This window comes from Burkholderia sp. YHN3-13 (genome assembly GCF_055810675.1).
In genome coordinates this window covers 449,264-504,274 of sequence record NZ_JBVVNQ010000004.1, presented here as the reverse complement: position 1 = coordinate 504,274, position 55,011 = coordinate 449,264, and the positions used below count along the sequence as shown (strand labels likewise).

General features: G+C 66.0%; 59 protein-coding genes and 1 pseudogene (2 of these 60 only partly in view). 30 read left to right on the top strand and 30 right to left on the bottom strand.

Going from position 1 to position 55,011, the window contains the following annotated elements:
• The 5 genes from AC0KUR_RS13810 to dbpA form a co-directional block, all read left to right on the top strand.
• On the top strand, positions 1-245 hold the 3' portion of the coding sequence (locus tag AC0KUR_RS13810; RefSeq protein WP_473376025.1) for an Lrp/AsnC family transcriptional regulator. It extends 244 nt beyond the left edge of the window; 245 of the gene's 489 nt are visible here — the last part of the coding sequence; its start codon lies off the left edge, out of view; it ends in the stop codon at positions 243-245.
• A gap of 68 nt (positions 246-313) precedes the next feature.
• Complete coding sequence (locus AC0KUR_RS13805) at positions 314-619, top strand: hypothetical protein (protein ID WP_226252409.1); 306 nt, start codon at positions 314-316, stop codon at positions 617-619.
• Positions 620-1,157: 538 nt separating this feature from the next.
• Positions 1,158-2,801, top strand: coding sequence for a malate dehydrogenase (quinone) (mqo, locus tag AC0KUR_RS13800; protein ID WP_034189660.1), 1,644 nt, complete (start codon positions 1,158-1,160; stop codon positions 2,799-2,801).
• A gap of 255 nt (positions 2,802-3,056) precedes the next feature.
• A complete protein-coding gene (locus AC0KUR_RS13795) occupies positions 3,057-3,254 on the top strand; it encodes a hypothetical protein (RefSeq protein ID WP_473376024.1) in 198 nt (65 codons plus the stop codon).
• A 1-nt stretch (position 3,255) separates the two neighbouring features.
• Positions 3,256-4,659, top strand: coding sequence for an ATP-dependent RNA helicase DbpA (dbpA, locus tag AC0KUR_RS13790; RefSeq protein WP_034189661.1), 1,404 nt, complete (start codon positions 3,256-3,258; stop codon positions 4,657-4,659).
• A gap of 40 nt (positions 4,660-4,699) precedes the next feature.
• On the opposite strand, the gene AC0KUR_RS13785 is transcribed toward dbpA, so the two are convergent.
• Entirely contained in the window at positions 4,700-5,524 is an 825-nt protein-coding gene (locus tag AC0KUR_RS13785) for a phosphate/phosphite/phosphonate ABC transporter substrate-binding protein (protein WP_473376023.1), read from the bottom strand.
• A 243-nt stretch (positions 5,525-5,767) separates the two neighbouring features.
• On the opposite strand from AC0KUR_RS13785, the gene AC0KUR_RS13780 reads away from it, so the two are divergent.
• Together AC0KUR_RS13780 and AC0KUR_RS13775 are read left to right on the top strand one after the other, a co-directional pair.
• Positions 5,768-6,793, top strand: coding sequence for a fatty acid desaturase (locus AC0KUR_RS13780; RefSeq protein WP_124670694.1), 1,026 nt, complete (start codon positions 5,768-5,770; stop codon positions 6,791-6,793).
• 176 nt (positions 6,794-6,969) lie between these two features.
• Entirely contained in the window at positions 6,970-8,172 is a 1,203-nt protein-coding gene (locus AC0KUR_RS13775; RefSeq protein WP_473376022.1) for a benzoate/H(+) symporter BenE family transporter, read from the top strand.
• Between the two features lie 25 nt (positions 8,173-8,197).
• Here the strand turns inward: AC0KUR_RS13775 and AC0KUR_RS13770 are convergent, their stop codons facing one another.
• A complete protein-coding gene (locus tag AC0KUR_RS13770) occupies positions 8,198-9,085 on the bottom strand; it encodes an NmrA family NAD(P)-binding protein (RefSeq protein ID WP_175027247.1) in 888 nt (295 codons plus the stop codon).
• A 133-nt stretch (positions 9,086-9,218) separates the two neighbouring features.
• Positions 9,219-10,142, bottom strand: coding sequence for an AraC family transcriptional regulator (locus AC0KUR_RS13765; protein WP_175027246.1), 924 nt, complete (start codon positions 10,140-10,142; stop codon positions 9,219-9,221).
• 192 nt (positions 10,143-10,334) lie between these two features.
• Here AC0KUR_RS13765 and AC0KUR_RS13760 point away from each other — a divergent pair, with 192 nt between their 5' ends.
• Positions 10,335-10,532 (top strand): hypothetical protein, encoded by a 198-nt coding sequence (locus AC0KUR_RS13760; protein ID WP_473376021.1) that lies wholly within the window; start codon positions 10,335-10,337, stop codon positions 10,530-10,532.
• Positions 10,533-10,552: 20 nt separating this feature from the next.
• Here AC0KUR_RS13760 and AC0KUR_RS13755 read toward each other — a convergent pair whose 3' ends face one another.
• A complete protein-coding gene (locus AC0KUR_RS13755; RefSeq protein WP_034189668.1) occupies positions 10,553-11,506 on the bottom strand; it encodes a LysR family transcriptional regulator in 954 nt (317 codons plus the stop codon).
• A 100-nt stretch (positions 11,507-11,606) separates the two neighbouring features.
• Here AC0KUR_RS13755 and AC0KUR_RS13750 point away from each other — a divergent pair, with 100 nt between their 5' ends.
• The 3 genes from AC0KUR_RS13750 to AC0KUR_RS13740 all read left to right on the top strand — a co-directional run bounded on the left by AC0KUR_RS13750 (position 11,607) and on the right by AC0KUR_RS13740 (position 15,529).
• Positions 11,607-12,965, top strand: a complete 1,359-nt coding sequence (locus AC0KUR_RS13750; protein ID WP_034189669.1) for an NAD(P)/FAD-dependent oxidoreductase — start codon at positions 11,607-11,609, stop codon at positions 12,963-12,965.
• Positions 12,966-13,289: 324 nt separating this feature from the next.
• Positions 13,290-13,724, top strand: coding sequence for an HAD family hydrolase (locus AC0KUR_RS13745; protein ID WP_034189670.1), 435 nt, complete (start codon positions 13,290-13,292; stop codon positions 13,722-13,724).
• A gap of 179 nt (positions 13,725-13,903) precedes the next feature.
• Positions 13,904-15,529, top strand: a complete 1,626-nt coding sequence (locus AC0KUR_RS13740; protein WP_473376020.1) for a histidine-type phosphatase — start codon at positions 13,904-13,906, stop codon at positions 15,527-15,529.
• Positions 15,530-15,553: 24 nt separating this feature from the next.
• Here AC0KUR_RS13740 and AC0KUR_RS13735 read toward each other — a convergent pair whose 3' ends face one another.
• Positions 15,554-16,234, bottom strand: a complete 681-nt coding sequence (locus tag AC0KUR_RS13735; protein WP_034189672.1) for an alanyl-tRNA editing protein — start codon at positions 16,232-16,234, stop codon at positions 15,554-15,556.
• Positions 16,235-16,270: 36 nt separating this feature from the next.
• Positions 16,271-17,287, bottom strand: coding sequence for a sterol desaturase family protein (locus AC0KUR_RS13730; RefSeq protein WP_473376051.1), 1,017 nt, complete (start codon positions 17,285-17,287; stop codon positions 16,271-16,273).
• 94 nt (positions 17,288-17,381) lie between these two features.
• Between AC0KUR_RS13730 and AC0KUR_RS13725 the strand changes: the two genes are divergently transcribed.
• Together AC0KUR_RS13725 and AC0KUR_RS13720 are read left to right on the top strand one after the other, a co-directional pair.
• Positions 17,382-18,428 carry an AraC family transcriptional regulator gene (locus AC0KUR_RS13725; RefSeq protein ID WP_049035404.1) on the top strand — a complete coding sequence of 349 codons (1,047 nt, stop codon included), beginning with the start codon at positions 17,382-17,384 and terminating at the stop codon, positions 18,426-18,428.
• Between the two features lie 50 nt (positions 18,429-18,478).
• Complete coding sequence (locus AC0KUR_RS13720) at positions 18,479-18,784, top strand: hypothetical protein (RefSeq protein WP_473376019.1); 306 nt, start codon at positions 18,479-18,481, stop codon at positions 18,782-18,784.
• Between the two features lie 28 nt (positions 18,785-18,812).
• On the opposite strand, the gene AC0KUR_RS13715 is transcribed toward AC0KUR_RS13720, so the two are convergent.
• On the bottom strand, positions 18,813-19,112 hold the full coding sequence (locus AC0KUR_RS13715; protein ID WP_034189674.1) for a hypothetical protein: 300 nt from the start codon (positions 19,110-19,112) through the stop codon (positions 18,813-18,815).
• A gap of 212 nt (positions 19,113-19,324) precedes the next feature.
• On the opposite strand from AC0KUR_RS13715, the gene AC0KUR_RS13710 reads away from it, so the two are divergent.
• Together AC0KUR_RS13710 and AC0KUR_RS13705 are read left to right on the top strand one after the other, a co-directional pair.
• Complete coding sequence (locus AC0KUR_RS13710) at positions 19,325-19,516, top strand: hypothetical protein (RefSeq protein ID WP_124609173.1); 192 nt, start codon at positions 19,325-19,327, stop codon at positions 19,514-19,516.
• A 34-nt stretch (positions 19,517-19,550) separates the two neighbouring features.
• Entirely contained in the window at positions 19,551-21,155 is a 1,605-nt protein-coding gene (locus AC0KUR_RS13705; RefSeq protein WP_473376018.1) for an EAL domain-containing protein, read from the top strand.
• Positions 21,156-21,186: 31 nt separating this feature from the next.
• Here AC0KUR_RS13705 and AC0KUR_RS13700 read toward each other — a convergent pair whose 3' ends face one another.
• The 4 genes from AC0KUR_RS13700 to kduI all read right to left on the bottom strand — a co-directional run bounded on the left by AC0KUR_RS13700 (position 21,187) and on the right by kduI (position 24,235).
• Positions 21,187-21,564: an SH3 domain-containing protein gene (locus AC0KUR_RS13700; protein ID WP_167361892.1), complete on the bottom strand. Its 378-nt coding sequence runs from the start codon at positions 21,562-21,564 to the stop codon at positions 21,187-21,189.
• An 83-nt stretch (positions 21,565-21,647) separates the two neighbouring features.
• Positions 21,648-22,529: a DNA-binding transcriptional regulator KdgR gene (kdgR, locus tag AC0KUR_RS13695; protein WP_069705920.1), complete on the bottom strand. Its 882-nt coding sequence runs from the start codon at positions 22,527-22,529 to the stop codon at positions 21,648-21,650.
• A gap of 58 nt (positions 22,530-22,587) precedes the next feature.
• Positions 22,588-23,394, bottom strand: a complete 807-nt coding sequence (gene kduD / locus AC0KUR_RS13690) for a 2-dehydro-3-deoxy-D-gluconate 5-dehydrogenase KduD (RefSeq protein ID WP_124609174.1) — start codon at positions 23,392-23,394, stop codon at positions 22,588-22,590.
• Positions 23,395-23,398: 4 nt separating this feature from the next.
• Complete coding sequence (gene kduI / locus AC0KUR_RS13685) at positions 23,399-24,235, bottom strand: 5-dehydro-4-deoxy-D-glucuronate isomerase (protein WP_034189679.1); 837 nt, start codon at positions 24,233-24,235, stop codon at positions 23,399-23,401.
• Between the two features lie 280 nt (positions 24,236-24,515).
• Between kduI and kdgT the strand changes: the two genes are divergently transcribed.
• On the top strand, positions 24,516-25,535 hold the full coding sequence (gene kdgT / locus AC0KUR_RS13680; protein WP_034189680.1) for a 2-keto-3-deoxygluconate transporter: 1,020 nt from the start codon (positions 24,516-24,518) through the stop codon (positions 25,533-25,535).
• A gap of 165 nt (positions 25,536-25,700) precedes the next feature.
• Here kdgT and AC0KUR_RS13675 read toward each other — a convergent pair whose 3' ends face one another.
• The gene (locus AC0KUR_RS13675; protein ID WP_473376017.1) at positions 25,701-26,075 is read right to left on the bottom strand and encodes a nuclear transport factor 2 family protein; all 375 of its coding nucleotides are present in this window, start codon (positions 26,073-26,075) and stop codon (positions 25,701-25,703) included.
• A 102-nt stretch (positions 26,076-26,177) separates the two neighbouring features.
• On the opposite strand from AC0KUR_RS13675, the gene AC0KUR_RS13670 reads away from it, so the two are divergent.
• The gene (locus AC0KUR_RS13670; RefSeq protein ID WP_059556356.1) at positions 26,178-27,158 is read left to right on the top strand and encodes a LysR family transcriptional regulator; all 981 of its coding nucleotides are present in this window, start codon (positions 26,178-26,180) and stop codon (positions 27,156-27,158) included.
• A gap of 152 nt (positions 27,159-27,310) precedes the next feature.
• On the opposite strand, the pseudogene AC0KUR_RS13665 reads toward AC0KUR_RS13670, so the two are convergent.
• A pseudogene (locus tag AC0KUR_RS13665) lies at positions 27,311-27,430 on the bottom strand (DUF6396 domain-containing protein); the annotation flags it as partial.
• On the opposite strand from AC0KUR_RS13665, the gene AC0KUR_RS13660 reads away from it, so the two are divergent.
• On the top strand, positions 27,374-27,673 hold the full coding sequence (locus AC0KUR_RS13660) for a hypothetical protein (protein WP_176730061.1): 300 nt from the start codon (positions 27,374-27,376) through the stop codon (positions 27,671-27,673). The pseudogene AC0KUR_RS13665 and the gene AC0KUR_RS13660 overlap by 57 nt on opposite strands.
• Before the next feature lie 84 nt (positions 27,674-27,757).
• On the opposite strand, the gene AC0KUR_RS13655 is transcribed toward AC0KUR_RS13660, so the two are convergent.
• The 7 genes from AC0KUR_RS13655 to AC0KUR_RS13625 all read right to left on the bottom strand — a co-directional run bounded on the left by AC0KUR_RS13655 (position 27,758) and on the right by AC0KUR_RS13625 (position 35,453).
• Entirely contained in the window at positions 27,758-29,068 is a 1,311-nt protein-coding gene (locus tag AC0KUR_RS13655) for an SEL1-like repeat protein (RefSeq protein ID WP_343726434.1), read from the bottom strand.
• Between the two features lie 3 nt (positions 29,069-29,071).
• Positions 29,072-31,087, bottom strand: a complete 2,016-nt coding sequence (locus AC0KUR_RS13650; protein ID WP_034189684.1) for a phospholipase D-like domain-containing protein — start codon at positions 31,085-31,087, stop codon at positions 29,072-29,074.
• Between the two features lie 3 nt (positions 31,088-31,090).
• Positions 31,091-33,937 (bottom strand): type VI secretion system Vgr family protein, encoded by a 2,847-nt coding sequence (locus tag AC0KUR_RS13645; RefSeq protein WP_069705924.1) that lies wholly within the window; start codon positions 33,935-33,937, stop codon positions 31,091-31,093.
• 498 nt (positions 33,938-34,435) lie between these two features.
• Positions 34,436-34,642, bottom strand: coding sequence for a hypothetical protein (locus AC0KUR_RS13640; protein ID WP_034189686.1), 207 nt, complete (start codon positions 34,640-34,642; stop codon positions 34,436-34,438).
• 9 nt (positions 34,643-34,651) lie between these two features.
• Entirely contained in the window at positions 34,652-34,864 is a 213-nt protein-coding gene (rpsU, locus tag AC0KUR_RS13635; protein ID WP_034189687.1) for a 30S ribosomal protein S21, read from the bottom strand.
• A 47-nt stretch (positions 34,865-34,911) separates the two neighbouring features.
• Positions 34,912-35,121: a hypothetical protein gene (locus AC0KUR_RS13630; RefSeq protein WP_034189782.1), complete on the bottom strand. Its 210-nt coding sequence runs from the start codon at positions 35,119-35,121 to the stop codon at positions 34,912-34,914.
• 47 nt (positions 35,122-35,168) lie between these two features.
• Positions 35,169-35,453, bottom strand: a complete 285-nt coding sequence (locus AC0KUR_RS13625; RefSeq protein ID WP_034189783.1) for a hypothetical protein — start codon at positions 35,451-35,453, stop codon at positions 35,169-35,171.
• Between the two features lie 248 nt (positions 35,454-35,701).
• Between AC0KUR_RS13625 and AC0KUR_RS13620 the strand changes: the two genes are divergently transcribed.
• Positions 35,702-35,914, top strand: a complete 213-nt coding sequence (locus tag AC0KUR_RS13620; protein WP_034189688.1) for a hypothetical protein — start codon at positions 35,702-35,704, stop codon at positions 35,912-35,914.
• A gap of 202 nt (positions 35,915-36,116) precedes the next feature.
• Here AC0KUR_RS13620 and AC0KUR_RS13615 read toward each other — a convergent pair whose 3' ends face one another.
• The gene (locus AC0KUR_RS13615; RefSeq protein WP_034189689.1) at positions 36,117-36,320 is read right to left on the bottom strand and encodes a cold-shock protein; all 204 of its coding nucleotides are present in this window, start codon (positions 36,318-36,320) and stop codon (positions 36,117-36,119) included.
• A gap of 235 nt (positions 36,321-36,555) precedes the next feature.
• A complete protein-coding gene (locus AC0KUR_RS13610) occupies positions 36,556-36,840 on the bottom strand; it encodes a hypothetical protein (RefSeq protein WP_034189690.1) in 285 nt (94 codons plus the stop codon).
• A gap of 454 nt (positions 36,841-37,294) precedes the next feature.
• On the opposite strand from AC0KUR_RS13610, the gene AC0KUR_RS13605 reads away from it, so the two are divergent.
• The 4 genes from AC0KUR_RS13605 to AC0KUR_RS13590 all read left to right on the top strand — a co-directional run bounded on the left by AC0KUR_RS13605 (position 37,295) and on the right by AC0KUR_RS13590 (position 41,754).
• Positions 37,295-37,510 carry a hypothetical protein gene (locus tag AC0KUR_RS13605; RefSeq protein ID WP_049035401.1) on the top strand — a complete coding sequence of 72 codons (216 nt, stop codon included), beginning with the start codon at positions 37,295-37,297 and terminating at the stop codon, positions 37,508-37,510.
• A gap of 149 nt (positions 37,511-37,659) precedes the next feature.
• Complete coding sequence (locus tag AC0KUR_RS13600) at positions 37,660-40,044, top strand: DNA polymerase II (RefSeq protein WP_473376016.1); 2,385 nt, start codon at positions 37,660-37,662, stop codon at positions 40,042-40,044.
• A 153-nt stretch (positions 40,045-40,197) separates the two neighbouring features.
• A complete protein-coding gene (locus tag AC0KUR_RS13595) occupies positions 40,198-40,521 on the top strand; it encodes a DUF4148 domain-containing protein (RefSeq protein WP_034189693.1) in 324 nt (107 codons plus the stop codon).
• Positions 40,522-40,629: 108 nt separating this feature from the next.
• Entirely contained in the window at positions 40,630-41,754 is a 1,125-nt protein-coding gene (locus AC0KUR_RS13590; RefSeq protein ID WP_124609179.1) for a J domain-containing protein, read from the top strand.
• A gap of 33 nt (positions 41,755-41,787) precedes the next feature.
• Here the strand turns inward: AC0KUR_RS13590 and AC0KUR_RS13585 are convergent, their stop codons facing one another.
• The gene (locus AC0KUR_RS13585; RefSeq protein ID WP_034189695.1) at positions 41,788-42,705 is read right to left on the bottom strand and encodes a LysR family transcriptional regulator; all 918 of its coding nucleotides are present in this window, start codon (positions 42,703-42,705) and stop codon (positions 41,788-41,790) included.
• A gap of 119 nt (positions 42,706-42,824) precedes the next feature.
• Between AC0KUR_RS13585 and AC0KUR_RS13580 the strand changes: the two genes are divergently transcribed.
• From AC0KUR_RS13580 to AC0KUR_RS13570, 3 genes are read left to right on the top strand one after another with little or no spacing between them, the layout of a single operon-like run.
• A complete protein-coding gene (locus tag AC0KUR_RS13580; RefSeq protein ID WP_124609180.1) occupies positions 42,825-44,012 on the top strand; it encodes a M20 aminoacylase family protein in 1,188 nt (395 codons plus the stop codon).
• A 55-nt stretch (positions 44,013-44,067) separates the two neighbouring features.
• Positions 44,068-45,240 (top strand): porin, encoded by a 1,173-nt coding sequence (locus AC0KUR_RS13575; RefSeq protein WP_049032063.1) that lies wholly within the window; start codon positions 44,068-44,070, stop codon positions 45,238-45,240.
• A 16-nt stretch (positions 45,241-45,256) separates the two neighbouring features.
• On the top strand, positions 45,257-46,552 hold the full coding sequence (locus tag AC0KUR_RS13570; protein ID WP_473376015.1) for an MFS transporter: 1,296 nt from the start codon (positions 45,257-45,259) through the stop codon (positions 46,550-46,552).
• Positions 46,553-46,698: 146 nt separating this feature from the next.
• Here the strand turns inward: AC0KUR_RS13570 and AC0KUR_RS13565 are convergent, their stop codons facing one another.
• From AC0KUR_RS13565 to AC0KUR_RS13540, 6 genes are all read right to left on the bottom strand, one after another.
• Positions 46,699-47,604 (bottom strand): LysR family transcriptional regulator, encoded by a 906-nt coding sequence (locus AC0KUR_RS13565; protein ID WP_034189699.1) that lies wholly within the window; start codon positions 47,602-47,604, stop codon positions 46,699-46,701.
• 76 nt (positions 47,605-47,680) lie between these two features.
• Entirely contained in the window at positions 47,681-48,925 is a 1,245-nt protein-coding gene (locus AC0KUR_RS13560) for an acyl-CoA dehydrogenase family protein (RefSeq protein WP_473376014.1), read from the bottom strand.
• Between the two features lie 34 nt (positions 48,926-48,959).
• Positions 48,960-49,718: an SDR family NAD(P)-dependent oxidoreductase gene (locus tag AC0KUR_RS13555; RefSeq protein WP_124670711.1), complete on the bottom strand. Its 759-nt coding sequence runs from the start codon at positions 49,716-49,718 to the stop codon at positions 48,960-48,962.
• Positions 49,719-49,725: 7 nt separating this feature from the next.
• Positions 49,726-50,490, bottom strand: coding sequence for an SDR family oxidoreductase (locus tag AC0KUR_RS13550; RefSeq protein ID WP_034189702.1), 765 nt, complete (start codon positions 50,488-50,490; stop codon positions 49,726-49,728).
• A gap of 59 nt (positions 50,491-50,549) precedes the next feature.
• Positions 50,550-51,581: a phosphotransferase gene (locus tag AC0KUR_RS13545; RefSeq protein WP_049032068.1), complete on the bottom strand. Its 1,032-nt coding sequence runs from the start codon at positions 51,579-51,581 to the stop codon at positions 50,550-50,552.
• Positions 51,582-51,600: 19 nt separating this feature from the next.
• A complete protein-coding gene (locus tag AC0KUR_RS13540) occupies positions 51,601-52,275 on the bottom strand; it encodes a histidine phosphatase family protein (protein WP_034189704.1) in 675 nt (224 codons plus the stop codon).
• A gap of 170 nt (positions 52,276-52,445) precedes the next feature.
• On the opposite strand from AC0KUR_RS13540, the gene AC0KUR_RS13535 reads away from it, so the two are divergent.
• The 4 genes from AC0KUR_RS13535 to AC0KUR_RS13520 all read left to right on the top strand — a co-directional run bounded on the left by AC0KUR_RS13535 (position 52,446) and on the right by AC0KUR_RS13520 (position 54,982).
• The gene (locus AC0KUR_RS13535) at positions 52,446-52,652 is read left to right on the top strand and encodes a DUF1737 domain-containing protein (RefSeq protein WP_175027232.1); all 207 of its coding nucleotides are present in this window, start codon (positions 52,446-52,448) and stop codon (positions 52,650-52,652) included.
• 119 nt (positions 52,653-52,771) lie between these two features.
• On the top strand, positions 52,772-52,927 hold the full coding sequence (locus AC0KUR_RS13530) for a DUF3309 family protein (protein ID WP_034189706.1): 156 nt from the start codon (positions 52,772-52,774) through the stop codon (positions 52,925-52,927).
• A 235-nt stretch (positions 52,928-53,162) separates the two neighbouring features.
• Entirely contained in the window at positions 53,163-53,900 is a 738-nt protein-coding gene (locus tag AC0KUR_RS13525; protein WP_034189707.1) for a response regulator, read from the top strand.
• Positions 53,897-54,982, top strand: a complete 1,086-nt coding sequence (locus AC0KUR_RS13520) for an ATP-binding protein (RefSeq protein WP_473376013.1) — start codon at positions 53,897-53,899, stop codon at positions 54,980-54,982. Before AC0KUR_RS13525 ends, AC0KUR_RS13520 begins: the two co-directional genes overlap by 4 nt.
• An 18-nt stretch (positions 54,983-55,000) precedes the next feature.
• On the opposite strand, the gene AC0KUR_RS13515 is transcribed toward AC0KUR_RS13520, so the two are convergent.
• A protein-coding gene (locus AC0KUR_RS13515) for a hypothetical protein (RefSeq protein WP_200086965.1) crosses the window boundary here: on the bottom strand, positions 55,001-55,011 show its end. It continues 676 nt past the right edge of the window; only the last 11 of its 687 coding nucleotides appear in the window; its start codon lies beyond the right edge, outside the window; its stop codon occupies positions 55,001-55,003.

The following is a 55,011-nucleotide window of genomic DNA, read 5'->3' as shown; positions in this document are numbered from 1 at the left end:
TGCACTCGGATCAGGATTCGGATCACTTCGAGGAGGTGATGCGGCGTCACGACGAAGTCACGTCGTGCCACAAGATCACCGGCGCCGCCGACTACCTGCTGCAGGTCGTCGCGGCCGATCTCGACGCGTATGCGGAATTCGTCGAGCGCGTGCTGCGAAAGCAGGTCGGCGTATCGTCGATCCAGTCGAGCCTCGCGTTGCGCGAGGTGAAGTTCTCGTCGCGCGTGCCGGTGCCGGACGCGTGATCGATCACGCGTCCATGCGCCCGTCCGCGGGCATCCGCCACCGATCGTCACCCATGGAGCGCTACCCGATGAAACGTTACCTTCCCGCCGCGTCGTTGGCCGCCGCGATCGCCTGCGCATTCGCATTGAGCGCCTGTGCCGCGCAATCGTCCGCGCCGGCCAGTGCATCGGCGCCGGCCGGTCCCTCCGCGCAAGCGGCCCCGCCGACCGTCGGCGGCGATCGCGACGCACACGGCTGCATCGGCTCGGCCGGCTACGCATGGTGCGAGCATACGCAGCAGTGCGAGCGTCCGTGGGAACTCGCGAAGGCACATGGCTTCGCGAATTCGGCACCGGCCTACGCGCAGTTCTGCCGGAACGGCGAAGCGAAGTGAAGTGATTCGACGTGAACGGGGCGCGGTGCAACGCCGCGGCCCGATGACGTACCCGCGTGGCGCACCGCGTGTCCGTCGCCCGCATTTCGCGCTTCCGACCCCGCCGGTTTTCCCGCCTCGCGCACCGTCATTCCGGAAACCCGGACACGCAAAAAACCCCACGAAAACAGGGGCATTCGTCGTCTGCGACACGTTGTCCGAGTTCGGTTATATTACGCGCCCCTTGCCACCCCGCCCCCGCAAAAACGCATCGCGCGCGGCGCCTTTCCACGCAGCCTGAAGCGCGTTCCGCCGAGGCTTGCCACAAGGGCCCGGGCACGTTGCGCACCCTCGCGATGCTGCGATTGCCTGCCCGCGGGAAGCCGATCCGAAGGTGTCCTTCCGAACGGCTGCGCGTGCGCAAATGCAACGGCGCATCGCGTCGATCCGGAATTCCGGATTCGCGATCCGGATCTCCGGATCCGCATGCCGGCGCAACGGAACCGCGCGCCGGGCGGCATGGCAAACCGATGTATCCAAGTTGAAAAAGGGATCTGCTGTGATCAAAACGTTACGGGTAATACTGTCGGCGCTCGCGCTGTGCGTCGCGACGTCGTCCGCGCACGCCGCCGATACGAAGAAGGTCGACGTCCTGCTGGTGGGCGGCGGCATCATGAGCTCGACGCTCGGCGTCTGGCTGCACGAACTCCAGCCCGACTGGTCGATGACGATGGTCGAACGCCTCGACGGCGTCGCGCTGGAAAGCTCGAACGGCTGGAACAACGCCGGCACCGGCCACTCGGCGCTCGCCGAACTGAACTACACGCCGGAGAAGGCGGACGGCAAGATCGACATCTCGAAGGCGATCGAGATCAACGAGTCGTTCCAGATCTCGCGCCAGTTCTGGGCGTGGCAGGTCAAGCAGGGCGTGCTGAAGAACCCGCACTCGTTCATCAACTCGACGCCGCACATGAGCTTCGTGTGGGGCGACGACAACGTGCGCTTCCTGAAGAAGCGCTACGAGGCACTGCAGGCGAGCCCGCTGTTCCGCGGGATGCAGTATTCGGAAGACTACGACCAGATCAAGCAGTGGGTACCGCTGATGATGGAAGGCCGCGACCGCAACCAGAAGGTCGCGGCGACGTGGACGCCGATCGGCACCGACGTGAACTTCGGCGAGATCACGCGCCAGTTCGTCGGCTACCTGAAGACGCAGCCGAACTTCACGCTGTCGCTGTCGAGCGAAGTGCGCGAGATCACGCGCAATGCCGACGGCACGTGGCACGTGTCGTGGGTCAAGCTGCACTCGGATGAACCGCCGCAAGCCGTCGACGCGAAGTTCGTGTTCATCGGCGCGGGCGGCGGTGCACTGCACCTGCTGCAGGCGTCGGGCATCCCCGAGGCGAAGGACTACGGCGCGTTCCCGGTCGGCGGCTCGTTCCTCGTGACCGACAACCCCGAGGTCGTGAAGCAGCACCTCGCGAAGGCCTACGGCAAGGCGTCGGTCGGCTCGCCGCCGATGTCGGTGCCGCACCTCGACACGCGGATCATCGACGGCAAGAAGATCATCCTGTTCGGGCCGTTCGCGACGTTCTCGACCAAGTTCCTGAAGAACGGCTCGTACTTCGACCTCGCGAAGAGCACCAACCTGCACAACGTCGCGCCGATGATGCGGGTGGGCGTCGACGAATTCCCGCTGGTCCAGTACCTCGCCGGCCAGCTGATGCTGTCGGACGACGATCGCTTCAACGCGCTGAAGGAATACTTCCCGAACGCGAAGAAGGAAGACTGGCGCCTGTGGCAGGCCGGCCAGCGCGTGCAGATCATCAAGCGCGACCCGGTCAAGGGCGGCGTGCTGAAGCTCGGCACCGAGATCGTCGCGTCGCAGGACGGCAGCATCGCGGGCCTGCTCGGCGCATCGCCGGGCGCGTCGACGGCCGCGCCGATCATGCTGAACCTGATGAAGAAGGTGTTCAAGGACAAGGTCGCGACGCCCGAGTGGCAGCAGAAGATCCGCCAGATCGTGCCGAGCTACGGCACGAAGCTGAACGACAGCCCGGCGAAGGTCGTCGAGGAATGGACCTACACGAGCGACGTGCTGCAGCTGTCGCCGCCGCCGAAGATCGACCTCGGCGTGCCGTCGCAGCCGGCCGGCAACGCGCCGGCCCGCCCGGCGAAGGCGTCGGCCGACATGGCGCTGTAACGCGCCCGGCCCCGTTTCGCCACGCCGCACGGCCGCCCTCCGGGGCGGCCGTTTTTCTTGGCGCGCGCCGGGCGGACGCCCCCGCATCCGCTAGAATTGCGGCACGCGCGACCCCGTCGCCGCCCGATCCATCATCCGCATCGACACAACCCGAGCCACCGCCGGTGCGGCCCGCGCCTGAGCCGCGCGAGCGCCGCCCGCCGTTGCCGCGCCCGCCCGGGCGCGCCATCAACCGAATTCAGCTGGAGAAAGACCGTGTTTATCTGCAGAAACCAGAGCTGCGGCACGCAGTGGGAGCAGTCCGACGTCGTCATCAAGGACGAAGGCCAGGGGCTGCTGTTCCGCTGCCCGCTGTGCGGCGCGCGCAACTACCTCGAACGCTTCGAGGACGACGAAGGCAACGTCGTCTACGAGCAGATGGAAGGCCGCCCCTACCTCGGAGACCTGTCCTGACATGACCCAATCGACGCCCACGCCCTTCAGCGCGCTGCCACTGACGCCCGCCACGCTCGCGAACCTCGCGCAGCTCGGCTATGTCGACATGACGCCGATCCAGGCCGCGAGCCTGCCGGTCGCGCTGGCCGGCCAGGACCTGATCGCCCAGGCGAAGACGGGGAGCGGCAAGACCGCCGCGTTCTCGCTCGCGCTGCTCGCGCGCCTCGACGCGCGCCGCTTCGACGTGCAGGCGATGATCCTGTGCCCGACGCGCGAGCTGGCCGACCAGGTCGCGCAGGAAGTGCGCCGCCTCGCACGTGCCGAAGAAAACGTGAAGGTGCTGACGCTGTGCGGCGGCACGCCGATGCGCCCGCAGGCGCAAAGCCTCGAACACGGCGCGCACATCGTCGTCGGCACGCCCGGCCGCATCATGGATCACCTCGACCGCGGCAACCTGAAGCTCGACGCGCTGAACACGCTGGTGCTCGACGAAGCCGACCGGATGCTCGACATGGGCTTCTTCGACGACATCGCGAAGGTCGCGCGGATGTGCCCGACCACGCGCCAGACGCTGCTGTTCTCCGCGACCTATCCGGACGGCATCGCGAAGCTGAGCCAGCAGTTCCTGCGCAACCCGAAGGAAGTCAAGCTCGAGGAGCGCCACGACGACAGCAAGATCCGCCAGCGCTTCTACGAGGTGACCGAGAACGAGCGGCTGCACGCGGTCGGCCAGCTGCTGAACCACTACCGGCCGGTGAGCACGATCGCGTTCTGCAATACGAAGCAGCAGTGCCGCGACCTGCTCGACGTGCTGCATGCGCAGGGTTTCCACGCGCTGGCGCTGCACGGCGAGCTCGACCAGCGTGAGCGCGACCAGGTGCTGATCCAGTTCGCGAACCGCAGCTGCTCGGTGCTGGTGGCGACCGACGTCGCGGCGCGCGGGCTCGACATCGCGCAGCTCGAAGCAGTGATCAACGTCGACGTGACGCCCGACCCCGAAGTGCATGTGCACCGCATCGGCCGCACCGGCCGCGCGGATCAGCAAGGCTGGGCGCTGAGCCTCGCGAGCATGGACGAGATGGGCCGCGTCGGCGCGATCGAACAGGCGCAGAAGCGCGACGTCGAATGGCATCCGCTCGCGGAACTGAAGCCGGCGGACGACAGCGTGCTGCTGCCGCCGATGGAAACGCTGCAGATCCTCGGCGGGCGCAAGGACAAGATCCGCCCGGGCGACGTGCTCGGCGCGCTGACCGGCGACGCCGGGTTCGACGGCAAGCAGATCGGCAAGATCAACGTGACCGAGTTCTCGACCTATGTCGCGATCGAGCGCGGCGTTGCGCGCGACGCGTTGCGCAAGCTCAATGCGGGGAAGATCAAGGGCAAGCGGGTCAAGGTCCGGTTGATGGACGAAGACGACGCATGACGCGCGACGCGGCGCGCCATGCCGCGCGCCGCCCCGCGCTTCACGCCAGTTCCGGATAGCCGTGCGCGGCCGCGTCCTCCGCGAGCCGCGCAATCGTGTCGTAGTCGGCCGGCGACAGCCGCTCGAATCCCTTCAGCCGCAGCACGCGCGCCCGTTCCGCGTCGGCGGCCACCGCCCGATCGAGCGCCTCCCGCAATGCGCCGACCTGCGTTTCCGGCAGTGCCCGCGACGCGATGAACGGCAATCCCGGCGCGGAGGCCGTCGTGCCGATCACCCGGATGTCCTTCAGCAGATCGGGCAGCGCATCGCGCACATAGGCAAACGTCACGCAGTCGATCGACGCGCAATCGGCCTCGCCCGCCGCCAGCGCACGCAGCACGTTCACGTGCGAGCCGAACGGCGTGACCGCGCCGAAGAAGCGTCCGTCATGCGCATGCGGCGCGACCGCGTGCCGGAATGCGTTCATCCCGCTGTGTGAATCCTCGCCGTTGAATGCGGCGCGCAGCCCCCGGCATGCGGCGAGCGTCGTCGCGCCGCCCGCGTGCACACGCGCCGACACGACCAGCACGCTGCTGTAGCGCGCGCCGTCGCAGCCGTCCGCGTCGAAGGCGGGCGTCGCGATCAAGCGCACGACGTCGCGCAGGCCGAGCATCCGGTACGGATAGCCGCAGGTCTGCGACAGCAGCAGATCGTCGCGCCGCCACAGCGCGTGCAGGTCGTCGAACGGATCGTCGGGCAGCACGACGTCGGCGGGGCCGCCCGCCTGCGCGAACGCATCGAGCGCGTCGCGCAACAGCGCACGCCACAGGGCGGCGTGGCGCGGCGTCACGTTGTACATCGGGAGTACGGCGATCGATGGGCTCATGCGGGCATTCTACGCATCGGCGGCGGCCCCGATGCTTATCGGCCGCCCGCCGATAAGCAAATACGAATCGATTGGTTGGCCATGGCGCGCCCGCCGGTTACCGTTGGCGGGCCTGCCGGCGCCGCACCCTGCGCGATGCCTGGCGGGCCGACCGTGATCCGCGAGACACCAGCGCACCCGGGCCGAGCGCCCCGGTTCCACCGCTCGTTCCCCGCACTGCCCGATCCATCCCGCCTCAACGCCATGGCCGAATACTTCGACGTCGATCATGCGCGCGCGATTGCCGCGCTCGACGCCCGCTTCACCGCCCGCACCGAGTGGCCGACCTGGCTGCTGGTCGCCGTCATCTACGGCGGCTGGCTCGCCGTGCTGCTGCTCGTGCGCGACGGGCGCCTGCCGCTCGCGGCCGCGACACCGCCGCTGATCCTGCTCGGCGCATGGCACATGTCGCTGCAGCACGAACTGCTGCACGGCCATCCGACGCGCTCCGCGTTCATCAACAAGCTGCTCGGCTATCCGCCGCTGACGGTCTGGTATCCGTACACGCTGTATCGCGACACCCACCTCGACCATCATCGCGACGAAGATTTGACCGTGCCGGGCGTCGATCCGGAAACGAACTACGTGACGCGCGAACGCTGGGCGCGGCTGCCGCGCTGGCGCCGTGCGCTGACGGTCGCGCGCAAGACTTTCATCGGACGAATCGTCGTCGGGCCGCCGCTCTCCGTCGCGGCGACCATCGGCGATGCCTTCGCCGCGTTCCGGCGCGGCGACTTCCGCTATCTGCCGATGTGGGCGACGCACGCCGCCTGCGTGATCGCGCTGCTCGCATGGCTGCAATGGGCGATCGGCGTGCCGTGGTGGTACTACCTGCTGGCCGTCACGTGGCCCGCGCTGTCGCTCGCGATGATCCGCTCGCTGTACGAGCACCGCGCCGCGCGGCATCCGAAGGCGCGCATCACGATCAACGAAGCCGGTTTCGCGATGCGGCTGCTGTACCTGAACAACAACTATCACCTCGTCCATCACGACCTGCCGAAGCTGCCGTGGTACGACCTGCCGCGTGCATACCGGATGCGGCGCGACGCGTATGCGCGCAAATGCGGCGGCTTCGTGATCCGCGGCGGGTATCGCGCGTTGCTCGCGCGCCATGCGTGGACGCCGACCGACCCGCCCGTGCATCCGTTCGACGAAGGCACGGCGTCGCTGTCGACCGGAAGCGGCGTGAAGGTGGCCGTGGTCGACACGGTGCTGCAGATCAGTACGTGACGGCCGGCGATCCCTCCGCTTTCGCGCCAATTCTTACAAAAAGCCGACAACGTCGATCTTCGCCGGCGAATTGCCAACCGGGCCGGCAATGGCCAGAATGGCGGCTCATCCGGGGCTTCCAACAATCATTCGCCCCGGCTCCGCCCGACGGCCGCGCGCCGCATTTCCCGACGACGATGCAACCGAACTCCCCGCCCGGCGCGATCCGCACGATCGGCAACGACTGGTCCGTGTCCGCGATCACCGCGGGCTTTCTCGCGGTCCTGATTTCCTATGCGGGCCCGCTCGCGATCTTCTTCCAGGCGTCACAAGCCGCGCACGCGTCCAATGTGATGGTGTCGTCGTGGGTCTGGGCGATCTCGATCGGCGCGGGCGTATCGGGCCTGTTCGCGAGCTGGAGGCTGAAGGTACCGGTCGTCACCGCGTGGTCGGCGCCCGGCACCGCGCTGCTCGTCGGCCTGTTTCCGCAACTGACGCTCAACCAGGCCGTCGGCGCGTACATCACGGCCGCCGTCATCATCCTGCTGATCGGCGTCACCGGCTACTTCGACCGGCTCGTGCGCCACATCCCGCGCGGCATCGCGTGCGGGATGATGGCCGGCATCCTGCTGCCGTTCGGCATGCATGCGTTCTCCGCCGCGTCGGCGCAACCCGTGCTCGCGTTCGGCATGATCGCGGCCTACGTGATCTTCCGGCGCCTGCTGCCCCGCTACAGCATCGTGCTCGTGCTGCTGACGGGCGCCGCGCTCGCGACGCTGCTCGGGATGACGCATCTCGGCAACGTGTCGCCGAGCCTCGCGCGGCCGGTCTTCATCGCCCCCGAATGGACGCTCGGCACGACGCTCAGCCTCGCGTTGCCGCTCGTCGTCGTCAGCCTCACCGGCCAGTTCCTGCCGGGGATGACGATCCTGCGCGTGTCCGGCTATCCCACACCGGCGCGCCCGATCATTGCCGCGACCGGCGTGATGTCGCTCGTCGTCGCGTGCTTCGGCGGGATCACGATCGTCGTTGCCGCGATCACCGCCGCGCTCTGCACCGGCAAGGACGCGCACGAGGATCCGGACCGGCGCTACGTCGCCGGCCTCGCGAACGGCGCGTTCTACCTGCTCGGCGGGCTGTTCGCGGGCACGATAGTCACGGTGTTCTTCGCGCTGCCGAAGGCGTTCGTCGCGATCCTCGCGGGGCTCGCGCTGATCGGCGCGATCAGTGCGAACGTGCACGGAATCTTCGAGGACGAGCACCACCGCGAAGCGTCGATGATCACGTTCCTCGCGACCGCGTCGGGGATGACGTGGCTCGGGCTCGGGTCCGCGTTCTGGGGGATCGTGATCGGGTCGGTGGCGTATGCGGTGCTGAACAAGGTGCGCCGGCCCGCGTGATGCGCGCCGCGTGCGGCTGCTTCACTCAACGCGCATGCCGGCGCACCAGTTGCGCGAGCGCGTCCTCCGGTGCCGTCGTCCCGTAAGCCCGCTCCGACACGTCGGCCTCGACGTCGATCCGCCCCGCGTTGTGCACGTCGTACAGATCGACGATCAGCTGCGCATGGCGCTCGCCGAGCCCGGCGCGCAGCAGTGTCGCCTGCCATGTCTCGCGCGGCAGTTCGTGCGCGACGACCGCACGGCCGGCCGCCGCGCCGAGGGTCTCCGCGATCGCCGTCACGCTCACGCGTCGCGGCCCCTCGACGCTGACGATGCGCGGCCCGTTGCCGCCTTCCGGCGCATCGAGCAGCAGCCGCGCCGCGACGACGCCCACATCGGGCGCCCACACCGTGGGAAACACCTTGCCGACCGGATGATGGAAGCTCGGCAGCACGCCGGCGCCGAGCGCGACCGGCAGCACGCGTGCCCAGTTCTGCAGATGTTCGGCGGCGCGCAGCAGCGTCAGTCGCGTCGGGATCGTCTTCAGACGTTCCTCGAAATCATGAAACAGACGCGTGATACCCGTATTGCCTTCGAGCTCCGCTCCGTAGTCCGACAACGCGAGCAGCGCAGGCGGCGGGCTCGCGGCGAGCGCGGCGGCCGCCACGTCGATCGTCCGCGTCATCGTCGTGGCCGGATCGGGATCGGCGACCGGCACCGGACACAGGATCTGCACGGCCTGCGCACCGTCGATCGCCGCGGCGACGGCATTCTCGTCCGTCAGGTCCGCGATCGCGACATCGCAGCCGAGTTGCACGAAACGGTCACGATGACGCGCGTCGTGCAGCACCGCGCGCACGGCATGGCCGGCCTGGCGCAAGGTCGTCACGGTCGACAGGCCGACGTTGCCTGATGCTCCGAAGATCACGAACACGATCCGCTCCTGGGGGATGAAGGTGTCGTGATTGTCGGCATGCGCGGCCGGAAAGGCGCGCAGGGTGGGATGAATCGCGCAGGAAAGGATGACGGGATGCGGGCGCCGTTCGTGCGATCCGCCCGCCGGGCCGCTATCGGCGCGCAGGCTTCACGTCGTCCTCCCCGTCATAAGCCAGCCGCAACCGGCCCCGTGTGCCCGAGCGCGCAATCTCCGTCGGCGTCGCGCCGAGCACGCGGTTCATCCAGTTCGCCATGTGGCTCTGGTGCGCGAACCCGGCTTCGAGCGCGATCTGGCTGATGCTGAGCCGGCCTTCGAGCAGCAGCGCCTTCGCGCGCTCCACCCGGCGCCGCACGACGTACTGGTGCACGGGCATCCCGAGCGTTTCGCGGAACAGCACCTTGAAATGCGGCACGCTGATCGACACGAGCGCCGCGAGTTCGGCCAGCGTCATGCGCCGCTCGAGGTTCGCCTCGACATAGTCGATCACGCGCGCGGCCGCCTTCGGCGCCAGCGTGCGCCGGCGTTCGCGGAACGCCGGCTGGCCGTCGACCAGCCGCGCGACGAGCGCCGTGCACAGGCTTTCCGCATAGAGCGGGTCCGACGCGTCATCCGCTTCGAGCTCGGCGGCCATCGCCCACGCGATGTGCTGCAGCCGCGGGTCGCGCACCTGCAGCCGCCGGCGGATCTGCGCGTGCGACGGCTTCAGTTCGAGGTGCTCGACGGTGCGTCGCACGAACGTGTCGCTGAGCATGATGTGCAGGATCCGACAGTCGGCGCTGTCGGTCCACTGGCCGGGCAGGCCGGCCGGAATCACGTCGACGTCGCCGTGCGCCTGGATCCGCGACACGCGCTCGCCGTCGCACACGCAATCCGCGCGGACGGGCCCGCCGATATGCACGCCGATGCGGTGATGCTCGGCCGCCGGAATCCGGTACGTGCCGGCGCGAATGTCGAGCAGCGCCGCGCCGAAGCCCCGCCAGCCGAGCCCGCGGCTGGAACGCAAACTGACCGGCACGCCGTTGTCCGGCGGCGCGGCGGGAATCGGATCGCTCATGGCTGGGCTCCACCCATTCGTGGTTCGAACGCGCATTGTGACGCGTTTTCGGGCCGCGCGCCGGGCCTGGGCGGCCGTCCCGGCACCGAGCGGAAAAAGATCATCCGTTTCTGCTCGGGACGATCCTTGCGTGCGCGCCAGCGGGCGCCGCGGCGCTTACGATCGCCCCATCCGACACCTACGGAGCCCGCCATGCCCCATTCCTGCCCGCTGCGCGCGACGTTCATCGCGCCTTCGCCTTCCGGCGCCGCCCGCCCAGCGTCCGATCCCCGCCCGCGCACTCGCCGCACCGCCATCGCCGCCTGGTGCCTGCGCGTCGTCGGCGGGTACCGGCTCGAACGGCTGCTCGCGTCGATTCCCGACAGCAACGACGACTTCGGGCTCGTCTGACCGGCAGTCGATGCGTTCGCCTACTTGCGCCGCCGATCGTGCGGCGCCACCGTCGCGCCGTCGATCACCGGCGCGCCCTGCTTGATCAGGAAGTCGCGGAACAGCCCCGTGACCTGCGAGATGCGCCGGTCGGCGAGCGTGACCACATACCATTCGCGCTCGATCGGGTTGCCGGGGAACGGCAGTTGCCCGAGCAGCCCCGTGCGCAGCTCGAGCGCGCACGCGTGCAACGACAGGAACGCGATGCCGAGCCCCGCTTCGGCCATCTGCTTGATCGCCTCGTTGCTCGACAGTTCGGAGCCCACATGAAACCGGTGGCCCGCGTTCTTGAACAGGCTCTCGACGGTCGAGCGCGTGCCCGCGCCGCGTTCGCGCACGAGCAGGTGCGCGGATTCGAGATCCTTCAGCGCGACGCGCTTGCGCTGCATCAGCGGATGGCCGGGCGCCGCGACGAACACCATCGGATGCTTCGCGAACTCGACCGCGTGCGTGCGCAGTTCCTTGGGCGCGCTGCCCATCACCGCGAGATCGATTTCATGCGTCGCGAGCATGCGGATGATGTCGTCGCGATTGCCGACCTTGAAATACGTCTTCACGTGCGGGCGCGTCGCGGTGAACTTGACGAGCAGCGGCGGGATCAGGTACTCGGCCGTCGTGATCGCGCCGATCCGCAACGTGCCGCCGAGATCGCCCGTCAACGCGGCCACTTCGTCGCCGGCCTCGCTCCACAGATGCAGGATCTCGCGCGCATAACGCGCCACGATCTCGCCGGCCGCGGTCAGCTGCACGCCGCGCCCCACCCGCTGCAGCAACGCGGCGCCCGCGGCCTCCTCCAGCAGGCGAACCTGCAGCGACACGGCCGGCTGCGTCAGGTTCAGCTCCTCGGCCGCGCGCGACACGCTGCCGAGCCGCGCAATCATGTCCAGCGCCTTCAGCTGCCGGAACGTCGCGGTCTTTCCTATAAGTGAATACATATGAGTCGCTTATAAACATTAAATTGTTCGAGTGGGTGCCAAACTATATCGTCGGTTCTTGAGCAATGTCATCCGAATCGTCATTCAGCGGGAGCCCCACATGGACAACACCACGCCCAACCTTGCAACGGACCGCGCACCGCGCCTGCCGCGCATCGTGATCGTCGGCGGCGGCGCCGGCGGCCTGCAGCTCGCCACGCGTCTCGGCGATACGATCGGACGCCGCGGCCAGGCCGACATCGTGCTCGTCGACCGCTATCCGACGCACTTCTGGAAGCCGCTGCTGCACGAAGCCGCATCGGGCCATCGCGATCCGGCCTCGCACACGATCGAATACGCGGCGCAGGCCAAGCGCCACGGCTTCCGCTTCGTGCAGGGCGCGCTGCAGCAGGTCGACCGCGCGGCACGCACCGTGACGATCGCGGCCGTGCACGACGCGGACGGCACCGAAGTCCTGCCGCGGCGCGAACTCGGCTACGACGACCTCGTGCTCGCCGTCGGCAGCGTGACGAACTTCTTCGGCGTGCCGGGCGCCGCCCGCCATGCGCTGCCGCTCGAAAACCTCGACCAGGCCGAGGATTTCCGCCGCAAGTTCCTCGCGGCCTGCACGAAGGCGAATCACCTGGCCGAGCAGCAGCCCGCGCGGCGCGCGGCACCGATCTGCATCAACGTGATCGGCGCGGGCGCGACGGGCGTCGAACTGGCGGCCGCGCTGCGCCACGCGGTCCAGCAGCTGACGACGTACCGCTTCAAGGCGCTGGTGTCCGCACGCGACGTGCACATCCGGCTGATCGAAGGCGGCCCGCGCATCCTGCCGGCGCTCGACGCACGGCTCTCCGGCAAGATGCACGCGCAACTGCGCGCGCTGAACGTCGACGTGCTGACCGACACGCGCGTGGCGGAAGTGGGCGCGGACGCCGTGACGACCGCGACGGGCGAACGGCTCGCGAGCGACATCACGATCTGGGCGGCCGGCGTCGCGGGCCCCGCGATCCTGCGGGACATCGGCGACCTCGCGCTCAACCGCTCGAACCAGGTGATCGTGACCGACACGCTGCAGACGCCCGACGATCCGCACGTGTACGCGTTCGGCGACTGCGCCGCGTGCCCGTCGACGGGTGCGAGCGGCTTCCTGCCGCCGCGTGCGCAGGTCGCGCACCAGCAGGCCGTGTATCTGGTCAACGCATTCGCGCGGCGCATCGCCGGCAAGCCGGTGGCCGGCTTCACGTTCCACGATGCGGGCACCGTCGTGTCGCTCGGCCATGCGGGCGCCGTGTACCAGGCCGACATCAGCGTGCGCTCGCGCTCGCTGATCGTCGACGGGCTCGCCGCGATCGGGCTGTACAAGTTCCTGTATCGCAAGCACCTGTTCAGCGTGGTCGGCGCGAAGCGCGCGCTGTTCCAGTCGCTGAGCCACTGGCTGCAAAGCCGCAACCAGCCGTCGATCAAGCTGCACTGATCGACGGCACGCACGCGGCATCGCAAGACGGCATGCCGGGCGGCCATCGCTCGATATGCCGTTTTCTTATATGCATATGCCGAATGCATTCAAACCGCGCGCCACGCTGGTGCATCACGTCGAACGCCGTCGATGCGACGTCATGCGCGCGGGAAACACCATGCGGCCCGCACCCCGCGCCCGCTCTGGCGCGCCACCTCATTCATAAGCCATATCATATGAGTCACCTATAAATATTAATTGGTCGTATTTTCAAGATGAACGCTAAGGTGTGTGGCATTCCCGTCGGCGAACGGATCATCACGTCTCTGAAGAGGAATCACCGTGGTCATCGAAGCCATCGTCACCCGTCTCGACGCAGCATTCGCACAAATCGAAGCAACACCGGATTCGCGCGAATCGCGCCATCAGCGCGACGCGATCATCCAGTGGCTCGATCGCGCATCGGAAGAAGGATATCGACTCGGTCTCGTCACGACGCTGCCGGCCGCCCGGCTCAGCGACATGTTCGAAGGCCAGTTCGGCCGCGCGCACCTCGACCGCTTCTCGGTCGTCGTCACCGATTCAGATCAGCAGGACTCCAGATCGAATCAGCATCCGTTCGACGTCGCGCTGCAGGCGCTCGGCGTGCCGCCCGAACGCGCGGTCGCGATCGCAAGCAGCGAACCGGAGCGCCGCGAAGCCGAGCATTTCGGCCTGTCGCGCTGCGTGAACATCACCGACACCGTGCGCTCGATCGCATCGGCCGGGCTCCACTGAACGTCGGCACGGCGGCCGGCGGCGACCGGCCGGCGCCGATCCGGCGGCAATCCGACGATTGCCCGACCGAACCCTGACATTCCGCTGTCAAAGTCGCTTGCCACACTTCCGGGCTCGATCCCACTCTCCCGGAAACGGAACGGCGCGCATCCGCATGCGTCCGTCCGCCGCTCGCCACGATGACACGCCCGACCCGCACCGCCGCCGCCCTCACGATCGCCTGTCTGCTGCTCGCCGCCTGCGGCGGGGAAGAATCGACGCCGCCCGCCACCTCGGCCGACAACGGCGGCGCGACGCCCGCGCCGCAGCCGCAGCCGCAGCCCACGCCGACACCGGCGCCCGCGACCTACTACCAGACGAAGACACCGTACCGCCCGCAGCAGGACGCCGCGACGTACGAAGCGCCGCCCGCCGGCTACGCGCCCGTCTATGCCGAACTCGTCGCGCGCCACGGCTCGCGCGGGTTGTCGGGCTTCAAGTACGACGGCGCGATCTACGCGATGCTGCTCAAGGCCGAGGCCGACGGCGCGCTGACCGCGCTCGGCATGCAGCTCAAGGCCGACACGTACGCGATGATGAAGGCCAACGCGCTGCTCGGCTACGGCGTGCAGGGTATCTCGACGCCCGGATACGGCAACCTCACGCAAACCGGCATCCGCGAACACCAGCAGCTCGCCGCCCGTCTCGCCCAGCGGCTGCCCGCGCTGTTCGCGGCGGGCACCCGGCAGGTCGTCGTCGTCAACTCGGGCCAGGATCGCGCGGTGGACAGCTCGACGTATTTCTCGGCGGCGCTCGTCGCCGCCCGGCCGGCGCTGGCATCCGCCATCACGCTGCCGGCCGCGCCGTCCGGCTATCCGGCGAGCGCGCCGGTTGCGCAGCCGGCCGGCACCAACCGCTTCCTGCTGTATTTCCATTCGCTGAAACCGGCCACCGATCTCGTCACCGATACGAGCGATCCGTACTACGCGACCTATCAGGCGAGCCAGGCGTACCAGGCCTATGCGAACGACGCGACGGTCGCCGCGAAGCTGAAGGCGATCAAGGCCGCACCGCAGGCGGCCGACGTCGCGCAGACGGTGCTGTCCGCACTCGTGTCGCCGGCCTTCATCGCCAAGCTCGGCAGCGACGGCTACACGTTCGCGAACACGGGAACCTACGCGTTCACGTCGACGGACGGCAAGTTCACCAATACACTGAAGGGTGACGGAAAGACGAGGATCGCCACGGCCGTCGATGCGGTGAACGTGCTGTACAACCTGCTGCAGGTCGCGCCAGCGATGACCGCGGAAACCGGCGGCGTCACGATGGAGAAGTACATCGGCGCGGAGCAGGCGCAGTATCTCGCGTACCTGCAGGATGCCGAGGACTACTACCAGAAGGGGCCCGGCATCCAGGAAGCGAACCCGGTCACGTACCGGATGGCAAAGGTGCTGCAGGACGATTTCTTCGGCGAAGTCGACGCGATCGCCCGCGGCGACCTGACGCGCGCCGCGAAGCTGCGCTTCACGCACGCGGAGATCGTGATTCCGTTCGCATCGGTCATGAACCTGAAGAACGTGTTCGTGCCGACGCCGCAGGCGCAGACGTACACCTATGCGAACAACCCGTGGCGCGGCGACCAGGTGTCGCCGATGGCGGCGAACCTGCAGTGGGACGTCTACCGCAACGGGTCGCGGCTGATCGTGAAGATGCTGTACAACGAGCGCGAGACGGATTTTCAGGCTGCGTGCGACGGCGCGAAGATCGCGCCGGCCAGCCACTTCTACGACTACGCGGGGTTGAAGCAGTGCTACGGGTATCAGTGACGCGAGGATGAGGCGCGGTGCGGGTCACGCAAGTCGCATCATCGCGTGCCCGCTCGCTACCTGAGGATCGAGCAGCATGACCTCGATCCGCTCCTTGCCCTTCCCGATGTTCTTGCGCTTGAGCGTCAGCATGCCGATCTCGCCGGTCGTCGCCGGGTGTGTGCCGCCGCAGGCCATCGTCGCAAAGCCGTCGACCGCCCAGAACCGGCGCTGTGCATCGACATCGCTGAAGTCGGTCACGATGCGCAGGTCACGCCTCGACAGGTCGGCGGCCGCCGATTCGATCTCCGGGAACAGCGGCGACAGGCTCGTGTCGCTCGCGAAGTCGATGCGCGCCTTGTCCTGCGCGATATGCGCGCCGATGCGCTCGATGCCGGGCCTGAGCCGGTAGACCAGTTGCAGCACCATTTCGGCCGCGAAGTGCAGGCGCATCAGCCGGTACCGGCGCGCCCAGTCGATGCGCCAGGTCGCACGATCGCCGACGCGCAGCGCGTGATCATGCGGGAGCGTATAGACGATGTCGAGGCCCTGCTTGTCGGCGCGGATCACCGGATAGTCGCCCAGCGATCCCGCGTCGCTTTCCTGGCCGCCCGAAAACGCGAAGAAGATGGTTGCGTCGACCCGCACGCGATCGCCGTCGACGTGCGTGACGACGGTATCCAGTGTGGTCCGGTAGGGATCGTCCCAGAACATTTTCCTTGTCATCGCCCGCCACGCCTTTCGCCGAGGAAAACGCCCAGCTTAGCCCGAACGCGTCCGGGCGGCTTGTACGATCTTGCGCCCCGTTGCCGTCGCACCCTCCGCCGGTGCGTCGCGCGGCGCCATCGCGTCTTCCTCGCGCTTGCGCTCGACGCGCCACGTGTGGATCGGCCGATGCCCCGGCCGCTCCCACCCGGGCGGCATCCACAGGTGTTTCACACGCTGCATGACGGGCCCCGGCGCAAACACGTCGCGCCACATGTCGACGAATTCGTGCACGTTCAGCACCAGGAAGTTGTACGAACGGATCTGCTGCGTGATCCCGTAGTCGACCGGTTCCGTTTCCTCGACATACGTGCCGAACATGCGATCGAAGATGATCAGCACGCCGCCATAGTTCCTGTCGATATAACGCGGATTGCGGCCGTGATGCGCGCGATGGTTCGACGGTGTGTCGAACACGTATTCGAACCAGCGCGGCAGCCGCCCGATCGCTTCGGTATGCACGAAGTACTGGTATGCGAGATCGACCGCGAGCAGGAACAGCACGACGGCCGGCGGGATGCCGAGCCACACGGGCGGCAGGTAGAACACGAACACGCCGACGAACGCATTCAGCAGCGACTGCCGCATCGCCGTCGTGAAGTTCATCACTTCGCCGCTGTGGTGCGGCACGTGCTCGGCCCAGAACCAGCGCACGCGATGCGACGTGCGATGAAACCAGTAGTAGCAGAATTCCACGACGACGAAAATCGGCACGACCGTATAGCCGTTCACGGGCACGTCGAACAGCCGGTGTCGATGGACCCACGCGAAGATCGCGCCGGTAAACAGCAGCCCCATCACGGTCTCGGCCACCTGGTAGCCGGCACCGAGCGACAGGTTCGCGACGATCTCCTTCCAGCGAAACGGCTCGCGGCGGCCGCGCCCGGTCATCACCGCATATTCGATCGCGAACGCGATCAGGAACACCGGCGTCATGCCGATCAACAGCACCTGCTTCCAGTCCACGTCGTTACCCAGGAACGCGTGGAGCCACGTCATCAACTCGTTCGGCATGTCGGCGGCCTCGATCGGGAACTGCCGCGCAGTATGGTCGCGCACGGGTCCGCTCGCGTTGACACTTGCCGACGATTACTTGACACTTTCCGCCATGCCCGCCGCCTCCCCGCTCGCGACCCAGCGCGTCTACTACTCGAGCACCTACGTGCGGCTGCTGTTCGACTATCTGTCCGGGCAGGGCCAGGATGCCCCGCGCGTCCTCGGCGAGGCGCGGCCGCCCGAGGACGATCGCGGGCTGACGCTGTACGCGAGCGCGCATTGGCGCGGCCTGCTCGAACGCGCGGCCCGCGCGCTCGACGATCCGCTGCTCGGCCTGCACGTCGGCCAGCGGATCACGCCCGCGCATCTCGGCGCGCTCGGCTATGCGCTGCATGCGTGCCGCGATGCCGGCGCCGCGCTCGCGCGCTGGCAGCAATACGAACACCTGATCGCGAACGTCGCGCGCATGGAAGTGCGCGTCGAGGCGACGTCGGTCGCGATCGAATGGCACGATGCGCCCGAGCCGCTCGGCCCGCTCGTCGACGAAGTGGCACTGACCGCCATCGTCCAGTTCGCGCGCAATATCACCGGCACGCGCCACGGGCCCGACGAAGTCTGCTTCGTGCATCCGTCGCCCCGCGACGCACAACCGTACCTCGACTACTTCGGCTGCCCGGTGCGGTTCGGCCAGCCGGTGAACCGTCTCGCGTTTCCGTTGCACCTGCTGACGCAGCCGCTGCAACGGCCGGACGACGCGCTGCGGCACATGATGGAGCGCCAGGCGAGCGCGCTGCTCGCCGAGCTGCGGCAGGCCGACGACCTCGAACGGTCGGTGCGCGAAGCCGTCGCGCGCTTGTTGACGCACGGCGAAGCCGGCATCGAGCCGATCGCGGCGGCGCTGCACGTGTCGTCGCGCACGCTGCATCGCCGGCTGGCCGAACTCGGGCTGAATTTCAGGACCCTGCGCGAGGACACGCGGCGGCGGCTCGCGATCGACCACCTGAACGATCCGCGGCTGACGCTCGCGGAAGTCGCCTGGCTGCTCGGCTATTCCGAACACAGCGCATTCACGCGCGCGTTCCGGCGCTGGACCGGCGAATCGCCTCAGCAGTGGCGCGCCCGACAGCCGCTGCGGGCGGCCCGCGTCGCGCGCGGCTGACGAACTCGCGCCCGCCGGCACGGTCGAACGGACATCGCCGGAGAATCCTCATGAAACGCGTTACCGCTGCTGCTGTCCTGCCCCTGCTTGCCGCCGTCAGCGTGCCCGCCGACGCCGGCGCGCTCCCCGGCGCCGCCGCGCCGGTTCCCGTTCAGGCGCACGCGAAAAACTGCGTGCCGTCGCGGGAGGCCACGCAGGACGTCCGTTCGCCGTCGAAGGCACCGCCGATCCGCGTATGCGTCGGCGATTCCGATACGCAACTGAACCTGCCATGGTTCCTGACCGACGTCCTGACCGCGGTCGATACGCACCAGTCGCCCGGCGCGCTGCTTCACAAGATGCGCAACGATTTCTGAGTCGCGGCCGGCGCCGCGCCGGCGCCGCTCATTCCGCGTCAGGCCGCGACAGCACCTCCACGAACGTGCTGACGATGCCCGTCCACATCGCGGGGTCGGCGATACGCGCCAGCCATCCCCGCAATTCCTTTCGCTCTCCTTTCGACAGTACCCCGTGCGCGCCGCAGATGGTGTCGTAGCGCGGCGTACCGCGCGACGCGAGTGCGCGATCGAGCAGATAGTTGCGGACCTGTCCGTCGATCGAAATCTGGATCCACAGCGAGCCGCCATCCGCGGCGGCAGCGCCATCGGTCACCATGACCGTCGTAGGAGCGGTATCTTCTTCCATCATTGCGAAACTCCGGCATGACGCGCGAACAGCCCCCCGCGCGCTCGCGGCGACCCGCCTAAAACGGTATGTCGAGGCAATGTTTCTTTTTTAGACGCAATCACAAAACTGCACCAATTTTTAATCAATAATATTTCGTAATAGCGCGCCACATCATATACTTGCCGCGCACCATCCTCGTGCCAAGAGACGGTGTCTTTCGACCCGGCCGCATGACCATGCGGCCGGGGGTTTTTTCGGTGTGCTACGTCAATATGGATGCGCAAAATGCACTCGTCAGAGACGTGAGCCGTCGGACCGAATGGCCGATCGCGACGGGCCTGCCGCCGCTGCCCAGCGCGATCGTCGCGCCGGTTCGCATCGCGATGCCGATACGCGAACCGGATCGCCCGGACCAGGCATGACGCATGCGCACCGACCGGTTCGACATGCCTCTCCATGCGTACAACATCAAGGGCAACCGCGGGAATGTCGGCGCTCATACCAGGCTCGAAGTCCGTTTTCCAGCGTAGCGGTACATGGCCGCGGGCGGTCTTTTTCGTCGCGGTAATCGTTTGCGTGCTCGTGCCCGCCTGCGCGATCGTACTGGCCGATCGCTACGCACGCGATGCCGTCACCACGCAGGAACGCGTCGTCGCGAACGACATCGTGGCGACGGTGAACCGCATCCTCGACGGCGTCCGCCTGCGACATGCGGACGAGCTGACCGCGCTCGTCGGACGCCCTTGCGCGTCGGTATTCCGGACGCTGGCCGAAGTGGGTACTCGCCTGCGCTACCTGCGCGCCGTCGCGCTGGTGAACGACGGCCGCGTCATGTGCTCGTCGGCGCTCGGTGCGATCGACCTGCCGCTCGACGCATACTCGCGCGAGCCCGAACCGGGCGCGACGATCGTCACGCTGCTGCGCCAGACGCCGTTTCAGCGCGGCATTCCGGTGCTGGCCGTGTATCGCGCCACCGCGCGTGGCGCGGGTGTCCTGTACCTGATCGAAGGCGACTACGTGGTCGATGCACTCGCGCCGAGCGCCCGCACCGGGACGGAATCCGCCACGCTGTCGATCGCCGGATCGGGCCGTCTCGACCAGCAAGGCAAGTTCGCGCCGGAATCGGACCACGCTCCCGCCGGCGGCACCACGATCGCGTCGCAACGCTGGCCCTTCACGGTGTCGGTCGCCGCATCGGCTCAGTACGCCTCGCACGTCCAGGGCCACTACCGGTTGATCGGCATGACGATCGTGCTGTTGGCCGACGGTCTCGTGATGGCCGCCTACCTGCTGGCGATGGCGCCGCGGCGGCTGTTGCTGAAGGCCGTTCGCCATGCGCTCAGGCGCAACGAGTTTCACGTCGTGTACCAGCCGATCGTCGACGTGCAGACGCGCCGGACGGTCGGTGTCGAGGCGCTGCTGCGCTGGCAGCATCCGAAGTGGGGAGTCATCAGCCCGGCCGTGTTCATCCCGCAGGTGGAAGCGAGCACGGTACTGCCGAAGGTGACCGAATTCGTGCTGCGGACGGCCGTGTCGGAACTGACCGCGCTGACGCCGTCCGCGCCGCTGCGCATCGCGGTGAACATCGCGCCGAAGGATCTCGAGCGCGCGCGCTTCGTATCCGTCGTCGAGGAAGCGATCCGCGCGCTGCCGCCGAGCTTCACGCTGGTGCTCGAGGTCACCGAACGCATCCTGCTCGAGAAGAACGCGCGGACCACCGAGGTCTTCAACGCGCTCCGGTCGAAAGGCGCGAAGTTCGCGATCGACGATTTCGGCACGCATCACAGCAATCTCGATGTGCTGTCGCGTTTTCCGTTCGACTACGTGAAGATCGATCGCCAGTTCGTCGCCCAGCTGAACGACGGCGGCGCAGGGCTGATCGAGGGGATCGCGGCCGTCGCGCACCACTACGACCTGAAGATCATCGCGGAAGGCGTGGAGACGGAAACGCAGCATCGCGCGCTGCATGCGATCGGGATTCAGTATGCGCAGGGCTATCTGTATCGGCGGCCGCAGCGCGCGGAGAACCTGAAACGCGATTGCGCTTGGGTATCGTCGTAGCGGCACCGGGCCCGACACGCACCGCCGGCGGTTACTGTGCGCCGTATTGACCGCCGAGACGTACGCGGCCCAGTTCGACCCAGCCCTCGAAGTCGTCGCCGGTCTTGCCGTTCACGTACATGATGTTGTACCAGCGCCCGTGCGACTTGTAGACGGTCACCGAATCGCCCGGGACGATGAAGGTTCGCTTCGTCATGCACTGCGCGTCGGGTGCCGAGTAGAAATATGCGCGCCCGGCGCCGATGACCGTGCCGGACGCCGGCGGCCGGAAGTTGTCGTCCGGGCCGCTCGTGGCCGCATCGAGCTTCCCGCAATCCACCGCGCTTTTTGCCTGCGCGCCGTTCGCGACGAGGCTCGCGCCGATCGCCAGCAGCGCGATGCACGTGCGCATCCACATGTTCATTCGCATGGTTCGTCCTTCAGGTCGTCGTGTTCGGGGTTCGCCGGCGCGCGACCGGCGCGGCACCGATTGTAGCGCCGCCCGCGGCGTGTTCAGTCGTGCACGACCGCGGCCGCCTCGACGGCCGCCGCGTGCGGGCGATGCCCGAGCCGCGCGGAAATCGCCTGCCCGGCTTCCTTCAGCAGTGCGACATAATGCGCTTTCGTGTCCGCGCCGCAACGCATCGTCGGGAACGACAGCGACAACCCCGCGATCACGCGATCGAAACGGTCGAACACGGGTACCGCGAGACACAGCAGGCCGTCTTCCTGCTCTTCGTTGTCCTCGCCGTAGCCCTGCTGCCGCACGTGCGGCAGGATGCTCATCACCGCATCCGCCGACGCGAGCGTCTTCGCGGTCGACTTCCTGAACTCGATGCCGGCCAGCACCGCGCGCGCTTCGTCGGGTGTCATCCAGGCGAGCAGCACCTTGCCGATCGCCGTGCTGTACAACGGATTGCGCCGGCCGATCCGCGACTGCATGCGCAGCCCGTAATCGGCGTCGATCTTGTGGATGTAGATGATCGCGTCCTCGTCGAACGCACCGAGGTGCACGGCTTCGCGCGTCAGCTGCCCGATGCGGCGCATCTCGAGATCGGCCTCGCGCACGAGGTCCACGCTCTCCAGTGCCTTGCTGCCCAGCTCGAACAGCCGGATCGTCAGGCGGTAGCGGTCGGTCTCGCCTGCCTGCGCGACGTAGCCGAGCGTCTTCAGCGTCTGCAGGAAGCGATGCACCGTGGTCTTCGACATGCCGAGATGCTGCGACAACTCGCTGATGCCGATCTCGCGGCGATCGCCGAGCGCGGCGAGGATCGTGAAGACCTTGCCGACGGCCGCGACCGAATCGGCCTTTTCGGCGGCACCGGCCGCCGACGGGTCGGCTTCGGCGCCGAGGTTCGCCTGATCGCCTTTGCGCTGCCTGGGCGTTGCTGTCATGTCCGTGAATCCGTGAGTGCGAATCGGGAGAGCATAACGCGTCCGCCGCGAAGCGCGATCAGCGCGCGAGCCACCCGCCGTCGACGGCGAGCGTGTGGCCGTGCACGTAGTCCGACGCAGGCGACGCAAGAAACACGGCCGCGCCCGCGAGGTCGTCGGGCACGCCCCAGCGGCCGGCCGGGATGCGTCCGAGGATTTCGTCGCTGCGCCGGCTGTCCTCGCGCAGTTGCGCGGTGTTGTCGGTCTCCATGTAGCCGGGCGCGATCGCGTTCACGTTGATCCCGCGCGCGGCCCATTCGTTCGCGAGCAGGCGCGTGAGCCCCAGCACGCCGCTTTTCGACGCGGTGTACGACGGTACGCGGATGCCGCCCTGGAACGACAGCATCGACGCGACGTTCACGATCTTGCCGCCGCGCCGCTGCCTCACCATCTGTCGCGCGACGGCCTGCGACAGGAAGAACACGCTCTTCAGGTTCACGTCGATCACGGCGTCCCAGTCGGCTTCGGTGAATTCGAGCGCATCGCAGCGGCGGATCATGCCCGCGTTGTTGACGAGGATGTCGACGCGACCGAACGCATCGACCGCGCCGCCAACGATCCGCTCGACCGGTTCAAGCGTCGACAGGTCGGCGCGCACGTCGGCGAAACGCCGGCCGGCCGCCTCGACGCGCGCCGAGGTCTCGGCCGGGGCCGAACGGTTCGCGCCGACGATGTCGCACCCGGCCGACGCGAGCGCGACGGCCATCGCGGCGCCGAGCCCCGTATTGCAGCCGGTGACGATCGCAACCTTGCCGGTCAGGTCGAACAGGCCGGCGCGCGCGGGGCGCGCGTCGACGGCGGGAAGATCGGGCGTATCGCGTTTCATGGTGTCAGCGCAGGTCCGCAACGGCGATGTGATCCATGTCCTTGAACACCTGGTTCTCGCCCACCATGCCCCAGATGAACGTGTACGCCTTCGTGCCGACGCCCGAATGGATCGACCAGCTCGGCGAGATCACCGCCTGCTCGTTGTGCACGACGACGTGACGCGTTTCCCGCGGCTCGCCGAGCAGGTGGAACACGGCCGCATCGTCGGCGAGGTTGAAGTAGAAATACACCTCCATCCGGCGCTCGTGCGTATGGCACGGCATCGTGTTCCACAGGCTGCCGGGCTCGAGTTTCGTCATCCCCATCGACAGCTGGCAGGTGGGCAGCACGTCGGGCACGATGAATTTGTAGATCGTGCGGCGGTTGCTCGTGGCCGCATCGCCGAGCGTTTCGGGCGACGCCTGCGCGAGCGTGATCGTGCGTGTCGGCCAGGCCGTGTGCGCGGGCGCGCAGTTCAGGTAGAACTTCGCGGGACGCGTGCGATCGTCGCTGCCGAACACGACGCCCTGCCCGCCTTGCCCGATGTAGATCGCCTCCTCGGTGCCGACCGCATGGCGCTGCCCGTCGACCTCGACCCAGCCGGGGCCGCCGATGTTGATCGCCCCCAGTTCGCGACGCGCCAGCAGATGGCTCACGCCCATCGCCGCGCCGAGCGATGCGGGCACCTCGACCGGCCGCGTGGCCGGCCACGCGCCGCCGACGATGATCCGGTCGATGTGGCTGTAGGTGAGCGACAACGCGTCCGGAGCGAACACGTTCTCCACCAGGAAATGCCGGCGCAGGCCGGCCGTATCGAGCGTCTTCGCGTGTTCGCCGTGTATGCCCTGTCGCACTTCCATGCCGGCTCTCCGTTGGGGAAGAAGACGCCGCCGACGCGCGTGCCGGCGGTGGTCATACGATGAATTGAAGCACAGATTCCGCAAATTCGGAACGTCGATCCGAAAATAGCCCGCCGTACAACGATAGCGCAATTCCCTTTTTTATCAGCCATTTATAGTGATACGGGTATACGATTACCGTTCCAAACAATAAAAACGGACCGACGTTCCGAATCATGTCCTATAGTCAGTCAGCAGACATCATTCGACAACGGGACGCATCGACGTCCACGGAGGAGACGTGAAGCTGAAACAGGCCATCGACCGCATACCGGGCGGGCTCATGCTGGTCCCGATGCTGCTCGGCGCGTGCGTGCACACGTTCGCGCCGAACGCCGGGAAGTACTTCGGCTCGTTCACCAACGGCCTGATCGCGGGCACGGTGCCGATCCTCGCCGTCTGGTTCTTCTGCATGGGCGCGACGATCAACCTGCGCGCGACGGGCGTCGTGCTGCGCAAATCGGGCACGCTGCTCGCGACCAAGATCGTGGTCGCGTGGCTGGCGACCCTGATCGCCGCACGGTTCATCCCCGACGACGGCATCCGCACGGGCCTCTTCGCGGGCCTGTCGCTGCTCGCGATCACGACGTCGATGGACATGACCAACGGCGGCCTCTATGCGGCCGTGATGCAGCAGTACGGCAGCAAGGAAGAAGCCGGTGCGTTCGTGCTGATGTCGATCGAATCGGGGCCGCTCGTCAGCATGCTGATCCTCGGCGCGGCGGGCGTCGCGGTATTCGAGACGCGGCTCTTCGTCGGCGCGGTGCTGCCGTTCCTGATCGGCTTCACGCTCGGCAACCTCGATGAAGACCTGCGCGAGCTGTTCGGGCGCTGCGTGCATCCGCTGATCCCGTTCTTCGGCTTTGCGCTCGGCAACGGCATCGATCTCAACGTGATCGCGAAGAGCGGGCTGCCGGGCATCGCGCTCGGGCTCGCGGTGATCGTCGTGACGGGCGTGCCGCTGATTCTCGCGGACAAGTTCGTGGGTGGCGGCAACGGGACAGCCGGGCTCGCCGCGTCGTCGACGGCGGGCGCCGCCGTGGCGAACCCGGCGATCATCGGCGAGATGATTCCGAAGTTCAAGCCGATGGTGCCGGCCGCGACGGCGATCGTCGCGACGGCTTGCCTCGTGACGGCGATTCTCGTGCCGATCCTGACGGCGATGTGGGCGAAGCGGGCGGCCAGGATGTCAGGCATGCCGATCATCGTTGCGGCGCGGGCCGGGCATGGCGCGCCGATCGAACATGAAGGGCATGTTTGAGAGGGAAGGTTCGAGCCCGTCTTTCAGGTTCCGGCTGCGGGTCGATCCATGTTCGACGACATGAAACTCCCGGGAAATCGACGCGTTTCCCGGGGTTTTTTTCGTTGGTGTCGGCGCGCGCTCCGGACCCGGACGCGCGTCAGCCGCGCGGCGCTACGCCACGCTTCAGTCGAACGTATGCACGATGGCGGACGCCTTGGTGGCGATCAGCCAACTGCCGTCCACCTTGTGCATGACGAAGTGATCGTTGAACAGCCGGCTTCCGATCCGCACCCGCACCGTCGCCGTCGAAAGGCCGTCCGAGACGTACGCCATGGAGAGGATCGCCTCGTCTCGGGGTGCGCCGGTTGACCGGGGGCTCGGTCTCCCGTTGACGAGCGCCTCGTACTCCGACGACGACAGCGTGCGCAGCCGGCCTTCGTCCAGCCACTGAATCAGGCAGCTCGGGTGAAAGACCTTGTTGAAGTCACGGCTCCTCGGCTCGTAAGCCAGATTGAAGTAATCCTCGATCAACGCGACGACGGCTTGGGTCTGGGTCATGACTGGCTTTCCTCGAGAGTGAACGGCTCGTATAGTGAGCGATCGTCCTCGCCTCGGCTACGGCGGCCCGTTTATCGCTGCCATTACAGGAACTCATGGATCATGGAAGACCTCGACGGAGGACTTGTCGGCGGCTTGCTCGTGCTTGCGGCCATCGCCGAATCCGGGAGCTTTGGCCGTGCGGCATCCCGTCTGGGCAGGACTCAGCCGGCGGTCAGTCGCGCCATTCAGCGACTGGAAGACCGCCTGCACGCGAAGCTCGTGCATCGCACCAGCCGGCACGTCGAAGTGACGGACGCTGGCCACGCGCTGTTGTCGAAAGTGCGGCCGTTGCTCCAGGGAATCGAAGAGGCGACCGCCGAAGCCGCCGGCCAGACCTCGGTCGTCAACGGAACGCTCCGTGTGGCGTGCGACGCGGCGTTCGCTCGACTTGTGCTGGCGCCGGAGCTGGCCCAGTTCATGAAGGATTACCCGGCGCTTCATGTGAAGCTGGAAACCCGGAACGACCTGTCGGATCTGGTAAGCGACGGTTTCGATCTCGCGATACGATTCGGGCCGCCGTCCGTTTCCACGTTGGTCTGTCGCAGGCTGTACAGCCCGCGGGTCCTGACGGTGGCCGCGCCGTCCTACCTGGCGCAACGCGGCCGGCCAAGGTCGCCGCAGGATCTGGTCGATGACGGCCATGAATGCATCCTGGCCATCGATCCGGCTACCGGTCGGCCCTTCGACTGGGAATTCTGGCGCGACAACGAGAAAGTGAAAGTGGCTGTCAACGGGAATCTGACCGTCACGGATGCGGGAACCAAAATCGGCGCGTGCGTTGCAGGCTTCGGGATCGCCCAGCTGATCGACCTCGGAATCGACGCGCACCTGCGTGCCGGCACGCTGGAGCCGATCCTGACGGACTGGAGCGACGAGACGTTCCCGCTTTATGTCTATTACCCCAGCCGGAGTCACGTTCCGGCCAAGGTACGAGCGTTCATCGACTTTGTCGTCGGCATGATGCCCGGGCTGCAGTCGAAGGGCCATGGCGCTGGCGAGCGGCCGTCATCGGCCGTGCTCGAAACGCTGCATCGCGCATAGTTTTCCGGCGTTCATGCCGAGGGTGCCGGCCGCGACAGTATGGTATGCCTTGGGGTGGCGATGTGGGCAGCCAGTGTCAGGGGTTCCGTCCGCACCCGCGTTCGGCCTCTACAGCGAAGGCATTCCCCGAGGCGCTTCGACAGTGTCGCGGCTCACGGTAGTGTAGAACACGTGGAACCACACCCAATGGGTGGCAATCCCGTCGCGGGATCGAGATGCTTGGTTTTCGCTATCTTGCCGATGCGTTCGTCCGAGGGCTTCTGCGGCGGCGTCCGCCGCGCATTGAAACATTTGACGAGCAATATCCCGCGCGGCGTCAGCGGGTCGAGCAAGTTTGCCACGTAATACTGCGTGTCGGCATTCCCCAGATCCGCAGCGTTTTGAATATACCGACGCGCCGCATCTTCATCATGCTGAAGGCGAGATTCGGCCGTACTTCACTTACATCAGGCAACGGACTGAGAGCGTTTTCGCTCTTCGATCAAGTCGCCAGCAGGCACGAAGCAGAACTATAGAAGCTCTACGCATGACTAATGGAGCCCACTTCGTGGCCGAATTCGAGCGAGAGATTGGCCACGCGGAGTTGCTGAATAAGTCGATCAAGTCTGATCAAGATACGCAATGAGTTCCCATGCCACTTGTTCGACGTGCTGGCGTGTACCCATCATACTGTCGAGCACTGCCAGCTTTCTCGGCTCATGCACAACGACAGACGGCAACGCATCGCCCTTGAGAAACCGGCGCTGCGTATCACCAATCTGGCCGGTCGCGAGTTTCGCGCACCAAACGCCGTCCTCCGGGCAGGATTGACCGGTGTGAGCGATCGTGCCCAACGGCAGGCGGGACGCGACGCTTTCCGGTTGCTCGGTCTGTGACGTCTTGTCTACCGCTCCCTGAACTGGCAACCCCGTCGCAGGATCGAGATGCTTGGCTTTCGCCATCTCGTTGATGAAATCATCCGAAGGCTTCGGCGGCGGCGCGGCTGCATCTTGCTCCTTTTGCCACTGGAATGTCCCATCCCACGCCGGGAGCTTCGCTGGAGGCAACGGAACAATCTTGTCGAGGTCGGGAACCTTGGGATTGCGGCTCTCGTTACTATCAAGAAATTTTCCGATCAAACGATAACGACGCGAGCGCTCTGGATCATGCGCGAGCGCCAGGTACGAAAGACGATTTGATGTCTCTGGACCATTGAATCCATCTTCGAGAGCCAACGCAGCCTGGGCATTCCCTGCCTTTACACCTTGTTGAAAAAATGAAACAGCATCCGAATATTTTGAATCGTTTTTTAAATTGATCCCCAAATAATTGGCAGCGTCTCCGTATCCTTGATCGGCAGCACATTGTCTCATTTGAAGCGCAACCTTGGGAGCTCGATCATGTGGCGCCAGTTGCTCTGCAACATATGTTTGCGCCTCAGGACTTCCCATGTCGGCAGCCTTCCTGAAATACCGTAAAGCCATCTCGGTGTCTTGCTTCAAGCCGTATCCAATTTCGAGATAGTGCCCGATATCATAATAACCACCAGGAACTCCATCTTCGATTAGCTTTTTTGCTAGCTCAATGGTTTCCTTTGCTCCATCGGGGGAGTTGGCTAGCCCTTGAGAAATCAGCTTCTGTGCATTGGTGTTGGCTTTGTAGTGACCATACGCCGAAGCGACTCGATAGTATCGGACGATTTCATTGAAATCCTTAGGACCATCAAGCTTCTGCAAATACCGACCATACTGAAACAATTGATCTGCCCGCGGATCCAGCGGCGGAAGGTGCTCACTCTCGTGCACGCAAGTGAATGCGAGATTGGCCCGCACAGCCGACATATCGGGTAAATTTGATTCCACAGAGTCTTCCTTATGGGTGCATGCACAGCCCAGCAACACGATTGCATAAATTACAAGCGACTTTCTCATTTTTCAGTCTTTGTAGGTGCGTTCGTTTGACGTGCGCATGAAACGAACGATCGAAGCGATGGGTGATTGCTTGCCTCCACCTTGAAGGTCGGCATTGTTGTTGAGGATAATCTCCCACTTATTGAAAGCTTGCCCAGAATCGTCCTGCGCCCCCACCTTATTTGTATGCAGACTCCACAGCTGCTGCCGTAACCTCTTGGTCACGTCACCATTCTCATGACAGATGTTGAGTTCGCTATCTGCCTCCATGCTACGTGTGTTGATGTTCGCCGACCCGAGCGTCATGAACACGTCATCGATCGTCATCAATTTTGCATGAACGTAGACGGGCACCCAGTTGCCTGGCGGAGAATCCGGAGCCACGAGCGTACAGACATGAACCTTGAGGCCATCGTATTCCTTGTTCAAGACCGGCTGGGGCACGCTCTTCATGTTCGATGCTATCGATTCTCGCTGCTGTTTCAACTGCTCGATTCTCGCCTTCGCATCGGCAACCCGCTTTGCCGAGTCAGGCGAGTCGACAATGCCTTGCACTTCAAGAGCCCCAAGCAACGCTTGGTTTGCCTGCGACTGCTGATCCGCAACCGCTGCCATCTGATCCTTCAGAGCAGTCTGGCGAGCATCCTCTTGCTCCAACGTCGCGACACCCGGAATGCTCTGCGCCTTTCCCAACGCGTTCAGCATCCGGTAAGTATTGACGGTCCCGGTTCCGACTGCCTCGTCACCGGAATTCGTGATGGCAAACAGATACAGCGGGCCATGCTCGGTGACGTTGCGCCCCCAACTGACGTGCTTGGCAGCGACCGCTTTGATTGCATTCGCAAGCGGCGGCCATCGAAAATATTGATTCTGGATAAAGATGTGTTGCGTTGCGTTGTTCACCGCTTGCAAATAAAGCTTCTCGATATCGCGCCGCCCCTTCTGGGACTGTGTACGCACGATCTGAGCCATCATCGGCGTATCACCGCCCGGAACGTATCGGACCTTGAGGCGGTCCTTAAGACCCTCCCGTGCCTTGCCTAGGCCTTGGCCGGTAGCGTCATCCCATGCCTGACAGAAGTTCGCATTCAGATGCTGCAACACCGGACCGGTCACATAGCTGGAGATGTCCTGCCACGGGCTCGGACCATTACGCCCGGTCGAAGGTGTCTCTGGCTTGTAACTGTGAGCGTCCGTATCCCAGTACTGATCGAGCATGTTGTGCCCCATCACAAAACCGACGGCATTCTCCGGGTTCTCATAATCGACAAGCACCATCTTTTGGTGGTGTGTCGGAATTCCGGCACCCATGCCAACACTGTTCATCGCCTTGGTTTGGAGGTCGCGATCCTTGTCTTTACCATGCCAGAAAGTACGCCATGCAATCTCCGCCCGATTGGAGGGACTGAAGCCACGAGTGGCGAAGTCGATATTCTTCAGCGCATGCTCTTTGTAGTACCGTGCACGCGCTTTTTCGTAGGCCAGCTTCGCCAGCGGCGACAGAGGCGACAGGGGTGATAACAGCGAAGTGCTTGTTACGTTATTCAAGTCAGCGCGCCAATACCATTCCGCGTCGAATTTTCTTTCTTCGTCAGTTTGATAGTCACGGGACAACATCGAGCTCCGACGATAGATATCGTCGGATATATGTTGCTTTAACCCGGTCACTGCGTCGTAGCCCGGCATGTTGTTCTCGCCCAATTCGGTGAGATACAACGGGTCCCGCCAACACAGCAATCGGATTTTGACGCCCTTCTGCCCCTTCTGCTCAAGCAATTCTCCGATCCGAAGCGAGTTACCTTTGCGCCTGAAATACATGGACGGCTGAAACCCCCAGCAAATGATGTCGATGGTATGCTGAGCTCCCATGAGTACATCGTAGAGCGTCCCGAACGCTTCTTCGCCGTTTACCAAGGGCCTGAATGTTGCCTGCTTCGCGGCGTATTCAGTAAATTGCAGAAACCATGGCAGCGTCGCCGTCGCGTTCGACGTATGATTCAGCGCCAGCGGCGTGGTGAAGGTATTGTTCGGCGTTGCCATGAGCTATGCGTCCGAAGAAGGATTCAGCAGATCGTTGTACTGTTGTCGGTGGACAGCCCGATCGGGAGCAACTTCGTCCTCGGGCGAACTCTCGAGGAACTGAAACCCCTGATTGGCGAGTTTCCCGTTCGCCGCATCGCGATACTCGCCCGGCACCGGAATCTCATGCCTCACCCCGTTCGCCATCTCCAGCGTGTACTTCTGCGTGGTGACCTGGTGATCGATCGGCAACTGCCCCGTCTTGTCGAATACGCCCTGTTTGACCAGCGCCCCGTCCGCATAGAGCTTGTAAGGCATGCCGACCGGAACGACACCGGTGGCAGACGGCGAAGCCATCGTATTCAGCATCAACCGACGCGTCGGCAAGTCCTTGAACGCCGGATTGGTCACGTCCATGCTCGTCGGACCACTGAACGCATGCTGCGCACCCTTCACGTCGATCTTGCCCGGCGCATGAATCTCGATATCGCCGCCTTTGAGACGGATGTACGCACCGCCGGACGTCAGCAGGATTTCCTGCTGTGCCGATGCGTGGACCTTCTCGGTAACAGATGCCAGCAATAGTGACTTCTGCGCTGTCACCTCGACGTTGTCCGCGTGAGTCTGGACCTCGATTTTCCCTTTTGCCGCAAACAGCTTCATCCCGGCATTCTGCACGAACAGGCTCAGTTTCTCCGTAATGCTGGCAACGAGTGACTTGCCGGTGGCAACGTGCGTGCTTTGCCCGCTAACGATATTGACATGCTCATCGGCTGCTACGTGCGTCGACTTCTGCGTCGACAGGCCGATGCCGGCAGGTGCCGCAACCAGGATCACGGGCAGCTTGAACGCGCCGGCATCGCCCGTCCCTCCACCCGCTGTCACCCCCCCTCCGCCCGTCGCCCCTGATTCGTGGTGCTGCGTCGCATCGGCGAATGCCTTGAAGGTGTCGTGGCCGTCCTTCAGGCTTTCCGCCGTCGACGTCTCGCTCGCTTGCGACAGGCCGTCGAGCATATTCACCGAACCGTTCAATTGACGCGTCGCCAAGGTGGTATCAAGCGGCTGGCCGGCGACCGGGTGTGTCGTCACGAACAGCCCTCGCCCTGCCCGTAGCGCGCCATAGGCCTCCGAACTCAGATCGAAGCCCTTGCCCAGATAGCTGCCGCGCGTGTTGTCGGTCTGGTCGATCAGGTAGCCCAGGTGCAACGCCGCGTTCGAACTGCTGCTGTACAGGTGCACGCGGTTCTGGCCCGTCGAATCGTCCATCACCATCTGGTTGTAACCGCTCCCCGAGAACTCCTGGGACCGGTAACCCGACAACAGGGCATTCGAATGCCATCGTGGCTTTACGCCCCCGTTGTATACCCGATGTAGTGCAATCGGACGATCGATGTCGTTCCCGATATGGCCAATCAGCAGTTCTTCGCCCGCGCGTGGCATATGAACGCCGCCATAACCGTCGCCGGTATCGGATTGCGCGACGCGCACCCAGCACGACGCCCGCTCGTCGCCTTCGTTGTGCCGATCCCAGATGAACAGCACCTTGATCCGGTTCAGGTCGTCGGTATACGCCTGCGCCCCCTTCGGACCGGCAACGATGGCCGATTCGAGCTTTGCTTCGGGCTTTTTGTGTTCGAGGGGGCTGTGATACGGGACCGACGTGCGTTGCGCTTCGATCGCAACGCGATAGAAGCCCGCCGAGCCGTCGACATGCGACACGGTGAACAGCTTCTCGGTGTCGTCCGCATCGGCCTGCTTCACTGCCTGATAGAGACTATGCGGGTAATTCGCTTCGTGCCCGGAAAGCGGAATGTTGTTGACGATGATCCACTCGACGTCGATCACCGCGAACTCTCGATGGTCGGCCGCGTCCTGATCATGCTCGGGATGTCCGGTCAGCGTGAACCGCCGTCCCGCATCGATGCGGCGCACCCCGCCGACGCCGTCATAGCGTTTGGCCTGCGACTCCCATTCCTCCATGCGGATCTTGCTGAGATGGTCGCCACGCTCCTGTTCGGGGTACGTATAGCCGCCCGTGTATTCATACACCTCGGCCTGCGACGGGAGATCGCCCTGATTGGCCATCGTGGGAATCGAAGTCGCCTTCGGATTGGCCGGCGTGGCCGGACTCTTGTAGTCGAACGTTCGCGTCGACAACAGGACGGACTGCAGTGTCCGGGTTCCGGCCCACTGCGTAAGGGCGTTCACTTCACCATGAACGCTCGCGCGGGAAAAATCGACTGTCGGAGGCGCAAGCGGCTCGAGCGCCTGAAGACGATCGGTAATCACCAGTGTATGCGACTTTCCATCCTGAGCCTGCTTCCAGATACCGTACAAGCCCTCGGATTCGAGGAGCCGGTGCACGAAATTCCAGTCGGTTTCATCCTGGCGGCAGTAGGAGCGTGAGGGTAGCGGTTGCGATAATTCAAAGCGATACATTCCGCGCGCCTGCGGATGATCATTGAATACCTCGGTAATGATCGCGTCGACGCTTTTGTCTTGCCAGTGACGCTGGTCGCGGCGAAATTTCAGGAAATGCAGCCACGATGAAAAACTGAGCTGGTAGCAAGCGAGGCCGCCGTCCACACCGAGTTTTCTCGCGGTATGCACATAGCCGTGGTGAGGAAGATAGGTTTTGTCGGTCTGCTGGACCCACAGCGTGATCGGCTGCGAAATCAGTGTCTTGAGCTGAACATCGTTCGATGTCGACACGCAGTCGATCATGAACAGGTAATCTCGACCGATGCGGGACTGTCCGAACACCCGGTGCGGGATCAAAACGTTGCTGCCAAGCGGTGTATCGAGCTTGAGAAGCCGTTCCTGCTGGGCCAGCCCTCCCGTGATTGCCCCGATCATGCTGTGCGCATCCATAGCGCCTCTCTCAGAATTATGTTGTTCTTGATCTGTGATTCTACGAATGACGATTCTGTGACGTCAATCGGGTGGAATTCAAACAATTGAAAACCGTAATCATTCAGTCATGCATGTGAATGCATTTGGTAATATAAATCCAACGGCGAAACGCATTGACCGCAAGACCAGATTACGCCGCGATCGAATTCGCCACAGACGAATACATCACGCAGAAGCAACGCACAGTCATCATGTGTCGCTGACTGTTGCGGCCCGCCGATGCCACGCGTACTGCATCGCACGTCGCCGAAAAACTGCAAGTCGCCAGATATTCCAGCCCGAAGGGCTCCGGCCCTTGCACGACAACACCTGCCTGCCGTCGCTCATCAGGCCACATAACGCCCGAGTGGCGATCCCTGCCCCGTACGCCCTAATGGCGCAGATCGACGTACCGGGGTCGGGATATGCATCGTCCATCTATTCGTTACTGGTGCCCACAGCGAATCAACACCCACCTCACCCCTGAACGCTAAGCGCCTTCTCGAGCGCGGCGATCAGCTTGAACGCATCGTCCCGCCCGATCAGAAAACCGCGGCTGGTGTACTCGCATCCGAACGCATAGAAGCTCGGCAGCAGTGTCACCATGTCCTTCTGCCGATCGAGATCGACTTCACATTTCGTCAACGGGAAGAACGGGGGTGCCTCGGCCGGCATGTTGTACACGATGTTCTCCTAGTACATTTTGCGCGGCGGCAGCATGCGCTTCGCACGCAGGCGCTGCCTGGCCACGGCGCTGGCCTTTTTCCGCTTGCGTTCGGTCGTCGGCTTTTCATAGCCGGTGCGACTGCGCAGCTCCCGGATCAGCCCGGTTTTCTCGATGCCGCGGCGGAATCGTCGCAGCGCGACATCGATCGGTTCGTTGACCTTCAGCGTAATGGTTGTCATCAGGGTCCTGTTTCAGGGAAAGGAAAAGGGAAAGGGGGAACGCAAAACTAGCCAAGCCGTGTCATGACGGCACTCGCGATCCCGTCCGACTCGAATTCCGAATATCCGGCTCCGATCGACAGTGCGCGTACCGCCGCGAACATCTGCAGTTCCTGCTGATGGCACAGCGCCGAATCGGCGACTCCGGCAGGCACGGCCGTGCCCGTCCACGTCACCTCGCGTCGTCCGATCAATCCAAGCAGTTCATCGACAATCATTTCGCTCTCCGAATTCATCACGCATTGCATTGCCTGACCGCGTCGCATCAAAGCGAGGCGGCGAAGAAATCCTGTTTGTCGCGATTGCTGTCGATGATGCTCTCGGCGAAGCGCAGCGATGCGCGACGCGCGTCGCCGGCGTTGTCGAACGGGCGACGCTCACGCACCATGAAAGTCTGGCTGCGGGTCAGCGTATCGTCGGTGCCGCGAAGGCAAATCTTGACCGCCGCGTCGAAACCGGCATCGTAGTTGTGCGGGCTGCCATTGGGCGCCGGCACGTGAGGGTAAATCAGTGGATAAATCTCGAATCCACGGTAGATATGCATGCTCATGACGAACTCCTGGCGTTCGGCCACGGCGCATCGCATGGGCGAACACATCCGGCCTGCATCCCCGTTGCGGGGCGGGCAGGTAGGGTGAATGGGACAACGTTGCAGCGCGGAGGCGGGGCGATGCAGCAAGCGGGTATTAGGAGGGGCGAGCGGCCGGTGGGCGGATGCCGGCTCGAATGAACCCATCATACGCGCATCGTTTGTCGGACGCCCAACTAATTCCGGGTTGCGCGCGACCAGGCGCGCGGGTGCAGCCGGACGGCACACGGTGTCCGGCCACGAAGCCGACACTCGCCGCGCCATCCGATCCGGATCGCGATTACGGCGCCGGCAAGCGCTTCTTCGGGCGCGATTTCGTGAGTGCGGCGGGTTTGGGCGGCACCCAGTTCAATGCGGTGCCGAGCCTGGGCAGCATGATGGCCGGCTTGGCGCGCGGCGGCGGCTTGTTGCTGCGGGACTGACTTCGGGTCATGCGGGTTCTCCTGCCGCACCGCTTGCGCGATCCGATGAGCGTGACGCGTCAAATCGCGCGCGCGGCCGAACACGCGCACGGCGATGCATGCCCGGGATCGGCATGCGCGCGAGTTCGACGGCGGTGCGTCACCCGTGAAGCGGCGACGACGCGCCGCCTCATGAACGATGCTGACGCACCCGGGCAATGAATTACAGCGGGGTGATGTTCGCTGCCTGCAGGCCCTTGGGGCCCGTCTTCGTCTCGTAGCTGACCTTCTGGCCCTCGGCGAGCGTCTTGAAGCCCTCACCGCGAATCTCGGAGAAGTGGGCGAACAGATCGTCGCCGCCGCTGTCGGGCGTGATGAAGCCGAAACCCTTGCTGTCGTTGAACCACTTGACGGTACCGTTATCCATGTTAGATCTCCTGAAAGTATGGACGAGCGCACGCATCCGAAAAGACGCGGACACAAAAAAATAATCAAGGAGGGAGAGGACAACGAATACCGCAGGCTGCGGTCGATGATGAGCAGCAATCGCGCTTCTTGAATACTTACGCGGCCGACAGTACGCCTCGTCAACAGGTGTGTCAAGCGCTTTCGGTCGAGGGGCGGAACGCGCGGCCGTCGTTCGCACCGTCCCGACGACACGCTCAGAGGGACGCCAGCAAGCGCAACTGATGTTCGGTTTCGGTGCCGTTGATCAACGCGAAGAACGCGGTCTCGCGACGCTCGATCGCCGACAGACCCTCGGTGTCGGAGAAGATGTTCCATGCGACGCCGTCGACATGCGCGAACCGGCCGCGCGACCGTGCAAACGCCCGCAACAGCGGGCTCGCCTCGCGGCGAAGCACCCGGCGATCTTCATTCAATACGTACGGCGCCCAGCCGGCACGCAGGACGAGATAACAGGGAATGGCACTGCGATCGATTTTCATGGGCACGCCGTTTCTTCCGGAGGTACGTTGCCGATCTCGCTCGTGTCGACGCGAACCACTGAACAGCGCTTGCTCCACTATACGCGCTACCGCTGCCGTGCATGCCGTCGCCGCGGCGCGAAGGCCCGTCGCGGCTGCGGAAATCCGCTCGAAATTTCGCTATACAAACGGATTGAACGGCGTACGATCGAGGCGACGGATGACCGGCGGCCGATTCCGGCGCGTTGCGCCGCGTCCCTCCTTGAATTCGATCGGGCCCCTCACTGCGACCGATCGCCCCGGCGCCGTCGAGCGGCCGTGATGCCCCCTTCCTGTCCCGTCGCTTGAGCGTGGCTCCGAAGCAGTTCCGGAGCAGCGGGCTTTCTCCTCTCCCTGCGGGCGGCATCCGGTTTGCCGGTCCATTCTTCACCCTCCCGCGCCAGCCCACTCGCGGTAACCCGACAGGGAGGCGCCCATGCGCTTCGACACGACACGTTTCCGGATCGACCCGACACCGCGCAGGGCGGACGGCGAATACATCGCGCATGCGCGGATCACCACGATTCTCCTGGACGGAGATGAACGGGAAGTGCACGCCAGCGGCGATCTCGCCGGCTTCGATGCGCGCGATGATGCAGTCGCCTACGCGACCCAATGGGCCAAAGGATGGCTGAGCGCGCAGTTCGGTTGAGCACGGACGATCCGCAACCGGGCAGGCAACCCGCCGCCGCGGAACGCGAACCGTTCGAGCGCTGCCGGCTTCGCGCGCGGCCGGCGCGAGCGTGAACCCGGGCCAGGCGCTAAAATCCGCGGCCTGGGCATTCACGACGAGCAAGCGTTTTGACGGCGTTCGAGCAGGGTTTCATCCTCACCCGCCACTGGCGGGACACCGCATCCGGCATCGAGATCGAGTTCTGGCTGGCAACCGAACACGGTCCGCGCCGCGTGCGCTTGCGCCCGCAGGAAGCCGTCGCGTTCATTCCGGCCGAACAGCAGGCACTCGCCGAACGCGCGCTGGCCGGCGAGCGCGAAGCCGAATTGCGTCCGCTCGCGTTGCGCGACTTCCGGCAGCGCCCGGTCGTCGGCCTCTATTGCAAGCGCTACCGTCATCTGTCCGCGCTCCAGAAGCGCCTGGCCGCCGCCGGCGTCGACGTCTACGAGGCCGACGTGCAGCCGCCCGACCGCTACGCGATGGAGCGCTTCATCACGGCGTCCGTGCAGTTTCGCGGCCAGCCCGGTCGCGACGGCACGCTGACCGTCGGCGAACTGAAGCCCGCCGACGGCTACCGCCCGACGCTGCGCTGCGTGTCGCTCGACATCGAAACCAGCGTCCACGGCGAACTGTATTCGATCGCGCTCGAAGGCTGCGGGCAACGCCAGGTCTACATGCTCGGCCCGCCCAACGGCGATGCAAGCGGCGATGCCGGCCCCCTCGATTTCGACCTCGACTACTGCGATACCCGGCCCGCGCTGCTCGCGCGGCTCAACGAATGGTTCGACGCGCACGATCCCGATGCGGTGATCGGCTGGAACCTCGTGCAGTTCGACTTGCGCATCCTGCATGCGCATGCGGAGCAATACGGCATCCCGCTGAAGCTCGGGCGCGGCGGCAGCGTGCTCGACTGGCGGGCGCACGGCCAGCAGCCCGACCACTTCTTCGCGGGCGCGGCCGGCCGGCTGATCCTCGACGGCATCGACATGCTGAAATCCGCGACGTGGACCTTTCCGTCGTTCAGCCTCGAGTACGTGTCGCAAGCGCTGCTCGGCGAAGGCAAGTCGATCGACAACCCGTACCAGCGGATGGACGAAATCCAGCGCCGCTTCGATCACGACAAGCCGGCGCTCGCACGCTACAACCTGAAGGACTGCGAGCTCGTCACGCGTATTTTCGACAAGGCCGACCTGCTGTCCTTCGCGCTCGAACGCGCGAGCGTCACGGGCCTCGCGGCCGATCGCACCGGCGGCTCGGTCGCGGCGTTCACGCACCTGTACCTGCCGCGCATGCACCGGCTCGGCTACGTCGCGCCGAACCTCGGCGACGTGACGGGACAGAACAGCCCCGGCGGCTTCGTGATGGATTCGCGCCCCGGGCTGTACGACTCGGTGCTCGTGTTCGATTACAAGAGCCTTTATCCGTCGATCATCCGCACGTTCCTGATCGATCCGGTCGGCCTGATCGAAGGACTCGCGAACCCCGGCGACGACGCCTCGGTGCCCGGCTTTCTCGGCGCGCGTTTCTCGCGCACCGCGCATTGCCTGCCCGATGTCGTGCGCCGCGTATGGGAAGGCCGCGACGATGCGAAGCGGCAGCGCAACGCGCCGCTGTCGCAGGCACTGAAGATCATCATGAATTCGTTCTACGGCGTGCTCGGCTCGACGGGTTGCCGCTTCTTCGACCCGCGCCTCGCGTCGTCGATCACGATGCGCGGCCACGAGATCATGCACCGCACGCGCGAGCTGATCGAGGCGCAGGGTTACGAAGTGATCTACGGCGATACCGATTCGACGTTCGTGTGGCTCGGCCGCGCGCACGACGACGACGAGGCCGGCGCGAAGGGCCGCGCGCTCGTCGGGCACGTGAACCGCTGGTGGCAGGCGCACCTGCGCGACCGCTTCGGGCTCGACAGCGCGCTGGAACTGCAGTACGAGCAGCACTACCGCCGCTTCCTGATGCCGACCGTGCGCGGCGCGGAAGAAGGCAGCAAGAAGCGCTACGCGGGCCTCGCGGCCGCGGCCGGCGGCGGCGAGGACCTCGTCTTCAAGGGGCTCGAGACGGTACGCACCGACTGGACGCCGCTCGCGCAGCAGTTCCAGCGCGAGCTGTACCGGCGCGTGTTCCGGCGCGAGCCGTACCAGGATTTCATCCGCGACTACGTGCGGCGCACGCTGGCCGGCGAATTCGACGACCAGCTCGTCTACCGCAAGCGCGTGCGCCGGCCGCTGCGCGAATACGAACGCAACGTGCCGCCGCACGTGCGCGCCGCGCGGATCGCCGACGAGTTCAACCACGCGCAGGGCCGGCCGCTGCAGTATCAGCGCGGCGGCTGGATCAGCTACGTGATGACGACGGCCGGCCCCGAGCCGCTCGAAACGATGCGCTCGCCGATCGACTATGCGTTCTACCTGAGCCGCCAGCTCCAGCCCGTCGCCGACGCGATCCTGCCGTTCCTGCGGGACGATTTCGAGCGCGTGATCTCGGGGCAGGGGCAATTGTTCGGCGACTGACGCGCCGGCGCCGCGCGGCTCATTCTTACTCGTTCTGAAACACTGCTGGAACGGATTCTCCATTTATCCGGGCGGTGCGGGTTCCTAAACTTGCATCGTCGGTTCAGCCAAGCGAATGCGTGCAGGACCGTAACGAAACCGTCTGAGGAAACCGTGAAATCCGTCATCGTCACCATCGCCGCCGTCGCCGCTACCGCCACCGCTCTGCTCGCCGCGCCGGCCGTGTCGTACGCGCAGTCGTCTCACTCGACGCTCACGCGCGCCCAGGTCCGCCAGGAGCTGTTCGACCTCGAATCGGTCGGCTACGTGCCGATTGCCGCCGACGGTGACAACTATCCGGGCGACATCGTCGCCGCGCAGGAACGCCTGGCCGCCAAGCGCCTCGCCGAACGCGAGCACGCCGAGGCGGCCTACGGATCGAACGGCGCACCGGCTACGGAAGCGGGCACGCCGGCGGTGGCGACCGTGAAGCCGTAACGCGCGCGGCCGGTTGCGTCGGGACAGAACGCCGCCGGGCCGCTCGCCGCGCGTCCGGCTAAAATACCGGCCTGCCGCGCCTCCCGCCGCGGCCGGAGAACCTTCATCATGACCGCACGTCGCGGTGCCGCGGTCGTCATCGCACCCGGCCACGAAGCAGCCAGCCTGTCGAAAGCCCAGAAAACGTTCAATACGCTCGTCAAGCAGATCGAGCAGCGGCGCGAGCGGCTCGGCGCGTGGGACGCCGTGATGCCGGCGTTCCAGAAGAAATTCGTCGACGGGCTGCTGCCGCTCGAACAGGCGTCGACCACATTGCGGATCCGCTTGCTCAATCTGCTCGACGACGCGTTCCTGCAGAAGGGCTTGAGCAAGGCCGAGCAGCGCACGCTGTCCGCGCTGATCGCCGACATGGCGCGCAACCTGCTCGACTTCAGCGACGACGCGCAGTTGAAAATCATCTACAACCGGCACGCCAAATCGGACGACGACCGCCCGGCGGCCGATCGCGCACCGGCGAAGCAGCATGCGGAGCCGACTCCCGACGTGGCGCCGGCGGACGATCTCGACATGCTGTCGCCCGACGAACTCGCCGAGCGCATGCAAGCCGAGCTGGACGAACAGTTCGAGCGCGACATGGCCGCCCACGAGGCCCGCGAGGCACAGCGCGCCAAACGCAGGAAAGCACCCCGGCAATCGGCCGCGGCGGCGAGGCGCGAAGCCGAGCAGGCCGAATCGAGCAAGTCGATCCGCGAGGTCTATCGCAAGCTCGCGAGCGCGCTGCACCCCGATCGCGAAACCGATCCGCAGGAGCAGGCACGCAAGACCGTGCTGATGCAGCGGGTCAACCACGCGTATGCAAAAGGCAACCTGCTGCAATTGCTGGAACTGCAGCTGGAGATCGAACAGATCGACCGGCGCGCGATCGACGGCCTGAGCGAAGACCGGCTGACCCGCTACAACGGCATCCTGGAGGAGCAGATTCGCGAGCTGGATCAGGAGATCCGGCACGTCGAGAACGACTTCCGGCGAACTTACGGGATCGCGCCATCGGTCAAGCTGGCGCCCGATACCGTGATGCGCACGCTCACGCGCGACATCGCCGCGATGCAGCGCAGCAACCACGACCTGACCGTGACGCTGCGCGAGTTCGACGATCCGGAAAACGTCCGCGACTGGCTGAAGGACATGAAGCGCCGGCCGGCTTCGTCGCGCTTCGACGACGATTCTTTCTAGGCGCGTCGCCGAGCAACCCGCCGTTGCCGAGCATCAACGCGACGGAACCTTCCCGACGACCGGCTGCGATGCGAATGCGGTTTCGACATACGCGAGGAAGTCGGAGGCGGGCCGTGTCAGCTGCAGCCCCGGTGGCGTGAGCCGGTACAGTTGAAGCGGCGGCGGTGACATCGGCAGCGGCAACGGCGTCAGCTTCTGGCCGAAAACGGTCTCGGCGAGCGAGTGCCGGGTCCACGAAAAGACGGCGTCGGTGGTCAAGAGCAGGCTGTAGAACAGCGCATACGACGTACAGCGGGTGACGCAGTGTGGCGGCGGCAGCCCCGCCCGCTCGTGCAGATCGCGGATGTACGCGGGAAAGCTCTCGCTCGCGTCGGCGTGGATCCACTCCGCTTCGCGCAGCGCATCGAGCGACGTCGCGCCGGCAAAACGTCCGTTCTCGCGCGTGACGAACACGGTGTCGAAGGCGCGAATCGCCTTCACGTCGGCCGATTCGGCGAGCGGGCCCGTGACGGCCGCAAACGCGAGGTCGAGTGTCCGGTTGCGCAACTGCTCGGCGAGCTGGGTAAACGTCAGCTCGCGCAGTTCGCACTCGACGTGCGGCCAGTGACGGCGAAACGTCGCATACGCATCCGCGAAGCCCGTCACCGCGACGATCGGCGTGAAGCCGATCACGAGCCGGCCGTCGCGCAAGCCCTTCATGTGCGCCATGTCCTCGCGCGCCCGTTCGAGCTCGCGGACCACCGCCTGCGCACGCCCGAGCAGCGCGTCGCCTTCCGGCGTCGGCACGACGCCCCACGGCATGCGCTCGAGCAGCGGCACGCCGAACTCGTTCTCCATCTCCTGGATCGCCTTGCTGACCGCCGGCTGGGTCACGTGCAGCGCGGCTGCGGCGCCCTTGATGCTGCCGGCCGTCGCCACGGCGACGAGTGCGCGCAATTGATGGGTTTTCATGATGTGGAATGTATCACCGGAAGTTATTTATATCAAAATTGGTGAGTTTTTTGAGCGGGTGGGTCTCCCTATGCTTGGCCGTGACGGTCGCGAGGCGGCCGATCTCATGGAGCTCATCAATGACGCAGGACCTTGCTCACGTGCTCGCGGCCATTCGCGAGTCCGAGTCCCGATTCATCGCGATCCGGCGCGACATCCACGCCCATCCCGAACTCGGCTTCGCCGAAACCCGCACCGCGCGGCTCGTCGCCGAACGGCTGGCCGAATGGGGCTATGACGTGACGACCGGTGTCGGCGGGACCGGCGTCGTCGGCCGGTTGCGGCGCGGCGCATCGGCGCGCACGCTCGGCCTGCGCGCCGACATGGACGCGCTGCCGATCCAGGAGGCGACAGGGCTGCCGTATGCGAGCACCGTCGAGCGCACGATGCACGCGTGCGGGCACGACGGCCATACGGCGATCCTGCTCGCCGCGGCGCACTATCTCGCCCGCCAGGGGCGTTTCGACGGCACGCTGAACCTGATCTTCCAGCCGGCCGAGGAAGGGCTCGGCGGCGCGAAGCGGATGATCGACGACGGTCTGTTCGAGCGATTCCCGTGCGAGCGAGTGTATGCGCTGCACAACGCGCCGGGCGTGCCGGTCGGTCATTTCGCGCTGCGCTACGGCCCGATGATGGCGTCGTCCGATTCGGTGACGATCACGCTGACCGGCAATGGCGGCCACGGGGCGATGCCGCAGCTCGCGAGCGATCCGATCGTCGCGGGCGCATACATCGTCACCGCGCTGCAGTCGATCGTCTCCCGCAACATCGACCCGGCGAAGCCGGCGGTCGTGACCGTCGGCACGTTTCACGCAGGCACCGCGCCGAACGTGATTCCGCAAAGCGCAACGCTGCAGTTGTCGGTGCGCGCACTCGACGCGGCCACGCGCAATGAAATCGAGGCGCGAATCCACCGGATCGTCGACACGCATGCGCAAGCGTACGGCATGACCGCGCAGGTCGACTACCAGTCGATCTCGCGCGTCGTCGACAACAACCCTGCCGCGTCGGATCTCGCGGTGGAGACCATCGCGGCGCTGGCCGGCGACGGCGCGCTCACGCTCCTGCCCGACGGCGTGATGGGCAGCGAGGATTTCTCGTGGATGACCGAATGCGTGCCGGGTTGCTACGTGCTGCTCGGCAACGGCGTCGATTCGCAAGGCGGCTGTTCGGTGCACAACCCCGGTTACGACTTCAACGACACCGCGCTGAGTTGGGGCGCGGCCTATCTCGCCGGGGTCGCCGAGCGCTACCTGAAGGTCATCTGACGAGCGCGTGCGGGGAAAGGCGACGTATCCGCTGCCATCACGATAAGGAATCCAAATGAAAAAACGAATTGCACTGAGCGCCGCCTGCCTTGCACTCGGCGCAGGCCACGCGCGTGCCGTGCCGTACCAGGACACGCTGCTCGCCGCCGTCCCCGAGTACAACGGCCGCATGGCGGAAGGCGTCGCACTGTACGGCTCGGTGGACATGGGGATCAATTACCAGACGGTCGGCGGCCGCTCGTTGTGGCAGACGCAGAGCGGCGGTGAGTGGACGTCGAAGTTCGGCCTGTTCGGCCGCGAGAACCTCGGCGGCGGCTGGCGCGCCGAGTTCAATCTCGAGAGCGGATTTCTCGCCAACAGCGGTGCGCAGCAGGACCCGCAATCGACCTACAACCGGCAATCCTGGGTCGGCCTGTCGTCGGACAGCTACGGCCGGCTGCGTTTCGGCAAGCAGATCGGAACGGCACTGCCGCTGTTCATCGACGTGTTCGGCACGGTGGGCACGAACTCGGTCTATACGTGGCTCGGTGCGGCGGCGGTGCAAACGAGCCGTGGCGTCGGCTACAACTCGGACCTCGGCCCGGGCGCGACACAGTTGCCGGCGCGCATCGACAACGCGATCACATACCGCACGCCGATCGTCGCCGGCACCACGTCGCTGATGCTGATGCTCGCCCCGAGCAACGTGGCCGGACGCGCACCGGCCGCCTCCGCACAAGGGGTGCTGCTGCAGTGGTACAACGGCACCACCTATCTGGCGGCGAGCTACAACCAGGCCTGGGGCGTCAATGGCGCGAGCACCGTGCGCAACGACCTGTACGGATTCGGCGTCGTCCACGACACCGGGCGGCTCGTGCTGTCCGCGTCCTTCAACCAGTACGCGCCGAAGCTGGCCGGCGACGGTATCGCGCGCGTCTACACGGTCGGCACGATCGTGCCGTTCGGGGTCAATGCGATCCGCGCGTCGGTCGTCTACCGCGACACGTCGGGCGTGCGCGACGCAACCGGCCGGCCGGCGAAGGACTCGGCGCTCGGCGTGATGCTCGGCTACGACTACCTGCTGTCGAAGCGCACCGGCCTCTATGCCCGCGCCGGTTTCATCCGCAACTACGGGATCTCGACCGTCCTGCTGAACGGGAATCCGTTGCCGACCGAGCCCGGCAGCACCGCGCCGCGCACCGGGACGACGCCGGTCACGATGTCGCTCGGCATGTATCACAACTTCTGACCAGGGCCGCTCTTCGATGAACACACTGAATCGCACGGCCGCCCTCCCGGCGGATGCCGGACAGCGCCCGATGCGCCGCACGATCGTCGCGGCCGCACTCGGCAACGGGCTCGAATTTTTCGATTTCACCGTCTACAGTTTTTTCGCGGCACTGATCGGCAAGCTGTTCTTTCCCGCCTCGAGCGACACGGGCGCGTTGATGCTGTCGCTCGCGACGTTCGGCGTCGGCTTCGTCGCGCGGCCGCTCGGCAGTGTCGCGATCGGCGCGTATGCGGATCGCGTCGGGCGCAAGCCGGCGCTCGTGCTGACCGTCGCGTTGATGGCGCTCGGCACCGGGCTGATCGGTTTCGCGCCGACCTACGCGCAGATCGGCATCGCGGCGCCGTTGCTGATCGTCGTCGGGCGTCTGCTGCAGGGTTTCTCGGCCGGCGGCGAAGTGGGCGCGGCGACGACGTTGCTGATGGAATCGGGCGGCACCCGCCGGCGCGGCGAACTCGTGAGCTGGCAGATGGCGAGCCAGGGCGGAGCGGCACTCGTCGGCGCACTCGTCGCGCTGACGCTGTCACGCACGCTGTCGCCCGTCGCGCTGCATGCGTGGGGCTGGCGTGTGCCGTTCATGCTCGGCCTGCTGATCGGGCCGGTTGGATTCTACCTGCGGCGTCACCTCGATGACACGCTGCCGCACGCGACATCCGGTGTCATGCGCGAGCGCGTGCGCATTCCATGGCGGTTGATCGCGGCTGGCACGTTGCTCGTGATCGGCGGCACGTCGACGATGTACACGATCGTGTTCTTCCTGCCGTCGTTCCTGACGTTGACGACGGGTATGCCGGCATCGGTATCGCTGCTGTCGGGCTGCACGGCCGGCGTCGTGCTGCTGGCCGGCTCGCCGTTCGCGGGACGGCTCGCGGACCGGCTCCGCCGCCGCAAGCCGCTGGTGCGCAGCGTCTGCGTCGTGTCGGCCCTGCTCGTCCTACCGGCCTTTTACGCGATGCACGCGTGGCCGTCGGTGACGACCGCCATCGTCGTCGTCGCCCTTCTGATCGGCCTGATGACGCTGTCGAGTCCGGCCTGTTTCGTGATGATCCTCGAGGCACTGCGCCCCGAAGTGCGCGCGACGTCGCTCGGGATGATCTATGCGCTCGGCGTCACGATCTTCGGCGGCTTTGCGCAACTGATCGTCGGCATGATGTGGCGTGCGACCGGCAGCTTCTATGCGCCTGCCTGGTATGTGATGGCCTGCTGCGCAGCCAGTCTTGCCGGCCTCGCGTTGTTCACGGAGGAAACCGGTGGCGACGGCACACGCGGGTAAGCGGTTCGGCGTAGGCGCCGCGACGCATCGGAGAGGCGCCGCCGGTCGAATCGTCGTGCTACGGGATGAGCCGCAGCTTCGGCCATGAAGCCGAGCATGACGACACGTCGAGGGCGATGCCGAGTGGCCGTTGCTGCCCGGCTGCGTCACCGCACGTCGCCGATTCCGCCCATCAGCGTCATCAGTTGCTCGCGCAGCCACTGGCTGCCCTGGTCCTGATCCGCGCTGCGGTGCCAGTAGCAGAAGTAGTCGAGCCCCGGCATCTCGAACGGCAGTTCGAGGATGCGCGCCGGATAGCGCTGCAGCAGCCGCAGCGGCGCGGTGAGCGCGAGGTCGCCGCGCATCGCGATCAGCGGCGCGACCATGTAGTGCTGCACGCGCATCTGGATGTTGCGGCGCAGCCCGAGGCGCGTCAGTTCCGCATCGACGTGCCCGCTGCCCTTGCGGCGGCTCGACACGTGGATGTGCCCCATCGACAGGTAGTCGTCCATGGTGAGCGTGTCGCCCCTGAACGGATGATCGTCGCGGATCATGCACGCGTAGCGGTCACGCACGAGCAACGCCTGGTGCAGATGCGGATCGCCGATCAGCGGCGCGTCGATCGCGATGTCGACCGAGCCGTTCGCGAGCGCGGTCGCGACTTCGCGGCGATCCATCGTGTAGCTGCGCACGTGCATGCCGGGCGCATGCGTCTGCAGCAGCTCGCCGAGCGCGGGCAGCAGCAGCGCTTCGGTCAGGTCGCTCATGCTGAGCCGGAACACGCGCTCCGAAGACGCCGGATCGAACACGTCGCCTTCGTGCGCGCTCGAATCGAGCAGTTGCAGCGCCTCGCGCACGCGGCCGACGATGTTCTCGGCCATCGGCGTCGGCATCATCCCGGCCGGCGTGCTGACGAACAGCGGATCGTTCAGCGTCTTGCGCAGCCGCGCCAGCGCATTGCTGACGGCCGGCTGCGTGAGGTTCAGCACCTCGGCCGCGCGCGTCAGGTTGCGCTTGTTGTAGATCGCCTCGAATACGACGAACAGGTTCAGATCAATCTTCGTCAAGCGCATCGCCGGATCTCCTTGCCGGCATCTTACGGCGCGCGCCGCTCGTTCGTCCATGTCGCCCGGCCGATCGTGCCGCCGCTCAGCCGCGTGGCGGCGGCGTCAGGTAAGGCGCCGTCGAACCGGGCTCGCCGTCCTTGATCTCTATCCGCGCGATCGCCTGCAGGTGCACCTCGTCCGGGCCGTCGGCGAAGCGCAGCGCGCGGCCCCACGTCCACAGGTCGGCGAGCGGCGTATCGGGGCTCAACCCCGCCGCGCCGAACACCTGCATCGCGCGGTCGCACACGTCCGTATAAACCGTCGGCACGAGCGCCTTGATCATCGAGATTTCCTTGCGCGCGGCCTTCGCGCCGACCTTGTCGATCATCCATGCGGCCTTCAGTACCAGCAGGCGCGCCTGATCGATCTCGATGCGCGAGCGTGCGATCCATTCGCCGACCGTGCCATGCCGGTTCAACGGCTTGCCGAACGCGACACGCGACTGCGCGCGGTCGACCATCAGCTCCAGCGCCAGTTCGGCCGCGCCGATCGAGCGCATGCAGTGGTGGATGCGCCCCGGCCCGAGGCGCGCCTGCGCGAGCGCGAAGCCGCTGCCTTCCTCGCCGAGCAGGTTGCGCGCCGGCACGCGCACGTTGTCGAACGTGATCTCGCAGTGCCCTTCCGGCGCGTAGTGGTTGACCACCGTGATGTTGCGCACGACCGTCACGCCCGGCGTGTCGCGCGGCACGAGAATCATGCTCTGCTGCCGGTGCGACTCGGCGTCGGGATCGGTCTTGCCCATCACGATGAAGATCTTGCAGTTCGGATGCGCGGCGTTCGTGATGAACCACTTGCGGCCGTTGATCAGGTATTCGTCGCCCACGCGCTCGATGCGCGTCGTGATGTTGGTCGCATCCGACGACGCCACGTCCGGCTCCGTCATCGCGAACGCCGAGCGGATCTCGCCGCGCAGCAGCGGCAGCAGCCACTGTTCGCGCTGCTCGGGCGTCGCGAACATGTGCAGCAGCTCCATGTTGCCGGTGTCCGGCGCGTTGCAGTTGAACACTTCCGACGCCCAGCCCACGCGCCCCATGATCTCGGCGAGCGGCGCGTATTCGAGGTTCGTCAGGCCCGTGCCGGGCTCGTCGTCCTTCAGGTGCGGCAGGAACAGGTTCCACAGCCCTTCCGCCTTCGCACGCTCCTTCAGTTCCTCCATGAACGACACCGGATACCGGCCCGCGTGCACTTCCTCATTCCACTGGCGGATGCGCGGCACGATATGCGCGTCCATGAACGCGCTCACGCGTTCGCGCAGCGCCTCCACTTTCGGGGTATAGCCAAACTCCATGATCGACTCCTCGAGATTGTCGTGTTCCGTTCGGTCAGAAGGCCGAGACACCGCCGTCGACGGCGACGGCCTGCCCGGTCAGATAAGTGTTTTCCTTTGCGCACAGCGTCAGCATCGTCGCGACGATTTCGTCGGGCCGGCCGAGCCGCTTCATCGGCGAGCCCTGCGCGAGGAAGTCCTGGCGCTCGCCGATATCGCTGTCGGTGACCATCGGCGTCGTGCTGTAGAACGGGCACACCGCGTTCACGCGGATGCCGTGGCGCGCGTATTCGAGCGCGGCCGTTTTCGTCAGCCCGACCACCGCATGCTTCGACGCCGCGTACGCGGCGAGCTTCGGCGCGCCGCCGAGCCCGGCCATCGACGCGACGTTCAGGATCACGCCTTCGCGCTGCGCGAGCATCTGGCGGATCTGATGCTTCATCCCGAAGAACACGCCCTTCGCGTTCACCGCGAAGCTCAGGTCGAGATCGGCTTCGTCGGTATCGATCAGCGCCTTCAGCGGCGGCGCGATGCCCGCGTTGTTGATGCCGACGTCGAGCCGCCCGAAGCGCGCGGCGGCCTCATGCACCAGCGAAGCCACCTCCGCTTCGACGCGCACGTCGCAACGCTGCGCGATCACGTCGGCACCGGCCGCGCGCAGCGGCGCGGCCACGCGTTCGAGCGCGTCGCCGTTCAGGTCGCCGAGCGCGAGCCGCGCGCCCATCGCGGCGAGTTCGCTCGCGAGCAACGCACCGAAGCCGCTCGCGGCGCCGGTGATCATCACGGCCTGCCCGGCGTAGCTGTCGATTTTCATCGCGCGCTCAGATCGTCAGGCCGCCGTCGACGACGATGCATTCGCCGTTCGTGTAGCTCGCCGCATCCGACACGAGGTACAGCACGGTGCCGGCCATCTCGCGCGGCTCCGCGTGGCGCTTCAGCGGGATCTTCGCCTTCCACGTCTCGTAGATGTCCTTGTCGGCGAACAGCGCGCCCGCGAACTTCGTCTTCGTGAGCCCCGGCAGCAGCGCGTTCACGCGGATGCCGAGCGGCCCGCATTCCTTCGCGAACGCCTTCGTCATGTTGACGACGGCCGCCTTCGTGATCGAGTAGATGCCCTGCCGGTCGCCCGGCTGCAGTGCGTTGACCGACGCCGTGTTGACGATCGCGCCGCCGCCGTGTTCCTTCATCAGCTTGCCGGCCTCGACCGACATGAAGAAGTAGCCGCGGATGTTCACGTCGACGGTCTTCTCGTACGCGGCGAGATCGGTATCGAGGATATGCCCGAAATACGGGTTCGCGGCCGCGTTGTTCACGAGGATGTCGAGCCGCCCGTGCTTGCCGCGAATGGTCTCGAACGTCGCGGCGATATCCTCCAGGCGCCCGACGTGACACGCCAGCGCCTCCGCGCGGCCGCCCGCCGCGACGATCGCGTCGGCCACGGCCTGGCAGTCGTCGAGCTTGCGGCTCGACACGATCACGTGCGCGCCCTGCTCCGCGAGCAGCTTCGCGATTTCCTCGCCGATGCCGCGGCTTGCGCCCGTCACCAGTGCGATCTTGCCCGTCAGGTCGAACAGGTTCGTTGCCATGTTGCTGTGCTCCTCCATTGATTGGATTGTCGTGTCGCCGCCCGGCGACCCTGGCGCGCTCAGCGATGCGCGTCGATCACGCCGACCGCCAGTTCGGCGAGCCGGCCGGCCATTTCGCCGACACGCAGCGCCTGCTCGCTCGATGCGTTGCCCTGCAGCGCGCGCGCCTTCACGCCCTGCGCGATCGCCGCGAGCCGGAAGAAACTGAACGCGAGGTAGAAGTGCCAGTCGCGAATCGGCGCGATGCCGCGCAGCTCGCAATAGCGCGCGACGATCGCCGCTTCGTCGGGAATCCCGAGCGCCGCGCGATCCTGGCCCGCGAGCCCGCGCACCTGCCCGCCGGACGGCAGCCGCAGGCACATGCAGAAATACGCGAGATCGGCGAGCGGGTTGCCGAGCGTCGACAGTTCCCAGTCGAGCACGGCCTGCACGCGATAACCGTCATGCGCGAACATCAGGTTGTCGATCCGGAAATCGCCGTGCACCAGCGCCGGCCGGCCGGTATCCTCGGGGCACGCGTTCGGCAGCCAGTCGATCAGCGTCTCCATCGCGTCGAGGCGCCCCGTTTCGGCTGCGCGATACTGCTTCGTCCACACGCCGATCTGGCGCTCGAAGTAGTTGCCGGGGCGGCCGTAGTCGGCCAGGCCCACCGCGTCGACATCGACGTCGTGCAGTGCGGCCATCGTCCGCAGCAGCGCGTCGTAGCACGTCGCGCGATCGGCACGCGGCAGTTCCGGCAGCGCGGGATCCCAGAAGATCCGGCCGTCCTCGAAACTCATCACGTAGAACAGGCTGCCGATCACGTCGCGGTCCTCGCAGAGGTGATACGGGCGCGCGACCGGCACCGCGGTGCCCGACAGCGCGGTCAGCACGCGGAATTCGCGGTCGACCGCGTGCGCGGACTTCAGCAGTTCGCCCGGCGGCTGGCGGCGCAATACATAGCGGCCGCTCTTCGCGTTCAGCAGGAAAGTCGGATTCGACTGGCCGCCGGCAAACTTCTCCGTGTCGACCGGGCCTTCGAAGCCCGGCACGTGCGTTTCCAGATAGCGCGTCAGGCGGGCTACGTCGAGTTGCTGGGAAGGGTTCGTCATCGTCGCGATCGTTCGTGGGTCAGCCGTAGGTTCGCCACGCGTGCCGTTCGGGATCCTCCAGATGCGGGATGCCGTTGAACGACGCGAGGTGGAACGCATCGGCATTGAAGAAAAACTGCGAAAGACTGCTGTTGCGGATCTGCAGGTTCAACGCGATCGCGCTCGACGGCGGTGCCGCGAGCACCTGCTGGACGGTCACCGCGATCGGGCCGCCGGAACTCACCGCGAGCACGCGCTGACCGCCGCCCTCGCGGATCGCGGCGCGTGCGTCGGCGACGCGCTGCTGGAAATGCGACCAGGTTTCGGGGGCCGCGTCGCCGAGCTTGTCCTCGGTCCACAGCTGCAGCACCTGCCGGAGCGCGCGGAAGTGCTCCTTCATCGAGCCGGCGGCCAGCCGCGCGACGTCCGGATAGTCGCTCGCGGCCGCCGCGAACAGCCCGTGGAAGTCGTATTCGTTCAGGCCGGGATGGCGGTCGACCGGCACGCCCTCGCGGCCCATCCCGCGCAGGATCGCGTCGACCGTCTGCGCGTGGCGGGTCATCGTGCCGCGGATCACGCGATCGAACGTCAGGCCCTGCCGCGCGAAGTATTCGCCGAGCCACGCGCCCTGCTGCTCGCCGGCAGCGGAAAGCCGGTCGTAGTCGTCGGTGCCGAATGATGCCTGCCCGTGCCGTACCAGAAAGAGTTCAGCCATCGCATGCCCGCCTGAGTGAAGGATTCAGCATAGCCAGCGGGGCAGCATTTTTGAAATTTATTTGTTGAATGAACCGACATTCATGACGGAAATACACTTGCCCTCGCGGGTGGCCCCGGGTTTGTCCGACTTATACTGCCCGATCCGCCCCCTTCACAGGAGTCCAGACCATGTCGCATTCCCCGCCCAACGACCTGCCTCGCTATCGCTTGCTGACGGGCAAGGACGACGCCACGTTTTGCCACCGTGTATCGGATGCACTGGCGCTCGGCTATCGCCTGTACGGATCGCCCGCCGCCACCTTCAACGGCGATCACGTCGTCGTCGCCCAGGCGCTGCTCTGGGCGGACGCCACCGACACGGACGCCGGCGCGTAATCCCGGCCGCCCGCCGCGCATCGTCCGATGCGGCAGCGGCGCCCACGGACGCATCGGCCCCGGCGGCGCGGTACGCAAATTGCGACAGCACCGTGTCGAATAAATTCTGGAGGGATGCGATGCTCGGTACGATCCTCATCATCGTTCTGATTCTGCTGCTCATCGGCGCATTTCCTGCATGGCCGCACAGCCGAAGCTGGGGTTACTGGCCATCGGGCTCGGTCGGGCTCATCGTCGTCATCGTCGTCGTGCTGGTGCTGCTGGGTCGGATTTGACGCACAAACGCGCGTGCCCGTTGCATGAGCACGCGCGTTCCAGTCCCGGCGCCAGGACTTCCGTCGTGACTTCTTTACACACGCGAGCAAACCGTAGCAGCACACGCGGTGCCGTCCGTCACGCTTGCACGCTCGCCCACCTGTTCCGGGCGCGTTGCCCGCCTTCGTTCGATCGACCGGACCGTGCGGTAGTATGGCGACTCGATGGAACCCCGATGGATCTGAACGAGTGGCCATGCCCGAATTTTCCTCGTCTCCCGGCGCCGGCCAGGGCGCGCAAGCGCTCGTCCTCATCGCCGAGGACGAGCCCGAGATCGCCGAGATCCTGACCGCCTACTTCGCGCGCAACGGTCTGCGCACCGTGCACGCCGCCGACGGCCGCCGCGCGCTCGAACTCCACCTGTCGCTGAAGCCGGACCTCGTGCTGCTCGACGTGCAGATGCCGCACGTCGACGGCTGGAAGGTGCTCGCCGAGATCCGCCATCGCGGCGACACGCCGGTCATCATGCTGACCGCGCTCGACCAGGACATCGACAAGCTGACCGGGCTGCGCATCGGCGCCGACGACTACGTGGTCAAGCCGTTCAACCCGGCCGAAGTCGTCGCGCGCGCGCAGGCCGTGCTGCGCCGGTCGATGGCCGGCTCGCGCCAGGAAGAACAGCGCGTGCTGCGCGCCGCGCCGTTCGAGATCGACCTCGAACATCACGAAGCGACGGTCGAGGTCGGCGGCACACGCCACACGCTCGTGCTGACGCTCACCGAATTCAAGCTGCTCGCGCAACTCGCGCGCGCGCCGCGCCGCGTGTTCAGCCGCGCCGAGCTGATGGCCACCTGCCTGCCGGAAGGCGATGCGCTGGAACGTACGGTCGACAGCCACGTCAGCAAGCTGCGCAAGAAACTGGACGACCTCGGCGTACAAGGCGTGCCCGCCAGCGTGCGCGGCGTCGGCTACAAACTGTGGAGCGGCGAGTGAAACTCGATGGCCTGAGCCGCCAGATCGCGCTGACGATGGGCGCGATCGCGTTCGGCATCACGGTGCTGATCGTCGTGACGGCCTACGCGTTCTACTACCTGCTGTACCAGTACTCGCCCGAGTACTTCAAGCCGCAGAGCTGGCTCCCGAGCGGACCGGAGTGGGTGTGGATCGTCTCGACCACGCTGGTCGGCCTGCTGATCTCGGTCGTCGTCGCGATCAACCTGTCGCGCCGCATCCTCGTGCCGCTGAACTCGGTGACGGACGGCATCCGCCGCGTCGCGCGCGGCGATCTCGGCGCGCGCGCCGTCGCCGGCGACCGTTCGCTGCGCGAAGCCGCGCTGCTCGCCGACAACTTCAACGCGCTCGCGAGCGAGCTGCAGCGCGTGACCGAGGAGCAGACCTTCTGGAATGCGGCGATCGCGCACGAGCTGCGCACGCCCGTAACCGTGCTGCGCGGCCGGCTGCAGGGGCTCGCCGAAGGCGTGTTCACGCCGAACGAAGCGCTGTACCGCAGCCTGCTCGCGCAGGTCGAGGGGTTGACGCGGCTGATCGAGGATCTGCGCGTGGTCAGCCTCGCCGACAGCGGCCACCTGAGCATCGAGATCCGCGACACCGACCTCGCCGCCGACGTGCGCGCCGTGGTCGACGTGTTCGCGCCCACGCTGCAGGCCGCCGGCCAGCATCCGAAGCTCGAGCTCGATACGCGGCGCATGTGCTGCGACCCGGTCCGCATCCGCCAGGCGTTGCTGGCGCTGCTGGAGAACGCGCGCCGCCATGCGGTGCCCGGCGCGATCCGGATCCGGACGCGCGTCGAGCACGGCATGTGCCGGCTGAGCGTCGAGGACGACGGCCCCGGCATCCCGGCCGATTTCGCGCCCCATGTGTTCCAGGCATTCCGCCGGATCGACGATACGCAACCCGGCGGCACCGGCCTCGGGCTCGCCGTCGTCGCGGCGATCGCGCATGCGCACCGCGGCGAGGCCATCTGCGTGCCGACCGGCGCGGGCGGCACGCGCTTCGAGCTGCAGTGGCCCGACAACCTCGTGCCGGCATCCGACCGCGAGCGCTTCCCGGCGTAACGCGGCGCCGTTACGCGCTCATGCGCACC

Excerpts from the sequence above, each read along its gene's own strand:
- AC0KUR_RS13805 (WP_226252409.1), top strand. The coding sequence starts at position 314 with ATGAAACGTTACCTTCCCGCCGCGTCGTTGGCCGCCGCGATCGCCTGC.
- dbpA (WP_034189661.1), top strand. The coding sequence starts at position 3,256 with ATGACCCAATCGACGCCCACGCCCTTCAGCGCGCTGCCACTGACGCCC.
- AC0KUR_RS13785 (WP_473376023.1), bottom strand. The coding sequence starts at position 5,524 with ATGAGCCCATCGATCGCCGTACTCCCGATGTACAACGTGACGCCGCGC.
- AC0KUR_RS13780 (WP_124670694.1), top strand. The coding sequence starts at position 5,768 with ATGGCCGAATACTTCGACGTCGATCATGCGCGCGCGATTGCCGCGCTC.
- AC0KUR_RS13775 (WP_473376022.1), top strand. The coding sequence starts at position 6,970 with ATGCAACCGAACTCCCCGCCCGGCGCGATCCGCACGATCGGCAACGAC.
- AC0KUR_RS13765 (WP_175027246.1), bottom strand. The coding sequence starts at position 10,142 with ATGAGCGATCCGATTCCCGCCGCGCCGCCGGACAACGGCGTGCCGGTC.
- AC0KUR_RS13760 (WP_473376021.1), top strand. The coding sequence starts at position 10,335 with ATGCCCCATTCCTGCCCGCTGCGCGCGACGTTCATCGCGCCTTCGCCT.
- AC0KUR_RS13755 (WP_034189668.1), bottom strand. The coding sequence starts at position 11,506 with ATGTATTCACTTATAGGAAAGACCGCGACGTTCCGGCAGCTGAAGGCG.
- AC0KUR_RS13750 (WP_034189669.1), top strand. The coding sequence starts at position 11,607 with ATGGACAACACCACGCCCAACCTTGCAACGGACCGCGCACCGCGCCTG.
- AC0KUR_RS13740 (WP_473376020.1), top strand. The coding sequence starts at position 13,904 with ATGACACGCCCGACCCGCACCGCCGCCGCCCTCACGATCGCCTGTCTG.
- AC0KUR_RS13735 (WP_034189672.1), bottom strand. The coding sequence starts at position 16,234 with ATGACAAGGAAAATGTTCTGGGACGATCCCTACCGGACCACACTGGAT.
- AC0KUR_RS13730 (WP_473376051.1), bottom strand. The coding sequence starts at position 17,287 with ATGCCGAACGAGTTGATGACGTGGCTCCACGCGTTCCTGGGTAACGAC.
- AC0KUR_RS13725 (WP_049035404.1), top strand. The coding sequence starts at position 17,382 with ATGCCCGCCGCCTCCCCGCTCGCGACCCAGCGCGTCTACTACTCGAGC.
- AC0KUR_RS13720 (WP_473376019.1), top strand. The coding sequence starts at position 18,479 with ATGAAACGCGTTACCGCTGCTGCTGTCCTGCCCCTGCTTGCCGCCGTC.
- AC0KUR_RS13715 (WP_034189674.1), bottom strand. The coding sequence starts at position 19,112 with ATGGAAGAAGATACCGCTCCTACGACGGTCATGGTGACCGATGGCGCT.
- AC0KUR_RS13710 (WP_124609173.1), top strand. The coding sequence starts at position 19,325 with ATGACCATGCGGCCGGGGGTTTTTTCGGTGTGCTACGTCAATATGGAT.
- AC0KUR_RS13705 (WP_473376018.1), top strand. The coding sequence starts at position 19,551 with ATGCGTACAACATCAAGGGCAACCGCGGGAATGTCGGCGCTCATACCA.
- AC0KUR_RS13700 (WP_167361892.1), bottom strand. The coding sequence starts at position 21,564 with ATGCGAATGAACATGTGGATGCGCACGTGCATCGCGCTGCTGGCGATC.
- kdgR (WP_069705920.1), bottom strand. The coding sequence starts at position 22,529 with ATGACAGCAACGCCCAGGCAGCGCAAAGGCGATCAGGCGAACCTCGGC.
- kduD (WP_124609174.1), bottom strand. The coding sequence starts at position 23,394 with ATGAAACGCGATACGCCCGATCTTCCCGCCGTCGACGCGCGCCCCGCG.
- kduI (WP_034189679.1), bottom strand. The coding sequence starts at position 24,235 with ATGGAAGTGCGACAGGGCATACACGGCGAACACGCGAAGACGCTCGAT.
- AC0KUR_RS13675 (WP_473376017.1), bottom strand. The coding sequence starts at position 26,075 with ATGACCCAGACCCAAGCCGTCGTCGCGTTGATCGAGGATTACTTCAAT.
- AC0KUR_RS13670 (WP_059556356.1), top strand. The coding sequence starts at position 26,178 with ATGGAAGACCTCGACGGAGGACTTGTCGGCGGCTTGCTCGTGCTTGCG.
- AC0KUR_RS13660 (WP_176730061.1), top strand. The coding sequence starts at position 27,374 with ATGCTTGGTTTTCGCTATCTTGCCGATGCGTTCGTCCGAGGGCTTCTG.
- AC0KUR_RS13655 (WP_343726434.1), bottom strand. The coding sequence starts at position 29,068 with ATGAGAAAGTCGCTTGTAATTTATGCAATCGTGTTGCTGGGCTGTGCA.
- AC0KUR_RS13650 (WP_034189684.1), bottom strand. The coding sequence starts at position 31,087 with ATGGCAACGCCGAACAATACCTTCACCACGCCGCTGGCGCTGAATCAT.
- AC0KUR_RS13645 (WP_069705924.1), bottom strand. The coding sequence starts at position 33,937 with ATGGATGCGCACAGCATGATCGGGGCAATCACGGGAGGGCTGGCCCAG.
- rpsU (WP_034189687.1), bottom strand. The coding sequence starts at position 34,864 with ATGACAACCATTACGCTGAAGGTCAACGAACCGATCGATGTCGCGCTG.
- AC0KUR_RS13630 (WP_034189782.1), bottom strand. The coding sequence starts at position 35,121 with ATGATTGTCGATGAACTGCTTGGATTGATCGGACGACGCGAGGTGACG.
- AC0KUR_RS13625 (WP_034189783.1), bottom strand. The coding sequence starts at position 35,453 with ATGAGCATGCATATCTACCGTGGATTCGAGATTTATCCACTGATTTAC.
- AC0KUR_RS13615 (WP_034189689.1), bottom strand. The coding sequence starts at position 36,320 with ATGGATAACGGTACCGTCAAGTGGTTCAACGACAGCAAGGGTTTCGGC.
- AC0KUR_RS13610 (WP_034189690.1), bottom strand. The coding sequence starts at position 36,840 with ATGAAAATCGATCGCAGTGCCATTCCCTGTTATCTCGTCCTGCGTGCC.
- AC0KUR_RS13605 (WP_049035401.1), top strand. The coding sequence starts at position 37,295 with ATGCGCTTCGACACGACACGTTTCCGGATCGACCCGACACCGCGCAGG.
- AC0KUR_RS13590 (WP_124609179.1), top strand. The coding sequence starts at position 40,630 with ATGACCGCACGTCGCGGTGCCGCGGTCGTCATCGCACCCGGCCACGAA.
- AC0KUR_RS13585 (WP_034189695.1), bottom strand. The coding sequence starts at position 42,705 with ATGAAAACCCATCAATTGCGCGCACTCGTCGCCGTGGCGACGGCCGGC.
- AC0KUR_RS13580 (WP_124609180.1), top strand. The coding sequence starts at position 42,825 with ATGACGCAGGACCTTGCTCACGTGCTCGCGGCCATTCGCGAGTCCGAG.
- AC0KUR_RS13575 (WP_049032063.1), top strand. The coding sequence starts at position 44,068 with ATGAAAAAACGAATTGCACTGAGCGCCGCCTGCCTTGCACTCGGCGCA.
- AC0KUR_RS13570 (WP_473376015.1), top strand. The coding sequence starts at position 45,257 with ATGAACACACTGAATCGCACGGCCGCCCTCCCGGCGGATGCCGGACAG.
- AC0KUR_RS13565 (WP_034189699.1), bottom strand. The coding sequence starts at position 47,604 with ATGCGCTTGACGAAGATTGATCTGAACCTGTTCGTCGTATTCGAGGCG.
- AC0KUR_RS13560 (WP_473376014.1), bottom strand. The coding sequence starts at position 48,925 with ATGGAGTTTGGCTATACCCCGAAAGTGGAGGCGCTGCGCGAACGCGTG.
- AC0KUR_RS13555 (WP_124670711.1), bottom strand. The coding sequence starts at position 49,718 with ATGAAAATCGACAGCTACGCCGGGCAGGCCGTGATGATCACCGGCGCC.
- AC0KUR_RS13550 (WP_034189702.1), bottom strand. The coding sequence starts at position 50,490 with ATGGCAACGAACCTGTTCGACCTGACGGGCAAGATCGCACTGGTGACG.
- AC0KUR_RS13545 (WP_049032068.1), bottom strand. The coding sequence starts at position 51,581 with ATGACGAACCCTTCCCAGCAACTCGACGTAGCCCGCCTGACGCGCTAT.
- AC0KUR_RS13540 (WP_034189704.1), bottom strand. The coding sequence starts at position 52,275 with ATGGCTGAACTCTTTCTGGTACGGCACGGGCAGGCATCATTCGGCACC.
- AC0KUR_RS13535 (WP_175027232.1), top strand. The coding sequence starts at position 52,446 with ATGTCGCATTCCCCGCCCAACGACCTGCCTCGCTATCGCTTGCTGACG.
- AC0KUR_RS13530 (WP_034189706.1), top strand. The coding sequence starts at position 52,772 with ATGCTCGGTACGATCCTCATCATCGTTCTGATTCTGCTGCTCATCGGC.
- AC0KUR_RS13525 (WP_034189707.1), top strand. The coding sequence starts at position 53,163 with ATGCCCGAATTTTCCTCGTCTCCCGGCGCCGGCCAGGGCGCGCAAGCG.